47 protein-coding genes, 2 rRNA genes and 1 pseudogene (2 of these 50 only partly in view) are annotated in these 57671 nt (G+C 64.1%); 28 read left to right on the forward strand and 22 right to left on the reverse strand.

The genetic code is table 11. From position 1 onward, the window contains the following. From ACXAED_RS13060 to ACXAED_RS13075, 4 genes are all read left to right on the forward strand, one after another. Positions 1-1516: ribosomal RNA gene (locus tag ACXAED_RS13060) — 23S ribosomal RNA — on the forward strand; it begins 1312 nt to the left of the window's first position. Positions 1517-1715: 199 nt separating this feature from the next. Then, positions 1716-1830 (forward strand): 5S ribosomal RNA (rrf, locus tag ACXAED_RS13065). A gap of 290 nt (positions 1831-2120) precedes the next feature. After that, on the forward strand, positions 2121-4007 hold the full coding sequence (locus tag ACXAED_RS13070) for a methyl-accepting chemotaxis protein (RefSeq protein WP_475050413.1): 1887 nt from the start codon (positions 2121-2123) through the stop codon (positions 4005-4007). 233 nt (positions 4008-4240) lie between these two features. After that, positions 4241-6142 carry a methyl-accepting chemotaxis protein gene (locus ACXAED_RS13075; protein ID WP_475050415.1) on the forward strand — a complete coding sequence of 634 codons (1902 nt, stop codon included), beginning with the start codon at positions 4241-4243 and terminating at the stop codon, positions 6140-6142. A 76-nt stretch (positions 6143-6218) separates the two neighbouring features. Here ACXAED_RS13075 and ACXAED_RS13080 read toward each other — a convergent pair whose 3' ends face one another. Together ACXAED_RS13080 and ACXAED_RS13085 are read right to left on the reverse strand one after the other, a co-directional pair. Next, a complete protein-coding gene (locus tag ACXAED_RS13080; protein WP_475050418.1) occupies positions 6219-8432 on the reverse strand; it encodes an NADP-dependent isocitrate dehydrogenase in 2214 nt (737 codons plus the stop codon). Positions 8433-8754: 322 nt separating this feature from the next. Beyond that, positions 8755-9251, reverse strand: a pseudogene (locus tag ACXAED_RS13085) (SH3 domain-containing protein). 214 nt (positions 9252-9465) lie between these two features. Here ACXAED_RS13085 and ACXAED_RS13090 point away from each other — a divergent pair. The 5 genes from ACXAED_RS13090 (at position 9466) to ACXAED_RS13110 (ending at position 17402) form a co-directional block, all read left to right on the forward strand. Continuing rightward, on the forward strand, positions 9466-10452 hold the full coding sequence (locus tag ACXAED_RS13090) for a 2-hydroxyacid dehydrogenase (RefSeq protein WP_475050420.1): 987 nt from the start codon (positions 9466-9468) through the stop codon (positions 10450-10452). A gap of 40 nt (positions 10453-10492) precedes the next feature. Continuing rightward, positions 10493-12271 carry a gamma-glutamyltransferase gene (gene ggt, locus ACXAED_RS13095; protein ID WP_475050423.1) on the forward strand — a complete coding sequence of 593 codons (1779 nt, stop codon included), beginning with the start codon at positions 10493-10495 and terminating at the stop codon, positions 12269-12271. A 136-nt stretch (positions 12272-12407) separates the two neighbouring features. Next, a complete protein-coding gene (locus ACXAED_RS13100) occupies positions 12408-13811 on the forward strand; it encodes an FAD-binding oxidoreductase (RefSeq protein ID WP_475050425.1) in 1404 nt (467 codons plus the stop codon). Positions 13812-14343: 532 nt separating this feature from the next. Continuing rightward, the gene (locus ACXAED_RS13105; RefSeq protein WP_475050428.1) at positions 14344-14676 is read left to right on the forward strand and encodes a hypothetical protein; all 333 of its coding nucleotides are present in this window, start codon (positions 14344-14346) and stop codon (positions 14674-14676) included. Between the two features lie 218 nt (positions 14677-14894). Further along, positions 14895-17402 (forward strand): GcvT family protein, encoded by a 2508-nt coding sequence (locus ACXAED_RS13110; protein ID WP_475050430.1) that lies wholly within the window; start codon positions 14895-14897, stop codon positions 17400-17402. A 137-nt stretch (positions 17403-17539) separates the two neighbouring features. Here ACXAED_RS13110 and ACXAED_RS13115 read toward each other — a convergent pair whose 3' ends face one another. Beyond that, positions 17540-18127, reverse strand: a complete 588-nt coding sequence (locus ACXAED_RS13115; RefSeq protein ID WP_475050432.1) for a hypothetical protein — start codon at positions 18125-18127, stop codon at positions 17540-17542. A 326-nt stretch (positions 18128-18453) separates the two neighbouring features. Between ACXAED_RS13115 and ACXAED_RS13120 the strand changes: the two genes are divergently transcribed. After that, positions 18454-19056, forward strand: a complete 603-nt coding sequence (locus ACXAED_RS13120; protein ID WP_475050435.1) for a class I SAM-dependent DNA methyltransferase — start codon at positions 18454-18456, stop codon at positions 19054-19056. Between the two features lie 311 nt (positions 19057-19367). Further along, positions 19368-19787 carry a PRC-barrel domain-containing protein gene (locus ACXAED_RS13125; RefSeq protein WP_475050438.1) on the forward strand — a complete coding sequence of 140 codons (420 nt, stop codon included), beginning with the start codon at positions 19368-19370 and terminating at the stop codon, positions 19785-19787. Positions 19788-19860: 73 nt separating this feature from the next. On the opposite strand, the gene ACXAED_RS13130 is transcribed toward ACXAED_RS13125, so the two are convergent. Then, on the reverse strand, positions 19861-20451 hold the full coding sequence (locus tag ACXAED_RS13130) for an HD domain-containing protein (protein ID WP_475050439.1): 591 nt from the start codon (positions 20449-20451) through the stop codon (positions 19861-19863). Positions 20452-20550: 99 nt separating this feature from the next. Here ACXAED_RS13130 and ACXAED_RS13135 point away from each other — a divergent pair, with 99 nt between their 5' ends. Continuing rightward, positions 20551-21402 carry a LysR family transcriptional regulator gene (locus ACXAED_RS13135; protein WP_475050442.1) on the forward strand — a complete coding sequence of 284 codons (852 nt, stop codon included), beginning with the start codon at positions 20551-20553 and terminating at the stop codon, positions 21400-21402. Positions 21403-21472: 70 nt separating this feature from the next. On the opposite strand, the gene ACXAED_RS13140 is transcribed toward ACXAED_RS13135, so the two are convergent. The 4 genes from ACXAED_RS13140 to ACXAED_RS13155 all read right to left on the reverse strand — a co-directional run bounded on the left by ACXAED_RS13140 (position 21473) and on the right by ACXAED_RS13155 (position 24564). Beyond that, positions 21473-21808, reverse strand: a complete 336-nt coding sequence (locus ACXAED_RS13140) for a carboxymuconolactone decarboxylase family protein (RefSeq protein WP_027235007.1) — start codon at positions 21806-21808, stop codon at positions 21473-21475. Between the two features lie 74 nt (positions 21809-21882). Next, positions 21883-22539, reverse strand: a complete 657-nt coding sequence (locus tag ACXAED_RS13145) for a DUF938 domain-containing protein (RefSeq protein ID WP_475050444.1) — start codon at positions 22537-22539, stop codon at positions 21883-21885. After that, positions 22539-23609, reverse strand: coding sequence for an NAD(P)/FAD-dependent oxidoreductase (locus ACXAED_RS13150; RefSeq protein WP_475050447.1), 1071 nt, complete (start codon positions 23607-23609; stop codon positions 22539-22541). Before ACXAED_RS13150 ends, ACXAED_RS13145 begins: the two co-directional genes overlap by 1 nt. Positions 23610-23613: 4 nt before the next feature. Then, positions 23614-24564 (reverse strand): aldo/keto reductase, encoded by a 951-nt coding sequence (locus tag ACXAED_RS13155; protein ID WP_475050449.1) that lies wholly within the window; start codon positions 24562-24564, stop codon positions 23614-23616. Between the two features lie 132 nt (positions 24565-24696). On the opposite strand from ACXAED_RS13155, the gene ACXAED_RS13160 reads away from it, so the two are divergent. After that, complete coding sequence (locus tag ACXAED_RS13160) at positions 24697-25278, forward strand: hypothetical protein (protein ID WP_475050451.1); 582 nt, start codon at positions 24697-24699, stop codon at positions 25276-25278. Between the two features lie 2 nt (positions 25279-25280). Here the strand turns inward: ACXAED_RS13160 and ACXAED_RS13165 are convergent, their stop codons facing one another. From ACXAED_RS13165 to xdhA, 8 genes are all read right to left on the reverse strand, one after another. Continuing rightward, entirely contained in the window at positions 25281-25637 is a 357-nt protein-coding gene (locus ACXAED_RS13165; RefSeq protein WP_475050453.1) for a VOC family protein, read from the reverse strand. Between the two features lie 212 nt (positions 25638-25849). Beyond that, on the reverse strand, positions 25850-26926 hold the full coding sequence (locus ACXAED_RS13170; RefSeq protein ID WP_475050455.1) for a BMP family ABC transporter substrate-binding protein: 1077 nt from the start codon (positions 26924-26926) through the stop codon (positions 25850-25852). Between the two features lie 65 nt (positions 26927-26991). Next, positions 26992-27912, reverse strand: coding sequence for an ABC transporter permease (locus tag ACXAED_RS13175; RefSeq protein ID WP_475050457.1), 921 nt, complete (start codon positions 27910-27912; stop codon positions 26992-26994). A 1-nt stretch (position 27913) separates the two neighbouring features. Beyond that, entirely contained in the window at positions 27914-28996 is a 1083-nt protein-coding gene (locus ACXAED_RS13180) for an ABC transporter permease (RefSeq protein WP_475050460.1), read from the reverse strand. Positions 28997-29063: 67 nt separating this feature from the next. Further along, positions 29064-30581 carry an ABC transporter ATP-binding protein gene (locus ACXAED_RS13185; protein ID WP_475050462.1) on the reverse strand — a complete coding sequence of 506 codons (1518 nt, stop codon included), beginning with the start codon at positions 30579-30581 and terminating at the stop codon, positions 29064-29066. Beyond that, the gene (gene xdhC, locus ACXAED_RS13190; protein ID WP_475050464.1) at positions 30578-31513 is read right to left on the reverse strand and encodes a xanthine dehydrogenase accessory protein XdhC; all 936 of its coding nucleotides are present in this window, start codon (positions 31511-31513) and stop codon (positions 30578-30580) included. Before xdhC ends, ACXAED_RS13185 begins: the two co-directional genes overlap by 4 nt. Continuing rightward, positions 31503-33908 (reverse strand): xanthine dehydrogenase molybdopterin binding subunit, encoded by a 2406-nt coding sequence (gene xdhB / locus ACXAED_RS13195; RefSeq protein WP_475050466.1) that lies wholly within the window; start codon positions 33906-33908, stop codon positions 31503-31505. Before xdhB ends, xdhC begins: the two co-directional genes overlap by 11 nt. After that, entirely contained in the window at positions 33905-35302 is a 1398-nt protein-coding gene (gene xdhA / locus ACXAED_RS13200) for a xanthine dehydrogenase small subunit (protein ID WP_475050469.1), read from the reverse strand. Before xdhA ends, xdhB begins: the two co-directional genes overlap by 4 nt. Positions 35303-35659: 357 nt before the next feature. Here xdhA and dnaE point away from each other — a divergent pair, with 357 nt between their 5' ends. After that, complete coding sequence (dnaE, locus tag ACXAED_RS13205; RefSeq protein WP_475050470.1) at positions 35660-39172, forward strand: DNA polymerase III subunit alpha; 3513 nt, start codon at positions 35660-35662, stop codon at positions 39170-39172. Between the two features lie 158 nt (positions 39173-39330). Continuing rightward, positions 39331-40518: a sensor histidine kinase gene (locus ACXAED_RS13210; RefSeq protein WP_475050472.1), complete on the forward strand. Its 1188-nt coding sequence runs from the start codon at positions 39331-39333 to the stop codon at positions 40516-40518. Positions 40519-40612: 94 nt separating this feature from the next. Here ACXAED_RS13210 and ACXAED_RS13215 read toward each other — a convergent pair whose 3' ends face one another. Next, a complete protein-coding gene (locus tag ACXAED_RS13215; protein ID WP_475050475.1) occupies positions 40613-40807 on the reverse strand; it encodes a SlyX family protein in 195 nt (64 codons plus the stop codon). 277 nt (positions 40808-41084) lie between these two features. On the opposite strand from ACXAED_RS13215, the gene hisS reads away from it, so the two are divergent. From hisS to ACXAED_RS13235, 4 genes are all read left to right on the forward strand, one after another. Further along, on the forward strand, positions 41085-42572 hold the full coding sequence (gene hisS, locus ACXAED_RS13220) for a histidine--tRNA ligase (RefSeq protein ID WP_475050477.1): 1488 nt from the start codon (positions 41085-41087) through the stop codon (positions 42570-42572). Between the two features lie 2 nt (positions 42573-42574). After that, a complete protein-coding gene (locus ACXAED_RS13225) occupies positions 42575-43663 on the forward strand; it encodes an ATP phosphoribosyltransferase regulatory subunit (RefSeq protein ID WP_475050479.1) in 1089 nt (362 codons plus the stop codon). Further along, positions 43660-44358, forward strand: a complete 699-nt coding sequence (hisG, locus tag ACXAED_RS13230; RefSeq protein ID WP_475050480.1) for an ATP phosphoribosyltransferase — start codon at positions 43660-43662, stop codon at positions 44356-44358. The genes ACXAED_RS13225 and hisG overlap by 4 nt, the downstream gene beginning before the upstream one ends. A gap of 143 nt (positions 44359-44501) precedes the next feature. Beyond that, positions 44502-45179: a type 1 glutamine amidotransferase domain-containing protein gene (locus tag ACXAED_RS13235; RefSeq protein WP_475050482.1), complete on the forward strand. Its 678-nt coding sequence runs from the start codon at positions 44502-44504 to the stop codon at positions 45177-45179. A gap of 60 nt (positions 45180-45239) precedes the next feature. Here ACXAED_RS13235 and ACXAED_RS13240 read toward each other — a convergent pair whose 3' ends face one another. Beyond that, positions 45240-45671 carry a DUF1489 family protein gene (locus ACXAED_RS13240; RefSeq protein WP_475050484.1) on the reverse strand — a complete coding sequence of 144 codons (432 nt, stop codon included), beginning with the start codon at positions 45669-45671 and terminating at the stop codon, positions 45240-45242. Between the two features lie 196 nt (positions 45672-45867). Between ACXAED_RS13240 and ACXAED_RS13245 the strand changes: the two genes are divergently transcribed. The 9 genes from ACXAED_RS13245 to ACXAED_RS13285 all read left to right on the forward strand — a co-directional run bounded on the left by ACXAED_RS13245 (position 45868) and on the right by ACXAED_RS13285 (position 54027). After that, positions 45868-48165, forward strand: a complete 2298-nt coding sequence (locus tag ACXAED_RS13245) for an adenosylcobalamin-dependent ribonucleoside-diphosphate reductase (RefSeq protein WP_475050486.1) — start codon at positions 45868-45870, stop codon at positions 48163-48165. A 324-nt stretch (positions 48166-48489) separates the two neighbouring features. Further along, positions 48490-48744: a hypothetical protein gene (locus ACXAED_RS13250; protein WP_475050488.1), complete on the forward strand. Its 255-nt coding sequence runs from the start codon at positions 48490-48492 to the stop codon at positions 48742-48744. 241 nt (positions 48745-48985) lie between these two features. Beyond that, the gene (locus ACXAED_RS13255; RefSeq protein ID WP_475050491.1) at positions 48986-49888 is read left to right on the forward strand and encodes an STAS domain-containing protein; all 903 of its coding nucleotides are present in this window, start codon (positions 48986-48988) and stop codon (positions 49886-49888) included. A gap of 1 nt (position 49889) precedes the next feature. Then, positions 49890-50246 (forward strand): STAS domain-containing protein, encoded by a 357-nt coding sequence (locus ACXAED_RS13260; protein WP_475050493.1) that lies wholly within the window; start codon positions 49890-49892, stop codon positions 50244-50246. Beyond that, the gene (locus ACXAED_RS13265; protein WP_475050495.1) at positions 50243-50659 is read left to right on the forward strand and encodes an anti-sigma regulatory factor; all 417 of its coding nucleotides are present in this window, start codon (positions 50243-50245) and stop codon (positions 50657-50659) included. The genes ACXAED_RS13260 and ACXAED_RS13265 overlap by 4 nt, the downstream gene beginning before the upstream one ends. Further along, positions 50650-51297 (forward strand): SpoIIE family protein phosphatase, encoded by a 648-nt coding sequence (locus ACXAED_RS13270; RefSeq protein WP_475050497.1) that lies wholly within the window; start codon positions 50650-50652, stop codon positions 51295-51297. Before ACXAED_RS13265 ends, ACXAED_RS13270 begins: the two co-directional genes overlap by 10 nt. Beyond that, positions 51294-52472 carry a sensor histidine kinase gene (locus ACXAED_RS13275; protein ID WP_475050498.1) on the forward strand — a complete coding sequence of 393 codons (1179 nt, stop codon included), beginning with the start codon at positions 51294-51296 and terminating at the stop codon, positions 52470-52472. The genes ACXAED_RS13270 and ACXAED_RS13275 overlap by 4 nt, the downstream gene beginning before the upstream one ends. Next, positions 52465-52857: a response regulator gene (locus ACXAED_RS13280; RefSeq protein WP_475050500.1), complete on the forward strand. Its 393-nt coding sequence runs from the start codon at positions 52465-52467 to the stop codon at positions 52855-52857. The genes ACXAED_RS13275 and ACXAED_RS13280 overlap by 8 nt, the downstream gene beginning before the upstream one ends. Before the next feature lie 540 nt (positions 52858-53397). Further along, positions 53398-54027, forward strand: a complete 630-nt coding sequence (locus tag ACXAED_RS13285; protein WP_475050501.1) for a chorismate--pyruvate lyase family protein — start codon at positions 53398-53400, stop codon at positions 54025-54027. A gap of 56 nt (positions 54028-54083) precedes the next feature. Here the strand turns inward: ACXAED_RS13285 and ACXAED_RS13290 are convergent, their stop codons facing one another. The 4 genes in view from ACXAED_RS13290 to ACXAED_RS13305 are tightly spaced (at most 1 nt apart) and all read right to left on the reverse strand, a layout consistent with a single transcriptional unit that may run on beyond the window. Further along, positions 54084-54641, reverse strand: coding sequence for a PqiC family protein (locus ACXAED_RS13290; protein ID WP_475050503.1), 558 nt, complete (start codon positions 54639-54641; stop codon positions 54084-54086). A 1-nt stretch (position 54642) separates the two neighbouring features. Then, complete coding sequence (locus ACXAED_RS13295) at positions 54643-56727, reverse strand: MlaD family protein (RefSeq protein WP_475050504.1); 2085 nt, start codon at positions 56725-56727, stop codon at positions 54643-54645. Beyond that, complete coding sequence (locus ACXAED_RS13300) at positions 56724-57359, reverse strand: paraquat-inducible protein A (RefSeq protein WP_475050506.1); 636 nt, start codon at positions 57357-57359, stop codon at positions 56724-56726. Before ACXAED_RS13300 ends, ACXAED_RS13295 begins: the two co-directional genes overlap by 4 nt. Further along, positions 57326-57671, reverse strand: the 3' portion of a protein-coding gene (locus ACXAED_RS13305; protein WP_475050508.1) for a paraquat-inducible protein A. The gene runs 272 nt beyond the window's last position; the window shows 346 of its 618 coding nt (coding positions 273-618); the start codon falls outside the window, past its right edge; it ends in the stop codon at positions 57326-57328. Before ACXAED_RS13305 ends, ACXAED_RS13300 begins: the two co-directional genes overlap by 34 nt.

The raw sequence follows: 57671 nt of genomic DNA on the forward strand, positions 1-57671 counted from the left end.
GATCACTAGCGAGAATGATGACATGAGTAGCGACAAAGAGTGTGAGAGACACTCTCGCCGAAAGTCCAAGGGTTCCTGCTTAAAGCTAATCTGAGCAGGGTAAGCCGGCCCCTAAGCCGAGGCCGAAAGGCGTAGGCGATGGGAATCAGGTTAATATTCCTGAGCCAGGAGGATGTGACGGATCATGAAGGTTGTTCGCCCTTATCGGATTGGGCGGGCCGCTGATTGGTCCCTGGAAATAGCCCTCCATCAGACCGTACCCTAAACCGACACAGGTGGACTGGTAGAGCATACCAAGGCGCTTGAGAGAACGATGTTGAAGGAACTCGGCAAAATACCTCCGTAAGTTCGCGAGAAGGAGGCCCGGGTTCAAGGCAACTTGGATCCGGGGGCACAAACCAGGGGGTGGCGACTGTTTATTAAAAACACAGGGCTCTGCGAAGCCGCAAGGCGACGTATAGGGTCTGACGCCTGCCCGGTGCCTGAAGGTTAAAAGGAGGGGTGAGAGCTCCGAATTGAAGCCCAGGTAAACGGCGGCCGTAACTATAACGGTCCTAAGGTAGCGAAATTCCTTGTCGGGTAAGTTCCGACCTGCACGAATGGCGTAACGACTTCCCCGCTGTCTCCAACATCGACTCAGCGAAATTGAATTGCCTGTCAAGATGCAGGCTTCCCGCGGTTAGACGGAAAGACCCCGTGCACCTTTACTACAGCTTCGCACTGGCATCAGGATTGTGATGTGCAGGATAGGTGGTAGGCATCGAAGCAGGAACGCAAGTTCCTGTGGAGCCTCCCTTGAGATACCACCCTTCGCACTCTTGATGTCTAACCGCGGTCCGTTATCCGGATCCGGGACCCTGCGTGGCGGGTAGTTTGACTGGGGCGGTCGCCTCCTAAAGAGTAACGGAGGCGCGCGAAGGTTGGCTCAGAGCGGTCGGAAATCGCTCGTTGAGTGCAATGGCAGAAGCCAGCCTGACTGCAAGACTGACAAGTCGAGCAGAGACGAAAGTCGGCCATAGTGATCCGGTGGTCCCGCGTGGAAGGGCCATCGCTCAACGGATAAAAGGTACGCCGGGGATAACAGGCTGATACTGCCCAAGAGTCCATATCGACGGCAGTGTTTGGCACCTCGATGTCGGCTCATCTCATCCTGGGGCTGGAGCAGGTCCCAAGGGTACGGCTGTTCGCCGTTTAAAGAGGTACGTGAGCTGGGTTTAGAACGTCGTGAGACAGTTCGGTCCCTATCTGCCGTGGGTGCAGGATACTTGAGAGGAGTTGCCCCTAGTACGAGAGGACCGGGGTGAACGATCCACTGGTGGACCAGTTGTAATGCCAATTGCAGTGCTGGGTAGCTATGATCGGACAGGATAACCGCTGAAGGCATCTAAGCGGGAAGCCCCCCTCAAAACAAGGTATCCCTGAGGGCCGTGGAAGACCACCACGCCGATAGGCCGGAGGTGTAAGCGCAGCAATGCGTTCAGCTGACCGGTACTAATCGCCCGACAGGCTTGATTTGATCCAGTAACAGACAGTGTTACAAAACCAAACAAGCAAACCATCCCTTTGACTGGACATGTTGATTGTACGCCGGACGCATTTGGAAATGTCATCGTGACATAACTCAGCTGCGGTCTCTCGCGCATTTGCTTCGCAAACACGCTGCCGACCGCCAACCGAGAAAAGCCAACCGCCTCCGGCGCTTGGATTTTCCTCGGTTTGGTGGCCACAGCACAAGTGAAACACCCGGTCCCATCCCGAACCCGGAAGTTAAGCACTGTCGCGCCGATGGTACTTGGGCTCAAGCCCTGGGAGAGTAGGTCACCGCCAAACCTAGTAAAATCCAATAATCTCTCTAAACGATGACACAAACAAAACCGCCGCTGCGATAAACGCAAGCGGCGGTTTTGCGTTGCAAGACCTAAAGAGCAGAAACCGCGCGCCGGAAAACTGCCCCTGAAGGCTTGCTGCAAACATCCACGAGTGCCGCAGCCTCGCCAAAGACGATAATTCTCAGCACCAACCGCCGTAAACTGCCTTTGCGGCCCTGCTCAGTAGGGGATTGTTAGAGACTGCTTCCTAAGTTCGGTCCGCAATAGACCTGCAACGAAGGCTCTGCAAAAATGTCTCGAATACCCGCTTTTCTCTACCGTCTGCCCGTCCGGATCTACGCACTGGCCGCTTTGGCCGTTTTCTTGTTTGCTCTGTTGACCGTCTTCCTGCTGATCCGGGCAAACACCGCCGAATACGCCAGCCGCGAACGCGAACTGCACCAGATTACGGATCTGGCTTTCAGCCAGCTGGACGAATTGCAAAATCAGGTCGAAACCGGCCAGCTGGACGAGGCCACTGCCCGTGAGATGGGGCGCGCAACCCTCGATAGTTTGAAATTCGGCACCGCGGGTGATTTTCATGCCTTTGATTTCGATCTGGTGATCACCGCAAATGCCTTTCTGCCGGAGTGGGTGGGCACCCGCCAGCCGGATTTGACCGACGAAAACGGCGTCAAGATCTATCAGGAAATGCTCAAGATCGCCAAGGCTGAGGGCCAGGGCTCGCTGATTTACCATTTCGCCAACGCCAGCACCGGCGTGATCGAGGCCAAGATGGGTTACATCCGCGTCTATGAACCCTGGGGTTGGATCGTCGGTACCGGTGCATATGTCTCGGATATCGAAACTAATGTGCGGCAGAACATTATCACAACCGCAACCGCGCTGCTTGTGACCCTGGCGGTTCTGATGGTGGGGGCAACCCTGATCACCCGCAGCGTCACCGGACCGGTGAGCGCCTTGCGCGGACGCATGCAGTCGATGGCCGAAGGGGACACCGACAGCGCCATTCCGGCCACCACCAACAAGAGTGAAATCGGCGATATGGCACGGACTCTGGACGTCTTCCGGACATCCTTGATCCGCCAGCAGGAGCTGGAGGCGGCGCAGAAAGAACTCGACGAGAAGCGCAGCAAGGTGGTGTCGGCGCTCAGCGGCAAGCTGTCCGCTCTGTCCCAGGGCGATCTGACGGTACAGATCACCGAAGCCTTCCCCAAGGACTATGAGCAGCTGCGCCAGGACTTCAACACCTCGGCCAGGAACCTCAGCGCTACGGTCGAGCAAGTGATTGCCGCGGCCGGCAGCATCCGCAATGGTGCGAGCGAGATCAGCCAGGCCTCTGATGACCTGTCGCACCGCACCGAAAGCCAGGCTGCGACGCTGGAACAGACCGCCGCGGCGCTGGATGAGCTGACGGCCTCGGTTAAATCCGCGGCCGAAGGCGCCCGCAGCGTCGAGGCGACGATGGAGGAGGCCAGGCACGAGGCCGAAACCAGCGGCGAAGTGGTCCAAAGCGCGGTTTCCGCGATGACTGAGATCGAGCAGTCCTCCAGCCAGATTTCCCAGATTATCGGGGTGATCGACGATATCGCCTTTCAGACCAACCTGCTGGCGCTCAACGCCGGCGTGGAAGCGGCAAGGGCCGGCGAGGCTGGGCGCGGGTTCGCGGTGGTGGCCTCGGAAGTGCGCGCCCTGGCGCAGCGGTCCTCGGACGCGGCTATGGAGATCAAGACCCTGATCAGCAACAGCTCCGGCCAGGTGGAGCGCGGTGTGGAGCTGGTTGGCAAGGCCGGCGAGGCGCTGCAAAGCATCGTGTCGCAAGTCAGCCATATCTCCGGCCTGGTGTCCGGCATCGCCGAAAGCGCCGCCGAGCAGTCGACCGGTCTGGCCGAGATCAATACCGGTGTCACCCAGCTGGACAAGGTCACCCAGCAGAACGCGGCCATGGTGGAGGAAGCCACCGCTGCGGGCCAGATGCTGAAGGAAGACGCCACCAAGCTCACCGGTCTGGTCGCCCACTTCAAGATCCCAGGCACCCGTGCCGCTGCCCCGGCGCAAGCCGCCGCCGCCCCGGCACCGAGCGCGCATGGACCCAGCAGCTGGGACATCGAGGTCAAGCCGCAGCCGGCTGCGATGGCAGAGGCCAACGCCGCCAAGGACCTGTGGCAGGACTTCTGATCCTTGCGCCAAGCAAAACGAGAAAACGCCCGGGCATTTCCCCGGGCGTTTCCGGTTTCCTTAGGGCCAGGCGTCGGCCCTAGGGGGCCTGTGCGGCATTCCATTCAAAATGCGGCAAAAACCTCCCGGAAACCGGCATCAAAACTCCGGCAGGGCCCTGCAGGGTAGGGGTTTGTTAGAGACTGCCTCCTACAACAGGTCGGCAATAGAACCGCAATGAAGGCTCTGCAAGTATGTCCCGAATACCCGCTTTTCTCTACCGTCTGCCCGTCCGTATCTATTCCTTGGCGCTGCTCGCGCTTGGATTGACCGCCGTGCTCACCTTCGTGATGCTGAATCAGGCGGTGAACAACGCCTATGAGATGCGCTACAAGGAGCTGCACAATGTCACCGACGCGGCGGTCAGCCTGCTGCGCGACCTGGATGAAGGGACCAGGACCGGACGGTTCACTCCGGAACAAGCCCTCGACATCGGACGCGAGCGGCTGACCGCGCTGCGCTTTGGCGAGTCCGGCTATGTGTTTGTTTTCGATCACGACCTGGTGGTTCAGGCGCACCCGACGGTGCCCGATTGGGTTGGCACCAACCAGGGCGCCTATGAGGATGTGACCGGCATCAAGGTGTTCCAGGAGCTGGAGAAGATCGCCGCCTCTCAAGGGGCGGGGGAACTGACCTATTACTTCAAAAAGCCGGGCTCCGACGTGATTGAAGCCAAGATCGGCTATGTTCAGGCGTTCGAGCCGTTCGGCTGGATTGTTGGCACCGGTGCCTATGTCTCTGATATCGAAGCGGATGTGGCGGCCATGCGCAACAAGTCGCTGGCGGTTCTGGGCGGCGGCCTGCTGCTGCTGGCAGCGGCGGCCTTCTTTATCACCCGCAGCGTAACTGCCCCGCTGAACAGTCTGAAGAACCGGATGACCGCACTGGCGGATGGTGACACTGACAGTGAGATCCCGTCATCCGGCGCGCGCAGCGAACTGGGCGAGATTGCCCGGGCGGTGGATGTGTTCCGCCAGGCGCTGATCCGGCAGCAGGACATGGAGCAGGAGCAGCAAGCGCTCGACGCTACCCGCAGCGGCGTGGTGGAAGCGCTCAGCAGCAAGCTGTCGGACCTGTCGCACGGCGATCTGACCGCACAGATCACCGAAAGTTTCCCGGCTGAATACGAGCAGCTCCGGCAGGATTTCAACAGCACGGCCCAAACCCTCAGCCAGACCGTGGAGCAGGTGATTGCCGCGGCTGACAGCATCCGCAGCGGCGCGGGTGAGATCAGCCAGGCATCGGATGACCTGTCGCACCGCACCGAAAGCCAGGCTGCGACGCTGGAACAGACCGCGGCAGCCCTGGATGAGCTGACCGCTTCGGTGAAATCCGCCGCCGAAGGCGCCCGCAGCGTCGAGGCGACGATGGAGGACGCCAAGCGCGAAGCCGAAACAAGCGGCGAGGTGGTGCAAAGCGCGGTGTCGGCCATGACCGAGATCGAGCAATCCTCCAACCAGATTTCCCAGATCATCGGGGTGATCGACGACATCGCCTTCCAGACCAACCTGCTGGCGCTGAATGCCGGGGTCGAGGCGGCAAGGGCGGGTGAAGCGGGCCGTGGCTTCGCGGTCGTTGCGTCCGAAGTGCGGGCGCTGGCGCAGCGCTCCTCTGATGCCGCGATGGAGATCAAGACCCTGATCAGCAGCAGCTCCGGCCAGGTGGAGCGCGGCGTGGAACTGGTGGGCAAGGCAGGCGAGGCGTTGCAAAGCATCGTGTCGCAGGTCAACCACATCTCCGAACTGGTGTCCGGTATTGCCGAAGGGGCCGCCGAACAGTCGACCGGCCTTGCGGAGATCAACACCGGCGTCACCCAGCTGGACAAGGTGACCCAGCAGAACGCGGCGATGGTGGAAGAATCCACAGCGGCCGGCCAGCTGCTGAAGGAGGATGCCACCAGGCTGACCGGGCTGGTTGCCCACTTCAAGATCCCCGGCACCCGCGCGGCCGCCCCGGCCAAAGCGGTACCGGCGCAGGCCGCCGCAGCGCCGGCGCCGACCGCGCACGGCCCCGGCAGCTGGGACATGGAGGCCACGCCGCAGCCCGCTGCAATGGCTGAGGGCAACGCCGCGAGGGATCTTTGGCAGGACTTCTGAGCCTCAGCGCCTGCGGAACAAAAAAAACGCCCGGGGGAAGCCCCGGGCGTTTTTCGTTTGTATTGGTGCGGATGGATCAGCCGATGATCGCGTTCAGCGTCTCCGAGGGGCGCATCACCTTGGCTTTCAGATCAACGCTCGGGTTGTAGTAGCCGCCGATGTCGGCTACGCCGCCTTGTGCTGCGGCCAGTTCGCTGATGATCTGCTCTTCCTTGGCGCCGAGTTCCTCGGCGATGGGAGCGAAATGCGCCGCCAGTTCTGCGTCTTCGGTCTGCGCTGCCAGCGCCTCGGCCCAGTAGCGGGCAAACCAGTAGTGGCTGTCGCGGTTGTCCGGCTCACCCACCTTGCGCGAGGGCGAGCGGTTGTTGTCGAGGATGCCCTGGGTGGCGTCCTCAGCCGCGGCGCCCAGCACGCCGGCCTTCTTGTTGCCCTTGCTGTCTGCGAGGAAGTTCAGCGATTCCCCCAGCGCGCAGAATTCACCCATCGAATCCCAGCGCAGGTGGTTTTCCTCGACCAGCTGCTGCACGTGCTTGGGTGCAGAGCCGCCGGCACCGGTCTCGAACAGGCCGCCGCCGTTCATCAGCTTGACGATCGACAGCATCTTGGCCGAGGTGCCCAGTTCCAGGATCGGGAACAGGTCGGTCAGGTAGTCGCGCAGCACGTTGCCGGTGATGGCAATGCTGTCCTCGCCCTTGGTGATGGTTTCAAGGCTCTGGCGGGTGGCTTCGCGCGGTGCCAGGATCTGAAACTTGTCCGCAACGCCGGCTTCTTCCAGCGCGGGCTTCACGTATTTGATCAGCTCGGCGTCATGTGCGCGGTTTTCGTCCAGCCAGAAGATCGCCTCGGAGCCGGTCAGCCGCTGACGGTCCAGTGCCAGCTGGATCCAGTTTTCGATCGGTGCCTTCCTAACGGTGCAGGAGCGCCAGATGTCGCCCGCTTCCACCTCATGCTCATGCAGCGTATCGCCATTGGCCAGAACCACCCGGATGGTGCCGTCTGCGGGCGCCTCGAAGGTGGTGGGGTGGGAGCCGTATTCCTCAGCCTTCTGCGCCATCAGGCCGACGTTGGCGACGGCACCGGCGGTGGCCGGGTTCAGTGCGCCGTTTTCCTTGAAGAACTTGATGCTCTCGTCATAGACAGGCGCATAGCAGTTGTCGGGGATCACGCAGTTGGTGTCGCCCTTGTTGCCGTTCTCATCCCAGCCCTTGCCGCCGGCCCGGATCACCGCGGGCATCGAGGCGTCGATGATCACGTCGGAGGGCACGTGCAGGTTGGTGATGCCCTTGTCGCTGTCGACCATGTACATGGAGGGGCGCTCGGCGCGCACCGCGTCGATGGCCGCCATGATTTCCGGGTTGTCCTTGACCCGGTTCAGCAGGTCGCCAAGGCCGGAGTTCGGATCAACGCCCAAGGCCTCCAGCTGCGGGCCGAACTGGTCGAACACCGGCGCCAGCCAGGCCTTGACCGCATGGCCGAAAATGATCGGGTCGGAGACCTTCATCATGGTGGCCTTGAGGTGCAGCGAGAACATGGTGCCGTCTGCCTTGGTGTCCTCGATGGCGTCCTTCAGGAACGCCGACAGCGCCTTGGCGGACATGAAGGTGGCGTCGGCCACGGTGCCCTCGGCCAGCGGCCAGCTGTCCTTGAGCAGGGTGACGGAACCGTCCTTGGCCACAAATTCGATCTTCGCGTCACCCGCCTGCGCGGCGGTGATGGTCGCGGATTTCTCGTTTGCATAGAAGTCGTTGCCCGGCATCGACGAGACTTTGGTCTTGCTGTCCGCCGACCAGGACCCCATCGAATGCGGGTTCTTCTGGGCAAAGTTCTTGACTGCCTTGGCAGCGCGGCGGTCGGAGTTGCCTTCGCGCAGAACCGGGTTCACCGCCGAGCCCTTGATGGCGTCATAGCGGGCGCGGACGGCTTTCTCTTCGTCGGTCTTGGGCTCTTCCGGGTAGTTCGGAATGTCATAGCCCTGGCCCTGAAGCTCAGTGACGGCGGCCACCAGCTGCGGCACCGAAGCGGAGATGTTGGGCAGCTTGATGACATTGGCGTCCGGGGTCTTCACCAGCTCGCCCAGCTCTGCCAGGTCATCGCTCTGGCGCTGCTCTTCGGTCAGGTTTTCCGGGAAGGCGGCGAGGATGCGGCCAGCCAGCGAAATGTCCTTGGTGCCGACAGAGACACCGGCGGCGGCGGCGAACTTGCGGATGATCGGCAGGAAAGATGCCGAGGCCAGTTCGGGCGCTTCGTCTACAATGGTATACAATATGTCCGGGGTTTGATTTTCTGCCATGTTCCACAACCTTTCAGCGATCTCGGAGGCTTTTGTGACGGCAGCGCGGGCGGGCCGCGCCGGTGAGGGTATTCCGGTGCTGCCGGTGCGGGGCCCGGGAAACCGGGCCGGAACCTGCTTTGGCAGCCATAGATACGGCCCTCATGTAGAACACCATTGCTGCGGGTGCAATGGTTTGGCGCATTTCCCTCCCCGCGCGGATTGCCGCGGCAGAAGGGAGGGGCGCTGCCCCGCAGGTTTAAAGGAAGAGGGGCGCTGCCCCTTTTGGGCCCTTGGCCCAATTCACCCCGGAGTATTTCGGGAAAGATGAAAGGGGCAGGGGTTATTCGCGCAGCTCGTCCGGGCCGACGCCCCAGAGTTTTTTCTTGGGGGCCCAGCCGCTGTAGCCGCCGGCCGAGATCTCGCACCAGCTGGTTTCGCATTCCCCAAGGCGGGCGACCACGCCCAGCTCGAATGCGGCGGTGACCGGCGCGCGGGTGTCGGGGCGGGAATGCACGGTCAGCATGTCTTCTTCGACCAGCACCGTGCGCACGCCCGACAGAAGCGCGTAATGCACCCAGCCGCCGGCCCTTCGCGGTCCTGCACCCGGCGCCAGTGGCCGTACTCAGCAGTGATTTCCAGCGGCATGCCGCGGCGCTTGAAAACCCAGTCGATCTTGTGGCTGAGCGAGGGGCCGCGGCGCACATTGCCTTTGGCAGCCTTCATCGAAACATAGCGGGGCAGGGGGAGGTTGGTGACAGGCCCGCGGGATTCGGCCGCGCAGACTGCGCCCGTCAGGGCCAAGGCTGCCGCCGCTGCCGCCAGATGGCGGATTGCCATTGCCGCTTGTCTCACTGCCTGCTCGCCTCTTCTTGCCCAGCCGGGTTGTGCCCAGCCTCTTGTTCCGGTGTTCTGCCCGTTTCGGTCTGACCCGCCGCGCCGCTAAATTTCCGGTTGCGGGCCGGGGAATGCGGTTGGGTTCTTGTGCCTCTTCGCATCCTGCGCCACGATGCCATGGAGGCGTGCGGAATGAAAAGCCCAAGGGAGAGCACAAGTGCCAAGAGACCGATTGAGTGTTGTCGTTACGCGACGGTTGCCGGAACCTGTGGAGACCCGGCTGAGCGAGCTGTTTGATGTGCGCCTGCGCGAGGATGACACGCCAATGACCCGGACCGAGCTGGCCGCGGCGCTGAAGGACGCTGATGTGCTAGTGCCGACCGTCACCGACAATATTGATGCAGGGCTGCTGGGGCAGGCGGGCGACCGGCTGAAGCTGATTGCCAACTATGGTGCCGGCGTCGACCATATTGATGTGGCCACCGCCCGCCAGCGCGGCATCCTGGTGTCAAACACGCCTGGCGTGCTGACCGACGATACCGCCGACATGGCGATGGCGCTGATCATGGCAGTGGTGCGGCGGATGCCCGAAGGCCTGGCGGTGATGCAGAAGGGCGACTGGCAGGGCTGGGCGCCAACCGCTTTCTTAGGCGGCCGCATTGCCGGGCGCCGCCTGGGCATCCTTGGCATGGGCCGGATCGGCCAGGCCGTGGCCAAGCGTGCCGCCGCTTTTGGCATGCAGATCCATTACCACAACCGCCGCCGCCTGCGCCCGGAGGTCGAAGAGAAGCTGGAGGCCACCTATTGGGAGAGCCTCGACCAGATGGTGGCGCGGATGGACGTGCTTTCGGTCAATTGCCCGTCGACACCCTCCACCTTCCACCTGATGAACGCCCGCCGCTTGAAGCTGATGAAACCCTCGGCGGTGATCGTGAACACCTCGCGCGGCGAGGTGATCGACGAAATGGCGCTGACCCGAATGCTGCGCGCCGGGGAAATCGCGGGCGCGGGTCTCGACGTCTATGAGCACGGCACCGACATCAACCCGCGCCTGCGGGAGCTGCCGAATGTGGTGCTGCTGCCGCATATGGGCTCGGCCACCCTCGAAGGCCGGATCGAGATGGGCGAGAAGGTGCTGTTGAATATCAAGACTTTCGAGGACGGCCACCGCCCGCCGGATCAGGTGGTGCCGTCGATGCTGTAAGCGCGCCGGAGTGTGGCTGGGCATTTAAGGGAGGACTTTCATGAAGTATCTGATTCTGGCCGCTGCCGGGCTTGCCGCGGGCTCCGCCGCCGCGCAGGAAGCCGCGGATGCTGTCGCGCCCGAAGGCGCGACCGCCGGCACGTTTGAGGCGATCTCCTCCGAAGTGGCCGCTGCACTGGAAGCCAAGGCCGCAGGCGAGCCGGTGGAGGCGAAAAACTGGATGGTTGCCGCCGCCAACCCGCATGCAGTGGAGGCCGGCGCCGGCGTCCTGCGCGCAGGCGGCACCGCGGCGGATGCGATGGTGGCGGTGCAGACAGTGCTGGGGCTGGTGGAGCCGCAATCCTCGGGCCTCGGCGGCGGCGCGTTTCTGGTCTGGTACGATGCTGCCACCGGCGAGGTGACGACGCTGGACGGGCGCGAGACTGCACCGCTCGCCGCTATGCCGACGCTGTTCCAGGATGAGAGCGGCGAGCCGTTGCAGTTCTTTGACGCAGTGGTCGGCGGTCTTTCTGTCGGCACCCCGGGCACGCCCGCGCTGCTGGAGGCGGCGCACCGCCGCTGGGGGCAGGCCAACTGGCCTTCGCTGTTTGAACCGGCGATCCGGCTGGCAGAGGAGGGTTTTGCTGTCTCGCCGCGCCTGGCCGGACTGGTGGAGCGCGATGCCGAGCGTCTGGCACGGTTCACGGCCACCGCCGCCTACTTCCTGCCGCAGGGAGAACCGGTCCAGGAAGGCGCGGTGCTGGTGAACACGGACTATGCCGAAACCCTGCGGGCATTGGCTCAGGACGGCGCGGGGGCGTTTTACTCCGGGCCGATCGCGGCAGAAATCGTGCACGCCGTCACCGCTGCCGAGGGCAACCCGGGTGTGCTTTCGGCCACGGACCTTGCGCTCTATCAGGTAAAGGAACGCCCGGCGGTCTGTGTTGCTTACCGCGATTTCGAGGCTTGCGGCATGGGGCCGCCGTCTTCCGGCGCGCTCACCGTGGGCCAGATCCTGGGGATGCTGAACTCCTATGACCTGGCTGAATTGGGGGCGGACAGCGCCCAAGCCTGGCGGCTGATCGGCGATGCCTCGCGTCTCGCTTTTGCCGACCGCAGCCGCTACATGGCGGACAGCGACTATGTGCCGGTGCCCACCCACGGGCTGGTGGCGGCGGATTACCTGGCCAGCCGCGCGGAGCTCTTGCAGGGCGATGACGCGCTGCCCGAGGTGGCGCCGGGCTCGCCCGAGTTCGACCATGCGCTGCTGGCGGACGACGAGTCGATCGAGCTGCCCTCGACCTCGCATATCTCGATCGTGGACCAGTACGGCAACGTGCTGTCGATGACCACGACGATCGAAAACGCCTTCGGCTCCCGGCTGATGGCGGGCGGCTTCCTGCTGAACAACGAACTGACGGACTTCTCCTTCCGCACCCACGCCAACGGCGTGCCGATTGCCAACCGGCTGGAGCCGGGCAAACGGCCGCGCTCCTCCATGGCGCCCACAATTCTGCTGCGCGAGGGCAAGCCGGTGCTGGCCATCGGCTCCCCCGGCGGCAGCCGCATCATCGGCTATGTGGCGAAATCCATTGTCGCCTGGGCCGATTGGGGGCTGAACATCCAGGAGGCGCTGGCGCTGCCGCATCTGGTCAACCGCTTCGGCACCTATGATCTGGAGGCGGGCACCAGCGCCGAAGACCTGGGCGAGGCGCTGACCGGGATGGGGTATGAGGTGAACGCCCGCGACCTGACCTCCGGCCTGCACGCGATTGAGATCGGCGAGAGGCTGAAAGGCGCTGCTGATCCCCGTCGCGAAGGGATTGCCTTGGGCGGATAATGCTATCCGGTCCGGCGGCAGCGCCGGTCCGCCGCTCCTCTACCGGCTACTGGGTATTGCCGCCCCGCAACTTGGGGGCGTAGGTTAACAGGTGAATGTTCCGGGCGTCAGGCCCATTTCCCGGGGGGAACCGATCATGGTGCAAGCCACATCACTGCCGCGCAACGAGGCCGGGATCGCCGCCGCCATCGAGACGCTGACCCAGCAGTTCGGAGACCGACTGCAGACGGGCCAGTCGATCCGCGAGCAGCACGGCCACACCACCACCTGGATTACCAATCAGGCGCCCGATGCGGTGATCTTCCCGGAGACCGCCGGGGAGGTCTCTGAGATCGTCAAAGTCTGCGCCGAATACGGCGTGCCGGTCATTCCCTTCGGCACCGGCACCTCGCTGGAGGGGCATGTGAACGCCCCGGCAGGCGGCATCTGCATCGACCTGATGCGGATGGACAAGATCATCGCCGTGCATCCCGAGGATCTGGATGTGGTGGTGCAGCCCGGCGTCACCCGCGAGCAGCTCAACACCTACCTGCGCGACCAGGGCCTGTTCTTCCCGATCGACCCCGGCGCCAATGCCTCGCTGGGCGGCATGGCGGCGACGCGGGCGTCGGGCACCAATGCGGTGCGCTATGGCACCATGAAGGACAATGTGCTCAGCTTGGAGGCGGTGATGGCCGACGGCGGCGTTATCCGCACCGCGCAGCGGGCCAAGAAATCCTCGGCGGGATATGACCTCACCCGCCTTCTGGTGGGGTCCGAAGGCACCCTGGGCCTGATCACCGAACTGACGCTGAAGCTCCAGGGTATCCCGGAGGCGATCCGCTCTGCCCGCTGCTCCTTCCGCTCCGTCGACGACGCCTGCCGCGCGGTGATGATGACGATCCAGTACGGCATCCCCGTCGCCCGCATCGAACTGCTGGACGCGCTCAGCGTGCGCGCCGCCAACGCCTATTCCGGACTCGACCTGCCGGAGACACCCCTGCTGCTGCTGGAATTCCATGGCTCGGACGCGGGCGTGGTGGAGCAGTCCGACATGTTCGCCTCCATCGCCGAGGAATTCGGCGGTTTTGACATCGCCGCGACGTCCACCGCCGAAGAGCGCAGCAAGCTGTGGCAGGCGCGCCATGACATGTACTGGGCCTGCCTGCAGCTGCGCCCCTCTGCCAAGGGGATCTCCACCGACGTCTGCGTGCCGATCTCCAAGCTGGCGGAATGCGTTGCTGCTGCACGGGAAAAGGCCGAAGGCATGGGGCTGCTGGCACCAATGGTCGGCCATGTGGGCGACGGCAACTTCCACGCGCTGCTGCTCATCGACATGGACAGCGATGCGGAGCGGCAAAAGGCGGACGAATACATCGGCTGGCTCAACGAGATGGCGATTGCGATGGACGGCACCTGCACCGGCGAGCACGGCATCGGCCAGGGCAAGCGCCCCTATCTGCAGCAGGAACTGGGCGAGGCAACCCGTTACATGGCGGCGATCAAGGCGGCGCTGGACCCGGACAACATCCTGAACCCGGGCAAGATACTGGAGATGTGAGCTGCGGGCGCCCGCCAGCGGTCCGGGCTGGGCCGGCGGCGGGATTTGAGTATTTGGGGAAAGATGAAAGCGCAGGTCCAGTGCATTCATCTTTCCCCAAATACTCACACCGCAGCGGCAGCGGCGATCACGCCGCTTTGGGGGTTGCACACCCGGCGCACGCCTGTCTCACCGCATTTTAAGCCCAGCCTGCCATGATGCCCCTGATCGCGGTCACCGCCGGGCCTGACACCCCCGGCACCCAGGAACAGGGCCCTTTGGCAAGGGCGCGCAGAGACAACGTTCAGCGTGCGGGAGGAACCTCCCGTCCCGCCTCCGCCTCTTGGCGGCGCCGCCACTCTTAACCGCTGATGATCACCTCTCAAGGATCAGCACAGCCAAACCGCAGCAGCAACCGGCAGGGCAGGGGCCTTGGCCGGGTGAACGCAGTTGCAGGAAACTCTTCCCCGAAAAGCCGGAATGCTGCCGCATTTCTGCGCCGGGTTCTGACTTGCAATGAAACCGAAGCATTCCTGCGGAACCGGAGAGCGGCATGGGACTGAGAAGAACGATGGGCATCCTGGTGTTCAGCACCCAGGCGGTGATCGGCTACGACTACTACATCCAGACCCGCGACGCGAACCTCAGCTGGGGCGATCTCAGCGCCACCGACTATGGCACCATCCTTCAGGAGCGGTTTGCCCGTGCCCGTGCCGAGGACGCAGCCCGCCTGGCCGGCGGCGGCGGCGGCACGTCGATCTGGGGTGAGGCCGCCAGTTATGGCAAGCGGCTGTTCATAGGCGGCGAGCAGGTCGCAGAAGCGCAGAGCGGCGAAGAAGCGCCGCCGCCGGTCTGCATCCGCCGCGGCAATGTAGCGGACTGCTGACCGCGGTCCGGACGGCCTGAAGTGAGACCAGCAGGGGGCGCGAGCCCCCTTTTTGCTGCGCGGAAATCGCCATAGCGGTCAGAATCGCCGCCGGAATCCGGTATGCTGTGGCGCGCAAGGTCGGTTTTGGCTGTTTTTGCGTCGGCCTGATTTTGCGCGGATTTCAATGCGCGGGCATAACCACTGCCAAGAATCTCACAAAGCTGGAGAGCGGGAGAATGAAAACCCAAGTCAAAGCACTTGTTGTTGGCGGCGGTGCCGTCGGCACCTCGATTGCCTATCACCTGGCCAAAGCCGGCTGGGAAGACGTCATGCTGATCGAGCGTGACGAGCTGACCTCCGGCTCGACCTGGCACGCGGCCGGCCTTCTGCCGCTGTTCAACATGTCCTATGCGACCACCCACATCCACAAGTACTCGGTCGATTTCTACAAGACCCTGGAAGAGGAAACCGGCCTGAACGCAGGTTTCGCCGTTGTGGGCAACCTGCGCATGGCGCAGACCCAGGAGCGCATGGACGAATACATGCTCTATGCCTCCACCGCAGAAACCTGCGACGTGGACTATGAGTGGCTGACCCCGGAGCAGATCAAGGAGCGCTGGCCGCTCATTGAGACCGGCGACCTGAAGGGCGCGATCTACCACACCGAGGACGGCTACATTAACCCGGCTGACGTGACCCAGGCGATGGCCAAGGGTGCCCGCCAGCGCGGCGTCGAGATCGTCCGCAAGATGCAGGCAGACGCGTTCCACTGGAACGGCACCCATTGGGAAGTCACCTGCACCAAGATGATCGAGAAGGGCGGCAACCTGGTCGAGTCCGACGAGAAGGTGGTGATCACCGCCGAGCACGTCGTGACCGCCTCCGGCAACCACGCGCAGCGCACCGCCAAGATGCTGGGCATCAAGATGCCGGCGATCCCGGTCGAGCATACCTTCATCGTCATGGATCAGGACCCCGAGCTGGTCAAATGGCGCGAAGCGGGCAACCCCGAGCACCCGGTGATCCGCGACGCCGACAACGAATCCTACGCCCGCGAAGAGCGCGGCGGCTGGATCCTCGGCATCTACGAGCACGGCGCACCGGCGCGGTTTGAGCATGGCGTGCCGGACAGCTTCCGCGCCGACCTGTTCCCGCTGGACCTCGACCGGATCGCCGACCAGTACATGGCGATGGCCGAGCGCGTGCCGTCCTGCGCCGAAAGCGGCCTCAAGGACGACTTCAACGGCCCGATCTGCTACACCCCCGACGGCAACCCGCTGGTCGGTCCGGCACCCGGTCTGCGAAACATGTGGCTGGCCGAAGGCTTCTCCTTCGGTATCACCGCGGCGGGCGGCACCGGCTACTACCTGGCGCAGATGATGGTGGACGGCGAGGCCGAGATCGACATGGCGTCGCTCGACCCGAAACGCTACTCCTCCAACTGGATGACCACCGAGTTCGCGGCCCGCAAGAACGAGGAGTGCTACGAGCACGTCTACATCCTGCACCACCCGGACGAAGAGCGCGAAGCCTGCCGTCCGCTGCGCACCGCCCCCGCCTATGACCGTCAGAAGGCCCGCGGCGCACAGTTCGGCTGGGTCAACGGCTGGGAACGCCCGAACTACTTCGGCCCCGTCGATGCGCCGGAGAACTTCGACAGGGAAAGCCGCTCGTTCCGTCGTGGCAAGTGGTGGCAATACGCCGTGGAAGAGGCCAAGGCGATCCGCAACGGCGTTGGCCTGATCGATGCCACCGCCTTCACCAAGCATGTCGTCAAAGGCCCCGGTGCCACCCAGTTCCTCGACTGGTTCACCTGCAACAAGCTGCCGAAGGTCGGCCGCATCAACCTGACCTATGCGCTGACTTCACACGGCACCACGCGCACCGAATACACCATCGTGCGCAACGGCGAGAACAACTACTACCTGGTCTCTGCCGGTGCCTGGTCGGAATATGACGCCGACTTCCTGCGCAAGGCGGCCGAGGACAAGATGGAGGAGTTCGGCTACATCGAGATCCAGGACGTGACCACCCAGTGGGGCGTCTTCGCCATCGCAGGCCCCAAGTCCCGCGACGTGCTGAAAGAGGTGATCGTCGACGCCGACCCGGAAACCGCGCTGTCGAACAAGAGCTTCCCCTGGCTGTCGGCCCGCCTGATCGAGCTGGGCATGTGCCCGGTCAACGCGATCCGCGTGGCTTACACCGGTGAACTCGGCTGGGAGCTGCATCACCCGATCGAGATGCAGAACTACCTCTTTGACCTGCTGGAAAAAGCGGGCGAGAAGCACGGCATGAAGCTGGTCGGCGCGCGTGCGCAGAACTGGCTGCGCCAGGAGAAATCCTACCGTGCCTTTGGCAACGAACTGGGCCGCGACGCGACCCCGCTGGAAGCCGACCTGCCGCGCTTTGTCGACCTGGAGAAGGACTTCCACGGCAAGGACAAGCTGGTCGAGACCGGCGTCCGCGTGAAGTGCTGCACCCTGCTGATCGACGGCCCCGAAGACGCCGATCCCTGGGGCCGCGAGGCGCTGTACGCTGAGGATGGCACCCGTGTGGGCCGTCTGACCTCCGGCGGCTACTCGGTGGCCTTCGAGAAATCCATCGGCATGGGCTATGTGAAGCCTGAGTTTGCGGTGGAAGGCACCAAGCTGCAGGTCAAGATCCAGGACAAGCTGTGGGACGCGGTCGTCACCTGCGACAGCCCCTATGATCCGAAGAACGAGACAATCCGCCAGAACGGGTAAGTTCCGGCGAAAGAGATGAGAAAGCCCCGGTCAATGTGCCGGGGCTTTTTTGTTATGGAAAAAAATATGCAAAAAAGTAGTGCTGCTACATCAATACAGCCATCGATATTGTTCTGAATAGCTGCGAGAAGTGGCAATTAATTTTCGAGTGTCCATCCCATGGTTTCGGCCATGGCCATTGGAGCAACTTTGTTCACAATTATATGTTGTGCTGTATTGCTGATAGGAGTTTGAACGTGCAGGTCTGCTTTGTCGTTGTATGGAATTTTGGCTCGGTCAAGGTGAACTAGTAAGTCATCAGTTCCGTCGTAACAGTTGATCATCCGTACCCAGAAGAACATCTCTAGCTGTCTCGACTTCTCCGTTTCGAATGTGCTGACGACGCTGCGAATTGTATCGAGGCACAAGTCTGTATGTCTGTTTAGCGACCAGAGTGCATACTCTCTGCTTTGCAGCGCTCTATTAAGCCGCTCACCTTTGGTTCCCATCTCAGCTTCAATCCACTCCTGTTCGCTTGGGGAAAGGCGTGGTATTCGGGTATCAAAACTTTCCCAGTAGCGTTCTATGGCTTCTGCAAAGTCTTTTCTCTTCTTTGTGTCGGGATTGTTTTCGCTCCAAGGTATAATATCGAAAACGGCCCAGGTGAGCTTTTTTGTCGAAGCTTCGACCGAGCCAGCTCCCAAACAGACCCAAAAGCTCACAATTACTGACAGCACTTTTTGCAATGGATCCTCCTCGCAGGTGAAGTCTAAGGTTAACAAGTTCTATCCAAAATAACAGAAACTTACAGAATTGGCGCCGGATGCGCTGCAAAAAGAGTGCCAACTACAGCCGAACGAGCGCCTGACCGCGGGGTGGCGCTGCAATCGTGGTGCCTCCATTGGGACGGTCAGGATCGCGGCCCAGTCTGCTTTCCGGCAGGGTTTTGGACAAGCTTTGGGCACCCGGCACGCGTCCTTGATCCGGGGAAACAGCTGCGCCAGTGCCTGTTGACGCCGCCCGCCCGCCGCTTCACTGTCCCGGGCCTGAGATACCAAGGCAGGGCAGGCAAATGAGCGACGACTGGAACGATTACGCAGACGGCTGGGACGGCAACAGCGATGTCCGGAACTATGCCGACAAAGCCTTTGCCGCGCTTGATGCCTTTGCCGGTATCACCGGCGGGGGCTGGAAAGACAAGCGGGTGCTCGACTTCGGCTGCGGCACCGGGCTTTTGAGCGGGAAGCTCGCGCCGCACGTGCAGGAGGTGGTGGCCGTTGACACCTCGGACCGGATGATCGCGGTGCTGCAGGACAAGGCGCTGCCCGGCGTGAGGGCGCTGCACGCGGATATTCTGGACAGCAGCACAAGGGAGGTTGGCGGTGGGCTCACCGGCTTTGATCTGATCTGCGCCTCGTCCGTCTGCGGTTTCTTGCCGGACTACAGCGGTGCCGTGGCCGAGCTGGCGGGGCTGCTGAACCGCGGCGGATTGTTTGTGCAATGGGACTGGCTGGCCACGGATGATGGCGGCTCCGGGCTGACGGAGCAGCAGGTAGGAGACGCGCTCAGGGGCGCAGGCCTTGAGCCGGTCCGGGTTGAACAGGCGTTTGCAATGGAGGCCGGCGGTCAACGGATGCCGGTGCTGATGGGCGCAGCCGTCTGCGCCGCGGGTTGAGCTTGCGGCGATAGCCTCTTTGCGCGGCTGGAAGGGCCGCGCGAAGACCTCCCGCCCGTCACCGTTCGGATATTAAATCCGAAGGTTCCCGTTGGGCCAGGCAGGCCGCGCCGCAGGCGCGGCCTGCCTGGCCCCGGTAGCGGCGCGCACCGCGCGGCGCCACCGCTTCAAAGCGGCTTGCCCGCTTCCTCCCTGGCACCCGCTGCAGCGGGTGGCCGCAGATGATGCTCAGGAATTTTCCCGGCTTTTCAGGAACTTTCTTCTCCTGCGCCCGTTCACCTTATGAACGAACCAGAAAAGGAGAATGCAACATGAAACGCCTCGCAACAATCGCCCTCGCGGCTGGCATGGCGGCTGCACCGGCTCTTGCAGAAACCCAGCTGGATACCAAGGATCTGATCCGCACCCGGGATATCACCGGCGGTGACATCTACACCCTGAACGGCCCGATGGACGAAGACACCTGGGGCAACTGGGAAGCAGATGGCGTCGGCCCGGACTGGAACGACATCGGTGAAATCGAAGACATCATCCTGGACCGTAACGGCCAGATGAAGGGCGTCGTGGCCGAAGTCGGCGGCTTCCTGGACGTGGGCGACAAGCACGTGATGATCCCGGTGGAAGACATGCGTCTGGCACCGGTCGATGACAAGCGCTACGTGATCGTCACCCGCTATACCGAAGAACAGCTGGAAGAGTTGCCGTCGGTCGATGAAGGCTGGTGGGACTAACAACAGCAGCATTTAAAAGAGGGGCCGTCCGGCCCCTCTTTTTCTGTTCGCAGATGCCGCCCGGGCGGGCAGGTCAGTCTTGGGCCGTCTCCGCCAGCTCCATATGGCCCCAGCCGCGCGACAGCACCTTGCGCAGGATCGGCTCGAAGAACTCCAAGGGCTTGGTCGGGTACGCCGGGTCAAAGGCGCACTGGTCGTATTTTTCGCAGAAATACCGGCAGTCCTCCCAATAGGGGCTGTCGCGGTATTTGTCCCGAGCGTTGCGGTCGCCGCCGAAATGGTGGTTGTAGTAAAAGCCCTGGAACACGCAGTGGTGTTTGAGGATCCAATAGGTCTTCTCGCTGACGTAGGGCTTCATCATCGCCGCCGACAGCTCGCCGTGGTTGTAGGGCGACAGGATATCGCCGGTGTCATGCACCAGGGCTGCCACGATGATCTCGTCCTCGGCGCCGTCCTCCCAGGCGCGGGTCGCGGCCTGCAGGCTGTGCTGGTAGCGGTTCACCGGGTAGGGGGTCCAATCCTCGTCCAGCGAGCGGATCGCGTCGAGGATGCGGTCGGGCAGGGCGGCGTTGTATTCTTCCTCGTACTTCTCCACTGCTGCCCAGTCTGCAGGCGTGGCTTCTTCGAAACTGGTCCAGTTTGGCTTGTGGCTTTTGTCCAGCATTGGCGCGGTCCTTTGGTTGATCTGCGGGCAGCCTAGCGGTTCCCGGATGAGCAGGAAAACGAATTGATTTGCTCAAACTGATCGGAAATATTTATCACCATGCAGATCAATTCTTTTGAGACCTTTCTGGCGATTGAGGCCACCGGCAGCTTTCACGGTGCGGCGCGGGTGCTGAATATCACCCAGACCGCCGTCAGCGCCCGGATCAAGGCGCTGGAGGAGGCGCTGGGCACGCCGCTGTTCGACCGCGGGCCGGGCGGCACAAGGCTGAGCGAGGCGGGGCGGCAGTTCCAGCCCTATGCGGAGCAGATGATGCGAACGTGGGAGTTCGTCTCCGGCGATCTGAAGGCAAGCCTGGCGGGGCGTGTGCCCTTGCGGCTGGGGGCGCAGCTGTCGGTCTGGGATCCCGTGCTGGTGGATGTGGCGGTCTGGCTGGAGGCGGAGCAGGGCACGGTGCCGTTCACGCTGAACTACGACCACGCGATGAACATGGGCGAGGCGGTGGCGCGGCGGCTGCTGGATCTGGCCATCGTCAATGAAGTGCCCGCGGGCACCGGCCTGGCGGTGGAGGAGCTGCCGCCGGAGCGGCTGGTGCTGGTGGCGGATCAGCCGCTGCGGCTGGGGCGGGATGCGCTGCCCTTGTTCGTCAACCTGGAATTCGGCAGCGAGTACGATGCCCGGCTGCGCGAGGTGCTGCCCCGCCGCAGCCGTCAGCACATCGTTCTGGGCAATGCGCTGATGGGGTTGCGATACCTGCAAAAGCGGGGCGGCATGGGATATTTCCCGGCCTATATGGCGGCTGAGGCACTGGCCGCGGGGGCGCTGCACGCGGTTGAGGGCGCGCCGGAAATCAACCTGAGCTGCCGCGCGCTCTATTTGCCGGACAACCCGGCGGTGGAGCATATTCGCCAGGTGCTGCAAGGCCTGCAAGAGGTCCGCGGCACCAGCTAGCGAAGAAAATTCCGGCGCGGAATTTTCCACGGAAAACACGTGTTTTCCGGGCTGAATTCCGCGCCGGAATTCAGCGTGTCAGCTGATCGAAGCACTCCATCGCTTTGGCCGCATACATCATCGCCGGGCCGCCGCCCATCTGGATCGACATCGCCAGCACATCGCCCACTTCGGCACGGCTGGCGCCTGCCTTGACCAGTGCCTCCACATGCAGGCCGATGCAATCCTCGCAGCGCAGCGCCACCGCAATGCCCAGGGCGACGAATTCCTTCTGCTTGAACTCTAGCACGCCGCCCTGTTTCACCGCCTTGCCAAGCGCGCCGAACGCCTGGGCGGTTTCCGGGATTGCCCCGTTCAGATTGCGCAGGCCCTTGCGGGTGCCGTCCAGTTTCTCGTGCCAGTCCATCTGCTGTTCCCTCGATAATACATTCCGATTATTGAAGGTGTATGGGCGGCACTTCTGCGCGGCTTTGATCCAGGTCAGATGGCTGGCTTTTCCGCAATCAGGGCGAGGTTGTTGGCGGGCATCTCCACCGCCTGCAGCAACTCCAGCCCGGCACCGTGCAGCCAGTCGATCACGTCGAAGTCGTCCTTGTAGCCGATCTCCGGGTCGTGGGCGGATAGCGCCGCGTGAAAGGCGCGGTCGCCGTCGCTGGTCAGCTCGCCGCCGCGCATGAAGGGGCCGTAGATCACGAACCGCCCGCCGGGGGCGAGCGCCGCGGCGGCCTCGCGGATCAGGGTGCGGGCCTCGCCTTCGCTGATCAGGTGCAGGAGGTTCACCAGCACGATCAGGTCCTGGCCGGGCTGCGCCGCGCTCCAGCCGGGGGCGGTGGCGTCGAGCTGAACCGGCGGCGAGATGTTCTTGAGACCGCTCTCTTCGGCATAACTCCGGATACTTGCGAGGCGGATGTCCTCCACCTCGCTGGGCTGCCACATCAGGCCGGGCAGGCGGGCGGCATAGGCCACGGCGTGCTGGCCGGTGCCGCTGGCCAGTTCCAGGGCGCGGCCCTTGGCGGGTGCCGCCTCCGCCAGCAGGTCGCACAGAACGCTGCTGTTGCGGGCGGCGGCGGGGGCGAACAGCTTGCCCTCCTCAGGTGCAGCAACCGAGGCCGCGCCGGGAACAGAGCGTACCGGCATCAGCGCAGCCGGGCGGGCGACAGCGCCGCCACCGTGTCCGCGTCCAGCACCGGCGTGCGGCCTGCCACCAGGTCGGCAATCAGCTGCGAGGCTGCGGGCGCGGTCATGATGCCATAGCCGCCCTGAGCTGCGCACCAGATGAAGTCCGGCTGATCCGGATCCGGGCCCAGCACCAGGGTGCCGTCCGCCACAAAGCTGCGCAGGCCTGCAAAGTTGCTTTCGACGCGCGTCACCGGCTCTGTCACCATCTCCTCATAGCGCGCCAGCCCTTCGGCCAGGACCATGTCGTCGGCATAGGCGTCATGCGGCTCCACCGGGTCGGCATCGGCGGGGGAGACCAGCAGCTTGCCCGCGTCGGGTTTGGCGTACCAGGTCTCGCCCACGCCCAGCAGCATCGGCCAGCCGCTGACGTCATGGCCGCCCGGCGCCGGCAGCCGCGCCATCGAACGGCGCTTGGGCTGGAGGCCGATCGCCGCCACCCCGGCCAGCGCGGCGACCTGATCAGCCCAGGCGCCCGCGGCGTTGACCAGCTGGCGGGCCTGATAGGTCCGGCCGCCCGCGGTGACCTCCCAGCCGCCGCTGATGCGGGTGATGCCGCTCACCGGCGCTTTGGTCACGGTCTGCCCGCCCGCGGCGCGCAAGGTCTTGGCAAAGTCCTGCAGCATCCGGTCGGTGTCGATATCCTCCGCCGCGCCGCTGATGGCGGCAAAGCCGACGGTGTCCGGGTTCAGGATCGGCACCATGGCGCGGGCTTCGTCCAGCTCCAGCGTCGCCATGCCCAGCTCATCCACGTCGCGGGCAAAGCCGCCGGCGTCCCCCTTGGCGCCCAAAAGCATCAGCCCGCGCGGCGACAGGTAGCCGCCGTCACGCAGGTAAGCGGCGCTGGCGCGGTTCAGGGTCACGGTGGCGCCGTGGCCATAGTTTTCTTCGAACAGCGCGGCGGAGCGGCCCGAGGAATGGTAGCCAAGCGCGTCCTCCATCTCCAGGAGCGTGACGCTGCCCAGGTCCGCAAGGCGGGCGGCGGCGCTGATGCCGGCCATGCCGCCGCCGATGACGATGAAATCCTGCATGGGTCTAATCCTGTTCTTCGAGCCGGTCCGTCGCGGGCGCGGGCCGCGGGCTGAAGGCTTCGATTGTTTTGTAAAGCTCTGCGTCCATTTCAAAGTCCAGAGCCGCCAGCGAGGGCTGCAGCTGCTGCAGGTTGCGGGCGGAGATGATCGGCATCGGGGCCGCGGGATGCGCGGCGGCCCAGGCGACGGCCAGCGTGGCCGGATCGGTGCCGCGCTCCGCCGCGAGGGCCGAGAGGCGCTGGGCGGCCTCATGCATGTACTCAGCGCCGTAGCGGGCGCGGTAGCGGTGGTCTTCGGTGATGCGGCCGCTGCCGCCCTCGGTGTATTTGCCGGTCAGGAGCCCGCCGCCCAGAGGCGAATAGGGGGCCACGGCCACGCCCTGATCGGCACACATCGGCAGGATCTCTACCTCGGCCTGCCGCTTCACCAGCGAATACATCGGCTGCAGGATGTCCACGCCAGTGCCGGAGGCCAGCCCCGCCATCTGCGCCTTCATCACCTGCCAGGCGGCAAAGTTCGACAGGCCAACGTAGCGGATCGCGCCCTCGTCCTTGAGCGCGGCGAAACAGTCCATGGTTTCGCGCAGGTCCGTGTCCGGATCGAACCGGTGCAGATAAAACACGTCGACCATGTCGAGCCCCAAGCGCCGGCGGCTCTCGTCCAGCTGGGCGCGCAGGTTGGCAGTGCCGGCGCCGCCGGTATAGCCCGCCTTGGTGGCGATCAGCAGCTGCTCGCGTTCCTCCTTGATCAGGCGGCCCAGGATCTGTTCCGAGTTGCCATCGGTATAGAGCCAGGCAGTGTCGAAGTGGTTGATCCCGGCGGCGCGGCAGGCGGCGTGCATCTCGGCCGATTGCGCCTCATCGGCGCGGCCGCCGAACTGCATGGTGCCAAAGGCAAAACGGCTGGCCGGGGTGCCGTCGGGGGCGGTCAGAATCTTGCGTGCGGTCTGGGTCATGGCGCGGAGCTTGGCACAGGGTGACGGGCAGGGAAAGGCGGTTTCCGCCTGCCTGCGCGCTCTTGAACCGGTGCCATATTCCGGCCCGGTTTCTTTGCCATCATGGGCGGCGCAGCGGAATGGAGAGGGAAAGTGAAACAGTTTCTGATGATCGGGGCAGCGGCCTTGCTGGCGGCCTGCGCTGCACCGGAGAAGCCGGATTACTGGTCGGCGACCCGCACCGGTTATGGCGCGCAGCCTGTGGCCGGGGCAGAGACCGGCGGGCCGGATTACCGGACAGCGGCCCTGGCAGAGGCCGGGTATTACACCAGCGCCATGCGCCCCGGCCTGCACAAGACCCGCACCGGCGCGCCCTGGCTGGTTTACCATTCCGCCCGGTATCAGGGCGGCGGCCAGCCGCAGGCAGGCCGGGCTGCGGCACAGTCGGCCATGGCGTATTCAAGCTCGAAATGGAAATCCCCCTATGCGGCACAGACCGGGCTGGGGGATGCCAGGACCCGCTTCCGGATCGTGACTGTGGACGGCAGCAGTTTCGCTGTTCTGAACAAGATCCGGCTGCCGCTGAAACATCTCTTTGCGTCCGACAGGGAGCAGCTGGAGAAGCTGACCGAATATGCGGCGCAGCTGGCAGGCTGCACAGTGACCGGTCCGGCGCTGGTGCAGCGGGTCGACGGCGCTGCGCAAAAGCTGGCCGCGCCGGTTGTTTGCTCCTGACCCTAATCAGCGAAACAGATTTTGTTTCTGTCCAAGTCCCGCACATATGCGGAGAACCGCGGCCCCCGCTGCCGCGGTTCGCCCTCGCATGTGCCGCCCAGCTCAATCGCCTTGCTGTGCAGCCGGGTGACTTCGGCAGCAGATCCAAGGCTGAACCCCACCATGGTTCCGTTGCCATTGACGGCCGGTTCGCCGTCGAAGGGCAGGGCGGCTGCAAAGGCAAAATCGTCCTTCAGCCAGTAGGTCATTCTTTCGCTTGGCCGGACCTGGGTCAGACCTGAGTGCTCAAACAAGGCGTCATAGAATTTGACCGACGCTTCCATGTCGTTGGTTCCAACAACGAAGTAATTCAGTTTCAAAGGCTCTCTCCACGGGGCTTAAGGGGGAGCGGACAATCTTCCGCTGGTGCATTCAGCCGGCCCGGAAATTCCGGCGGCCGGTTCGTGGAGCCGGGTGTACATCAGGGCAGTGACAGGGCGTGTCAGCAGGCTTCGCTGAGATCAGCCTTTTGCCCGCAACAAAAAAGGCCCGCCAAGCGGCGGGCCTTTGATGTTTGCACCGAAACCGCGATTTACTGCGGAATGTCGCCTTCCAGGCCTTCGACATAGAAGTTCATGCCGGCCAGGGTGCCGTCATCGGCGGTTTCACCCTCTGCCAGCCAGTCGCTGCCGTCCTGCTTTTTCAGCGGGCCGGTGAAGGGATGGTAGGAGCCGTCCGCGATCGAGTCCTTGATGGCCAGAGCAGCTTCTTTCACGTCCGCCGGAACGGCGTCGGAGATTTCGCCGATGCCCACCATGCCGGCGCCGATGCCGTCCCAAGTGTCAACCAACTCCCAGGTGCCGTCCATCACGGCCTTGGTGCGGGCGATGTAGTAAGGTGCCCAGTCATCGATGATCGACGACACGCGCGGCTTGGGCGCGTATTCCGACATGTCGGAGGCCTGGCCGAAGGTGATCACGTTGCCAGCGGCCTGCGCAGCGGCCTGGGGCGCGGTGGAGTCAGTGTGCTGCAGGATCACGTCGGCGCCCTGTTCGATCAGCACCTTGGCGGCGTCTGCTTCCTTGGCCGGGTCGAACCAGGTGAAGGCCCAGACGATCTTGAACTCGACGTCGGGGTTCACCTTCTTGGCGTGGATATAGGCAGAGTTGATGCCGCGGATCACTTCCGGGATCGGGTAGGAGCCGATGTAGCCGATGATGTTGCTCTCGGTCATGTGGCCCGCGATGGTGCCCTGCACCGCGCGGCCTTCATAGAAGCGGGCGGAGTAGGTGGAGACGTTGTCCGCGCGCTTGTAGCCGGTGGCGTGCTCGAACTTCACGTTCGGGAACTTCTTCGCCACGTTGATGGTCGGGTCCATGTAGCCGAAGGAGGTGGTGAAGATCAGGTCGGCGCCTTCCAGCGCCATCTGGGTCATCACGCGCTCGGCGTCCGGGCCTTCGGCCACGTTTTCGACGTAGACGGTTTCGACCTTGTCGCCGAATTCGGCCTCAACCGCCTTGCGGCCCTGGTCGTGCTCATAGGTCCAGCCGCCATCGCCGACGGGGCCGACATAGACAAAGCCCACTTTGGTCTTGTCTTCGGCCAACGCCGCGCCCGCGGCCAGGCCAAGCGCCACGGCGGCGCTGGTCAGGAGGTTGGTCAGTTTCATCAAAGGGACTCCCCAGTTGGTTTTGGTTGGCCCCGGCAGCCGGGGCAGGCAATAGGCCCCCCGCGTCAGCGGGAGGCGTGGAAATTGCGGCCAAGCGCGGCGGGTGCGCTGCTCTTGTCCGCGGAAAGGATAACAAGCACCAGGATGGTAATCAGATAGGGCGACATTGCCAGATACTCGACCGGAATGGCAACGCCTGCCGCCTGCAGATTGAGCTGCACCACGGTGACCCCGCCAAAGAGATAGGCACCCAGCAGCGCGCGCCAGGGTTTCCAGCTGGCAAACACCACCAGCGCCAGGGCAATCCAGCCGATGCCGGCGGTCATGCCCTCGGTCCACTGCGGCACCCGGATTAGGCTGATGTAGGCGCCGCCGATGCCCGCGCAGGCGCCGCCGAACAGGATCGCCGCCAGGCGGATCTTCAGCACCTTGTATCCCAGCGCGTGGGCCGCATCGTGGTTTTCGCCCACGGCGCGCAGCACCAGGCCCATGCGGGAATACTTCAGCATCCACCAGACCGCGGCGGTCAGCACGATGCCGAAGTAGAGGATGATGTCATGGCCGAACAGGATCGGGCCAACGACGGGCAGGTCGCTCAGCACCGGGATGTGGATGTCGCCCATCTGCGGCGGCTTCACACCGACATAGGACTGCCCCATCAGCGCCGACAGGCCAAGGCCGAACAGCGTCAGCGACAAGCCGGAGGCGACCTGATTTGCCTGGGCAAACTGGGTGAGGATCGCGAACAGGACCGACAACGCCGCGCCGGCAAACGCGGCAGCGACAAAGCCCAGCAGCGGCGAGCCGCTCTCCACCGCAGTGGCAAAACCGGCGATGGCGCCCACGATCATCATCCCCTCGACCCCGAGGTTCAGAACGCCGGCCTTCTCGACCACCAGTTCGCCGATGGCCGCCAGCAAGAGCGGTGTTGCCGCCACCATCAGCGAGGCGATGAGCAGGACCGGGTTGATTGCAGAAAGATCCATGTTACGCCACCTCCGGCTTGCCGATTGCGATGCGGAAATTGGTGAGCAGGTCGAAGGCCAGCAGGAAGAACAGAAGCATCCCCTGGAACACCTGGATGGCCGCGGCGGGCAGCTGCAGGTTCGACTGCGCGATGTCGCCGCCAATATAGGTCAGCGCCATCAGACCGCCTGCCAGCAGGATGCCCACCGGATGCAGGCGGCCCAGGAAGGCGACGATGATCGCGGTAAAGCCATAGCCCACGTTGAAGTCGATGGAGATCTGGCCCGAAGGCCCCGAGACCTCGAACATGCCGGCCAGCCCCGCCAGCGCGCCGGAGGTGCCGAGGCAGAACAGCACCAGGCGGGTGGGGTTGACGCCCGCGAACTTTGCCGCCCGCGGCGCCTCGCCAGTGAGGCGGATGTGGTAGCCGGTCATGTGTCGGTTCAAGAGAACATAGGCAAAGATCACCGCAATCAGCGCCGCCACCACGCCCCAGTGCATGCCGGTGCCTGTAATCAGCTCCGCATTGTGGGCGGCGTCCCAGGACTGCAGGTTGCGGGAGCCGGGGAAGCCGAAGCCCTCCGGGTTCTTCAAGAGGCCAAGGGAGACCGAGGCCAGGAACTGTTCGGCCACATAGACCAGCATCAGCGAGACCAGGATTTCGTTGGTGCCGAAGCGGGTCTTGAGAATTGCCGGGATCATCGCCCAGATCCAGCCGCCGAATGCGCCGGCGAGGACCATGAAGGGGAAGATCAGGAACAACTCGGAGGGGTAGAAGGCAAGGCCGGCCCCGGCGCCAAAGATGGCGCCCATGATGTACTGGCCTTCGGCGCCGATATTCCAGATGCCCGCGCGGAAGCCCAACGACAAGCCGATGGCGATCAGCACCAGCGGCGCGCCTTTGACCAAGAGCTGCGGGCGGTAGTAGAAGGCAAACTCGCCAAACAGCGGTTCCCAGAAAATGGTGCGGATCGCCTCAACCGGCGGTTTGCCAAGCGCGGCAAACAACAGCCCGCCAAAAAACATCGTCGCCAGCACCGCCACCAGCGGCGTCGCCATCGACCAGGCCCGCGACGGCTGCGGCCTTTTCTCAAGCCGGATCATTCAAGCGGCTCCCTGTTTCATCTTTCCAAAAATACTCTCGCCGAAGGCGAAAACTCTGCGGGCGTTGTCAGACATGCGCCACCTCCATGCCGTGGGCGCCGCCCATCATCAGGCCGATCTCGTCCACCGTCAGGCCCGCCGCTTCGCGCGGGGCGCTGAGGCGGCCTTCATTGAGCGCAGCAAAGCTGTCGGAGATTTCCATCAGCTCATCCAGGTCCTGGCTGATGCAGATGACTGCGGCGCCCTTGGCGGCCAGGTCCAGCAGGGACTGGCGGATGGCGGCGGCAGCGGCGGCATCGACGCCCCAGGTTGGCTGGTTCACCACCAGCAAATCCGGGTCCTGCAGCACCTCGCGCCCGATCACGAACTTCTGCAAGTTGCCGCCCGACAGCGAGCGCGCCGCATTGCCGGGGCCCGGCGTGCGGACGTCAAAGGCCTTGATGACGCGCTCGGCAAACTCCTTGGTCTTGCCCCAGTCGAGGAAACCGTTCTTCTCCAGCCCCTCGCGCACTGACCCGGTGAGCATGGCGTTTTCCGTCAGGCTCATGTCCGGGGCGGCGGCGTGGCCCAGCCGTTCCTCCGGCGCGGCCAGCACGCCCAGCTTGCGCCGCGCCGTTGGGCCCAGCTTGCCGATCGGCTGCCCATGCAGCTTCACCGCATCCGCTTCGGTCAGGGTCTCGCCCGACAGCACGCCCAGCAGCTCGTCCTGGCCGTTGCCGGCAACACCGCCGATGCCGAGGATTTCGCCCTTGCGCACGGTCAGATGCACATTCTTAAGCGCGGTGCCAAAGGCAGACAGCGCCGGCACCGACAGGCCGGAGATGTCCATCGCGACGGGACCGAATTCCCGGCTCGCGCGCTGGGGCGTTTGCAACGTGCTGCCGACCATCATCTCCGCCATGTCGCGGGCTGATGTGTCAGCCGGGGTGCATTCGCCGACGTTCTTGCCGAGGCGCAGGATGGTGGCGTGATCGCAGAGGGTGCGGATTTCCTCCAGCTTGTGCGAGATATAAAGGATCGAGGTCCCCTCGGAGCGCAGTTTCTGAAGGGTTTCGAACAGGATATCGACTTCCTGCGGGGTGAGGACCGAGGTCGGTTCATCCATGATCAGCAGTTTCGGATCCTGCAGCAGGCAGCGGATGATCTCGACCCGCTGGCGCTCGCCTGCGGACAGGTCGCCGACGGTGCGGAACGGGTCCAGCGGCAGGCCGTAGGTTTCGGAGACTTCGCGGATCCGGGCGGCAAGGTCGCGCATCTCCGGCGGGTTTTCCATGCCGAGCGCGATGTTCTCGGCCACGTTCAGCGCGTCAAACAGCGAGAAGTGCTGGAACACCATGGCGATGCCGTCCGCCCGCGCCTGGCGCGGTTCGGCCGGCTCAAAAGGCTGGCCGCGCAGCAGCATCTTGCCGCTGTCGGGTTTCACCAGGCCATAGATCATCTTGACCAGCGTCGATTTCCCGGCGCCGTTTTCGCCGAGCAGGGCGTGAACCTCTCCCTCGCCGATGTCAAAGGAAACGGTGTCATTGGCCACAACCCCGGGGTAGGCCTTGGTCAGGCCTTGCAGGCTCAACAGTGGTACACTCACGCGCGCCGGTCCTCTCTCTGTTCGTCTTCTTTTCCGTGCCGCAGCAGCTGCGCCGCCACGCCGACCGCAATCATCTGCGGGTGTTTTCCAAGTTCCGGATCGCCGATCGGGCAGGTGATCCTTGCGATTGCCCCGGGAGAGTGCCCCAGGGCGGCAAGACGCGAGCGGAACCGCGCCCATTTGGTTTTGGAGCCGATCAGCCCGGCAAATGCAAAGCCATGGCCCAACAGCGCGTGGCATAGCGCCAGATCCAGCGCATGGGAATAGGTCAGCACCAAATGCGCAGCGTTTTCAGGCGCATGGGGCACAAGGAGCGCAACGTCAGCTGCCGGAACCGCGGTGACGCCGGACGGGATGCCGTCCGGGAATCGCTCGGCGTCGGTATCCACCCAGGTGATCTGCAGATCCGGCAGCGGCGCCAGCACATCCGCCAGCGCCCGCCCGACATGGCCCGCGCCCCAGATCCAGACCGGCAACTGCGGCTGATGCACCGGTTCGATCATCCAGCCCTCGACCAGCTGCGGCGCGGGTGTCTGCCCCTGGCCGCGGGCGCCAGCGAGGAGGCGCTTTACCGCCACCGGCATCAGCGCCGGGCTGGCCGGGCGGGCGATGACGTGGCTATCCAGCGCGGCCAGGTCTCCGGCCTCATAAACTTCGCTGAAAAGCGTGACCGCACCGCCGCAGCACTGGCCCAGGTCGGGCCCCAGCGCGTGGGTGCTGATCTGCTTGGGGGCGACTTGCCGCCGGGCAGCCTCTGCCGCCTCAAATTCCAGGGTGCCGCCGCCGATGGTGCCGGACTGGCCGGTCTCCCACACCAGCATCGCGGTGCCGGTCTCGCGCGGGGAGGATCCGCGGATGGCGGCGATCACCACCCGCACCACGCGGCCATGCTCGGCAACCGCCCGGCGCAGTTCCTGGACGTCAAACCCCATCGCGCACTCTCCGGATCGCGCGCCAGACCTCTTCTGCGGTGGCAGGCGCATTGAGCGCCGGATAGGCGTCGCCAAAGGCACAGACCGCATCGCTGAGGGCCAGCCAGGCGGAGATGCCCAGCATGAACGGCGGCTCGCCCACCGCTTTGGAGCGGTAGATGGTGTCCTCGCGGTTCTGGCCGTCGAAAAAATTCACGTTGAACACATCAGGCCGGTCGGAGCAGGCGGGGATCTTGTAGGTGGAGGGCGCATGGGTGCGCAGGCGTCCGGTATTGTCCCAGACCAGTTCCTCGGTCGTCAGCCAGCCCGCGCCCTGGACATAGCCGCCCTCGATCTGGCCGATGTCCAGCGCCGGATTCAGCGAGGTGCCGGCGTCATGCAGGATGTCGGCACGCAGGATGCGGTTCTCGCCGGTGAGCGCGTCGACGGCCACCTCCGTTACTGCTGCACCGTAAGCGAAGTAGTAGAACGGGCGGCCCTGGCCCTTGATCCGGTCCCATTCGACCTTGGGGGTCTTGTAGAAGCCTGTGGCCGACAGGCTGACGCGGCCCTGGTAGCAGGCCATGGCAGCCTTCTCGAATGTCATCTCGTCCTGGCCGATGCGGACCGTGCCGTTTTCAAACACCACATCGCCAGGGCTGGCCTGGTTCTGCAGCGCCAGATGTTCGGCCATGCGGTCGCGGATGGTGTCGCAGGCGGCCTTGACCGCCATGCCGTTCAGGTCCGAGCCGGAGGAGGCGGCGGTGGCGGAGGTGTTGGGCACCTTGCCGGTGTCGCTGGCAGTGATCTTGACCATGTCCAGCGGGATGCCGAAGCGGCTGGCGGCGACCTGCGCCACCTTCTGGAACAGGCCCTGGCCCATCTCGGTGCCGCCGTGGTTCAGATGCACCGAGCCGTCCTGATAGACATGCACCAAAGCGCCGGCCTGGTTGAGGTGGGTGAGGGTGAAGGAAATGCCGAACTTCACCGGCGAGAAGGCAATGCCGCGCTTCAGATGCGTCTGGCCCTGGTTCCACTTGGCAATTGCGTCTTTGCGTGCCGCGTAGTCCGAGGTTTTCAGCAGCCCGGCGGTCAGCTCGTGCAGGATGAAGTCCTCGACCGGCATGTGGTAGGGGGTCGTCTGCACGTCCTTGGGCGGCGGGCTGGTCTTGGCGGGCTGCGCCGGGGCGCCGCGGGAGGCGAGGTCGGCGTCCGGGTCCGCAGGCTGGCCGGAGGTCTCTTGCGGCTCGCCCGGCGGGGCATCGGGGCTCCGCATCGGCGCGTAGTAATTGCGCTGCCGCAGCTCTGCCGGGTCCAGCCCCAGATCATGGGCGATGTGGTCCATCACCCGCTCGATCCCCACCATGCCCTGCGGGCCGCCAAAGCCGCGGTAGGCGGTGGCGCTTTGCCGGTTGGTGCGCAGGCGATGGCTTTCGATGCGGATGTTCGGGATCAGATAGGCATTGTCGGCGTGCAGCATGGCGCGGTCGGCAACCGGCAGCGACAGGTCCTGCGCCCAGCCGCAATCCACCAGATGCAGGAACTCGACGCCTTGCAGGCGGCCGTCACCGTCAAAGCCCGCGCGGTAGGAGATGCGGAAGGTGTGGCGTTTGCCGGTGATAACCATGTCGTCATCACGGTCATAGCGCATCTTGCAGGGCTTGCCGGTCAGCCGGGCCGCCACCGCGCAGGCGACGGCGAGCGCGTTGCCCTGGCTTTCCTTGCCGCCAAAGCCGCCGCCCATGCGGCGGGTCTCGACCCGGACGGCGTGCATCGGCAGGCCAATGGCCTCGGCAACCTTGTGCTGGATCTCGGTCGGGTGCTGGGTGGAGGAAAACACATGCATCCCGCCATCCTCCTGCGGCCAGGCCATTCCGGCCTGGCCTTCGAGGTAGAAGTGCTCCTGCCCGCCCAGCTCAAACGTGCCTTCGACGGTGCGCGGGGCGGCGTCAATGGCGGAGGCAGCGTCGCCTTTCTGATAGATGCGCGGGCCTTCCTCGAACCGGCTGTCGGCGGCCAGCGCCGCGTCCAGGGTCAGGAGGGCGGGTTCCTCGGTATAGTCCACCTGGCCCTTGCGGGCGGCGATGCGGGCATTGAGGTGGCTGTCGGCGACGACCATGAACACCGGCTGGCCGACATAGTTGACGGTGCCCGCCGCCAGCAGCGGCTCGTCATGGATCGAGGGGGAGACGTCATTGGCAAAGGGCAGCCCCTTGGCGGTCAGTACCGCCACGACGCCGGGGCTTTGCTGGACTTCGCTGAGGTCCATGCCGGTGATATGGCCGCGGGCAATGGGGGAGAGGCCGAAGGCCAGGTGCAGCGTGCCCGCGGGCGAGGGGATGTCGTCGACATAGCGGGCGGCGCCGGTCACATGCAGCCGGGCGGAGTCATGGGGCAGGGGTTTGGTGACGCTCATGGCCGCACCTCCAGAACCGAGACCGGCTGGCCGTTCAGGTCGGCGAAATAGCGGGCCAGCATGTTGCGCGCAGTTTCCAGCCTGTATTCAGCCGATGCGCGCATGTCGGTCATCGGGGTGAAGTCCTGATCGAAAGCGGCTGAGGCGGCCTCGATGGTGGCCTCATCCCATTGCTGGCCGGTGAGGGCGGCCTCGACGTGTGCGGCGCGTTTCGGGATGCCCGCCATGCCGCCAAAGGCGATGCGGGCGGCGGAGACCTTGCCGTTCATCACGGTCACGTTAAAGGCACCGAGGACCGCGGAGATGTCCTGGTCGAAGCGTTTGGAGAGTTTGTAGACCTTCAGGGCGTCAGGCTGGCGCGGGAAACTGACGGCCTCAACAAATTCGCCGTGCTGGCGGTCCTGCTTGCCGTAGTCGATGAAGAAGTCCTCCAGCGGCAGTTCGCGGCGGCTGTCCCCCTTGCGCAGGTGCAGGGTGGCGCCGAGGGCAATCAGCGCGGGCGGGGTGTCGCCGATGGGGGAGCCGTTGGCGATATTGCCGCCCACGGTGGCGGCGGCGCGGATCTGCTGGGAGGCAAAGCGGCGCAGCATTTCGGCAAACGACGGGTGCAGCGGTTCCATCGCGGCGCGCAGATCGTTCATGTCTGCCATGGCCTTGATGCGGACGGTGCTGTCCGTGACCTCGATCCCCTTGAGGTCATCGCAGCCGCCGAGGAAGATCATCTGCGGCAGGTGGCGGAGCTGCTTGGTGACCCAGAGGCCGACGTCGGTGGCGCCTGCGACCAGGGTGGCGTCGGGGCGGGCGCTGTAGAGGTCGGCTAGTTCGTCTGCGGAGGCCGGGAGCATAGGGGGCTCTGCCCCCCGGCCTTCGGCCTCCCCCCGGAGTATTTCTGGAAAGCTGAAAACGGCCTCACCGGCGATCCAGTCCGGGACGGGGGCGTCTTTGGCGGTCTCGGCGGCGCGGATGATCGGGGCGTAGCCGGTGCAGCGGCAGAGGTTGCCTGCGAGCTGGTCGTCGAAATCCGTGGCGCCGTTGGCGTGGGCAGTGACCATCGACATGATGAAACCGGGAGTGCAGAAGCCGCATTGGCTGCCGTGGCGGTCCACCATCGCCTGCTGGACCGGGTGCAGGCTGCCGTCCGGGCCGCAGGCGCCCTCGACAGTGCGGACGGATTTGCCCTGCAATTGCGGCAGGAACAGGATGCAGGCGTTCAACGCCTTCGATCCGCGTGAATCCGTGACCATGACGGTGCAGGCGCCGCAATCGCCTTCGTTGCAGCCCTCCTTGGTGCCGGTGAGGCCCTGTTCTTCGCGCAGCCAGTCCAGCAGCGTTACTGACGGGCGTGCGTCCGTGATGCGGACCGTTTCACCGTTCAGACGAAAGGTGAGTGCCATCTTCCCGAGACCCGCCGCGTTACCCCGTTGACCCGATGTGCCGCCCTTCGATGCGGCGTAGAAGGTGCGGCGGGCTGTTTATTGCTTGCTGCTAACAGCCTAGGGAGCATCCCCTTGTCAAAGCAAGGAAAACCGCCGCCGCACTGCAGTAATCTGCGGCGCAATAAAGTTGCGGGATTCGCGGCTATGCTGTTATTTTTTATGCTTTTTAGCTGTATCTTTGCGGCTGGGCCGGCTGGATGGCGAAACAGCTTCAAAAAAATCCTGAAAATAGCAAGAGACCGTTCCGCAATTGCGGGAGGCGGGCTGTGCAGTTCGCCCGTTCACCCCGCTGCGGCAATACGGTAGCGTGGCGGCATGACAAGCTCTCCCCGATTTATTCACCTGCGCACCCATACCGAGTATTCCTTGCTGGAGGGGGCGCTGCGGCTGAAGAAGCTGCCGGACCTTTGCAAGAGGCACGAGATGCCCGCGATTGCGGTGACGGACACCAACAACCTGTTCTCGGCGCTGGAGTTTTCCGTGTCGGCGAGCGGGGCAGGGGTGCAGCCGATCATCGGCTGTCAGGTGGATCTGCGGTTCACGGAGCCGGCACCGGGCGAGCGGCCCAAGCCGCCTGCGCCGCTGGTGCTGCTGGCGCAGAGCGAGGCGGGATATGAGCATCTGATGAAGCTGAATTCCTGCCTGTACCTGCGGCAGGGGGGCGAGCTGCCGCATGTGACGCTGGAGGAGCTGGAGACTTATTCCGGCGGGGTGATCTGCCTGAGCGGCGGGCCGGACGGACCGGTGGGGCGGCTGTTGCAGATGGGACAGCGTTCGGCGGCGGAAGCGCTGATGCAGCGGCTGAAGGCGATTTTCCCGGACCGGCTGTATGTCGAGTTGCAGCGCCATCCGGGCGAGCATGGCCAGCCGGAGGCGGAGAAGCAGACCGAGCGCGGCCATGTGGAAATGGCCTATGCGATGGACCTGCCGCTGGTCGCCACCAATGACGTTTACTTCCCGAACACGGAGATGTTCGAGGCGCATGACGCGATGATCTGCATCGCGGAGGGCGCCTATGTCGACCAGGTGGAGCCGCGGCGGCGGCTGACCGCGCAGCATTACTTCAAGAGCCAGGAGGAGATGGTTGCGCTGTTTGCCGACCTGCCCGAGGCGATCGAGAACACGGTGGAGATTGCCAAGCGCTGTGCCTTTATGGCGTACCGCCGCGACCCGATCCTGCCGAAATTCGCCGATGACGAGGTGGCCGAACTGCGCCGCATCGCCAACGAGGGCCTGCAGAAGCGGCTTGCGGTGATCCCGCATGCGGTGAGCGTGGAGGAGTACCAGGAGCGGCTCGACTTCGAGCTGGGGATAATCGAGGGGATGGGGTTCCCCGGCTACTTCCTGATCGTTGCCGACTTTATCCAATGGGCCAAGGACCACGATATTCCGGTGGGGCCGGGGCGGGGCTCCGGTGCGGGCTCCTTGGTGGCCTATGCGCTGACGATTACCGACCTTGATCCGCTGCGGTATTCACTGCTGTTCGAACGCTTCCTGAACCCGGAACGGGTGTCGATGCCCGACTTCGACATCGACTTCTGCATGGACCGCCGGGAAGAGGTGATCAAATATGTGCAGGAGAAGTATGGCCGCGACAAGGTGGGGCAGATCATCACCTTTGGCGCGCTGCTGTCCAAGGCGGCGGTACGCGACATGGGGCGGGTCTTGCAGATGCCCTATGGCCAGGTGGACCGGCTGTCCAAGCTGATCCCGGTCGAGGGCGTGAAGCCGATGTCCATCGCCGACGCGCTGAAGGAAGAACCGCGGCTGAGCGAGGAGGCCCGCAACGAGCCGGTGGTGGACCGGCTTTTGACTTACGGCCAGCAGGTGGAGGGGCTGCTGCGCTCTGCCGGTACTCACGCCGCGGGTGTGGTGATCGGCGACCGGCCGCTGGATGCGCTGGTGCCGCTTTACCGCGATCCGCGCTCTGACATGCCGGCAACCCAGTTCAACATGAAATGGGTGGAGCAGGCCGGGCTGGTGAAATTCGACTTCCTGGGCCTCAAGACCCTGACCGTCATTCAGAACGCCATGGACCTGATCTTCCAGTCGGGCCGCGACCTGCATATCGCGGCGGACGGCACCCAGCTTTATGACCCGCCGGAGGGGGCGGAGAACCAGATCAACGCCATTCCGCTGGATGACAAGGTCACCTACGACCTCTACTCCCGGGCCAAGACGGTGGCGGTGTTCCAGGTGGAATCCACCGGCATGATGGATGCGCTGAAGCGCATGAAACCCACCTGTATCGAGGACATCGTGGCGCTGGTGGCGCTGTACCGCCCCGGCCCGATGGAGAACATCCCGGTCTATTGCGAGGTGAAGAACGGCCAGCGCGAGATCACCTCTGTCCACCCCTTGATCGACCACATCCTGGAAGAAACCCAGGGCATCATCGTCTATCAGGAGCAGGTGATGCAGATCGCCCAGGTGATGGCGAACTACACCCTAGGCGGTGCGGACCTGCTGCGCCGGGCAATGGGTAAGAAGATCAAGGAGGCGATGGACGCCGAACGCCCGAAATTCGAGAAGGGCGCGGCGGAGAATGGGGTTCCGGCCAAGAAGGCTTCGGAGGTTTTCGACCTTCTGGAGAAATTCGCCAACTACGGCTTCAACAAATCCCACGCGGCGGCCTATGCGGTGGTCAGCTACCAGACCGGCTGGCTGAAGGCGAACCATCCGGTGGAGTTCATGGCCGGTGTCATGAACTGCGATATTCACCTGACCGACAAGCTGGCGATCTACTTCGAAGAGGTGAAGAAGGGGCTGGGGCTGAAATACGTGCCGCCTTGCATCAACCGCTCGCTGGCGACCTTTAACGTGGTGAACGGTGAGCTGGTCTATGCGCTGGGCGCGTTGAAGAACGTCGGCCTGGACGTGATGCGGCTGGTGGCTGAGGCCCGTGATGAGGACGGCCGCGAACGTCCCTTTGTCAATGTCTTCGACTTTGCCCGCCGGGTGAACCTCAAGAAGGTCGGCAAGCGGCCCTTGGAGATGCTGGCGCGGGCCGGGGCGTTCGATCAGCTCGACTCCAACCGCCGCCGGGTGTTTGAGAGCCTTGGCGCGCTGGTGGACTACTCCGCCGCGGTGCATGACCAGCGGAACTCGAACCAAGTGTCGCTGTTCGGCGAGGCGGGCGAGGACCTGCCTGAGCCGCGTCTGCCCTCGGTGCCGGACTGGCTGCCGGCCGAGCGGCTGAGCGAGGAATTCAAGGCGATCGGCTTCTACCTGTCAGGCCACCCGCTGGACGATTACATGCCGGCGCTGAAGCGCAAGGATGTGATGACGCTGGATGAGGTGACCGCCAAGGCCGAGCGCGGTGCCTGTATCGCCAAGATGGCAGGCGTGGTGGCCGGACGGCAGGAGAGGAAATCCGCCCGCGGCAACCGTTTTGCCTTTGCTCAATTGTCGGACCCTTCGGGCGCGTTTGAAGTGACGCTGTTTTCCGAGGTGCTGGAGAAGAGCCGCGAGTATCTGGAGACCGGGTCCAAGGTGGTGATCACCGCCGAGGCCACGATGGAGAGCGATCAGCTGAAGCTGCTGGTGCGTTCGGTGGGGCCGGTGGATTCCGCCATAGCCGATGCCGGGCGCAGCAGCCTGCGGGTTTACCTGAGCGACGCCGCTGCCGTGGGCACCGTGGCGCAGGTGCTGGAGGACGCCAAGGCGGCGGCCCGCAATGCCGCGCGCGGCGAGGTCTATATGTACCTTCAGGATCCAGGCCTGCCCGGCGATGTGGAGATGGACCTGGGCCAGGCGTTCCCGATCAACCCGCAGATTAAGGGCGCACTGAAGTCGCTCGACGGGGTGATGGACGTGGAGGAGATCTGAGGGGCAGGGGAGCCTTCGGCCACTGACGGAAACCCCGGTGCCTGCACCGCGGGTTCCCTCGCGGGAAAATTAATGCAACGTATGAGTGCAGGACCGCGTTGGGTGCCTGAATGGATCCGGCCGGCACCGGTTCCGCCATAGGAGTGGAGGTTGCCGCAGTGCAGACATTGTTGGATTTCGGGCAATACATGCCGCATGGCATGTGCCTGCTTTGGGAGCCTTGGCTGCTGATCCTTTGGGCCGGATCGGACGTGCTGATATTCCTCGCCTATTTCGCCATACCGCTGGCCCTGCTCAGAGTTCTGAAGCAGCGCGAGGATATCAAGCACCGCGGTCTGGTTCTGCTGTTTGCCTCCTTCATCCTGCTTTGCGGCCTTACCCATGCGGTGTCGATCGTGACGCTTTGGTGGCCGGTCTACCCTGCACAGGGCCTTTTGAAGCTCGCGACCGGCCTGGTGTCGGCAACCACCGCGGTGGTCTTGTTCAAACTGGTTCCGGTTCTGGTCGCGATACCGGGCCGCCGCGATCTGGAACACGCCAACAGCAAGCTGCTGGATGAAGTGGCCGCGCATGAAGCGACCCTGAATGTGCTGCGGCAGGCGCGGCACGACCTTGAGGTTCAGGTGGAGGAGCGCACGGCGGAACTGCGGAACGTCAACGCCAAACTCGCCGTGACGGCCCGGGAAGCGGTGCACCGCAGCCACAACATGATTGCCGTGGTGTCGTCGATGGCGCGGCAGAGCGCGCGCGGCGTCACGGACGTGGACGAATTCGTCAGCGTCTTCACCGGGCGGCTGAACGCGCTGGCCTCTGCCACCCAGACGGTGATGCAGGAGCCGTCGGGCGCCACGGCCGATCTGGGGGGCGTTATCCGTTCGCAGCTTGAACCGGTTCAGCTGACCTTTGGCGACAGGCTGACGGTCGGCGGCCCGGACGTGAAGACGGGTTCGGAGGCGGCGCAGCAGATCAGCCTGGCGCTGCATGAACTGGCGACAAACGCGCAAAAATACGGCTCGGAGGATGCGCGGATCAGCGTGACCTGGGTGGTCAGCGAGAAGGGCCCAGGGCAGAAGCGGCTGCAGCTGCGGTGGGTAGAAGATGTTTCGCCGCATTCGGAGCTGCCTCAGGACGGGGCCGGGAGAACCGGGTTCGGCACCCGCCTGCTGACCCAGATTGTGCCGTCGATGCTGCAGGGTGAAGCCAGCAGGACGATCGGCGGCGGCAAGCTGGTCTACGAACTGGACATTCCGCTTTCTGCGCTGTCGGAAGGGGAGAGCCAGGCCGAGCATGTGCAGCTGGCCGCGCGCATTGTCGGGCAGGGCTTTGGGGCTGCCCAGGGCGGCTAGCGGCGTGCGAGGCAGGGCGGCCGCAATCAGAAAATTGCAAATTTTCTGAGCAAGAATTTTCAGTCAAAATTCTTCCGCCGCCTGCGGCAGGCCGTCAGTAATGCGGCGGGCGCTCGTCGCCGATCACCACGCCGCCGCCGCCGTCCTGCTGGCGCTCGGCCTCGCGCTGCATCAGCATGGCGACGCGGCGGGTCAGCACGTCGATCTCCTTCTGCTGGCGGGCGATCACGTCGCTCATCTCCTCCACGCTGCGGGTCAGATGGGCGATTTGCTCTTCCAGATGCTGCATGGCGTGTCTCCTAAGGTTTGATGGGGCTCATAAAGGAGCAACGTTCAAATGCAAAGTCCCGCCCGGACGCGAGGCCGGGCCGCGTCATACCAAAAACATGCCTCCGGCATGACCCGCCTCACGGGGCGGCGCGGTTGCGCCTCCCCTCGGACCGGCGCAACCCTCGTCCCGCTTTATCTGCTGCGGCATTGGCTCCTGCCGGCTTCGTCTTGCCGTTGCGGCCTGCTTCCGCTAGACCGCCGGGCGAGTGAAACCGCTACCCGTGAGGAGGCCGCAGATGGCCAAAGTGAAGAAACAGCCCCGCCCCAAGGCGCAGACGCCGAAGGGGTTCCGTGACTATTTCGGTGCGGAGGTGACCCAGCGCAGCGAGATGCTGCGGGCCATCGCGGGTGTGTATCATCATTACGGGTTCGAGGCGCTGGAGTCGTCGGCGGTGGAAACCGTTGAAGCGCTGGGCAAATTCCTGCCGGACGTGGACCGCCCGAACGAGGGCGTGTTTGCCTGGCAGGAGACTGAGGACGACGGCAACGGCGACTGGATGGCGCTGCGCTATGACCTGACGGCGCCCTTGGCGCGGGTTTATGCACAGCACCGCAACGACCTGCCGACGCCCTACCGCCGCTATGCGATGGGGCCCGTCTGGCGCAACGAGAAGCCGGGGCCGGGCCGCTTTCGCCAGTTCTACCAGTGCGATGCGGATACCGTGGGCAGCGCCTCGATGGCTGCTGATGCCGAGATCTGCGCGATGCTCAGCGACACGCTGGAGACCGTCGGCATCCCGCGCGGCGACTATCTGGTGCGGGTGAATAACCGCAAGGTCCTGAACGGCGTGCTTGAGGCGATGGGCCTTGGCGATGGCGATGCCAAGCGCGACGACGTGCTGCGCACCATCGACAAGTTCGACAAGGTGGGCGAAGCCGGCGTGCGTGAGCTGCTGACCAAGGGCCGGCTGGATGCTTCCGGTGCGTTCATCGACGGGGTTGGCCTGTCGGACGATCAAGCAGCGCCGGTTTTGGCCTTCCTCACCTCCAAGGCGGCTGAGGCTGCGGGCACCATTTCCAACCTGCGCGCCGCCGTGGGCGACAGCAAGATTGGCCAGGAGGGCATTGCCGAGCTGGAGCAGATCGGCGAGCTGCTGGCCGCGGGCGGCTATGGCAAGGACCGGATCGAGATCGACCCCTCGGTGGTACGCGGGCTGGGGTACTACACCGGCCCGGTGTTCGAGGCGGAGCTGACCTTTGAGATCCTGGACGAGAAGGGCCGCAAGCGGCAGTTCGGCTCGGTCTCAGGCGGCGGGCGGTATGATGGCCTCGTCAAGCGCTTCACCGGGCAGGAAGTGCCGGCTGTCGGTGTTTCGGTCGGTGTCGACCGGCTGCTGGCGGCGCTGCACGCCAAGGGGCGGCTGACGGCGGAGGCCACCGGGCCGGTGGTCGTCACCGTGATGGACCGCGGCCGGATGGCGGATTACCAGGCGATGGTGGCGGAGCTGCGCAACGCGGGCATCCGGGCCGAGGTTTATCTGGGCAACCCCAAGAACTTCGGCAACCAGCTGAAGTATGCGGACAAGCGGAACTCTCCTGTCGCCGTGATCGAAGGCGGCGACGAAAAGGCCAATGGCGTGGTGCAGATCAAGGACCTGATCCTGGGCGCCAAGATTGCCGAAAGCGCGACCTTGGAAGAGTGGAAGGAACGCCCGAGCCAGTTTGAAGTGCCCCGCACGGAACTGGTGGCCAAGGTGCGTGAAATCCTGGACGGGCAGGGCTGATTATGGCGGTTCAATCCCAGATACAGGCCCGTGCTGCGATGCTGCGGCTCCGGTTCGAGGCCGCAGGCGCGCAGGTGGTGGACACGCCGCTGCTGCAGCCTGCTGGCACGCTTTTGGATTTGTACGGCGAGGACATCAGGGCGCGGGCCTATGTGACCTCGGACGCGCTGCGCGGCGAGCAGATGCTGCGCCCGGACTTCACCGTTCCGGTGGTGGAGGCGCATATGCGCCACGGCGCAGAGCCTGCGCGCTATACCTATTCCGGCGAAGTGTTCCGGCGTCAGGAGATGGATCCGGACCGGCCCAACGAGTACCTCCAGGTCGGCTATGAGGTGTTCGAGCGCGATGATGCCGCGGCGGCGGATGCCGAGGTGTTTTCGCTGTTTGCGCTGCAGGTGCGGGGGCTGCCCTTGCGGGCGGCGACTGGTGATATCGGCATCCTGATGGCCGCGGTGCAGGGGCTGAACACCACGGGCAAACGCAAGGCGGCGCTGATGCGGCACATCTGGCGTCCGCGCCGGTTCCGCTCTTTGCTGGATCGCTTTGCAGGGCGCACCCCGGTGCCGGAAAGCCGCAGGAAGCTGCTGGAAACCGAGGGCGATCTGACCGGCTCGGCAATGGAGCTGGGCAAGCGCCGTGCGGCAGAGGTGCAGGCGCGGGTCGATGCGCTGCGCGAGGATGCCAAGGCGCCGCCGATTTCCGAAAACGAGCTGCTGGCGCTGGAAGCGCTGATGGCGGTCCGGGAGACGGTGCCGTTTGCCACCGAGCAGATGCGCGATATTGCCGTGGACCTGCCGCAGATCAATGCGGCGCTGGACCGGCTGGATGCGCGCACCGCAGCGATGAAGGCGCGCGGCGTGGACGTCGAGAACCTGGATTTCGAGGCGTCCTACGGGCGCACCTCGATGGAGTATTATGACGGGTTCGTTTTCGGCTTTTATGCCGAGGCGCGCCCCGATCTGCCGCCGGTCGCCAGCGGCGGGCGCTATGACGCGCTGACCCGGCAGCTGGGCGACGGCGAGGAGATCCCGGCGGTGGGGGGCGTGCTGCGCCCCGACCTGATGCTGCAGCTTGAGGAGACGCGCGCATGACCTTGAAGCTGGGCGTGCCGTCCAAGGGGCGGCTGATGGAAAAGACCTTCGATTGGTTTGCCAAGCGCGGCGTGACCTTGTCGCGCACCGGGTCCGACCGGGAATATGCCGGCGCGGTCGAGGGCGTGTCGAACATGGAGCTGGTGCTGCTGTCCGCGGGCGAAATCCCGCGCGAGCTGGCAGCGGGGCGCATTCACCTGGGCGTCACTGGCACCGACCTTGTGCAGGAGAAGCTGCCGCGGTTCGAACAGCAGGTGGAAGACCTGGCGGAGTTGGGGTTCGGCCATGCCGACCTGGTGCTGGCGGTGCCGCAGTTCTGGATCGACGTGGACACGCTGGATGACCTGGATGCGGCTGCCTCGGCGTTTCGGGCGCAGCACGGCCACCGCTTGAGGATTGCCACCAAGTACCACCGGCTTGTGCGGGAATTCCTGACCGATGCGGGCGTGGCGGATTACCAGCTGGTGGACAGCCAGGGCGCAACCGAAGGCACGGTAAAGAACGAGACCGCCGAGATGGTCGCCGATATCACCTCCACCGGTGAAACCCTGCGGGCAAACCACCTGAAGCTGCTGAGCGACGGCCTGGTGCTGAAGTCGCAGGCCACCCTGTGGCGCAGCCGGGTGGCGAAATACACGGCTGACGACAAGGCGGCGCTGAATACCTTGCTGGATTTGCTGGAAAACCGCGCCTGAGCGCGGCAGCCTGTCCGGGCGGGCCGGTGCGCAACCTCAAGAAACCGTGAACATGGCGTGATGCCTTTCTCCGGCGCCCGGGTTTAAATCCGCGGCGCCGGTCTTAGCTGGGGTGGGGTAAACTCCAACTGAAAGGACAGGCTATGAAAATTCTGATGGTTTTGACGTCGCACGATCAGCTGGGGGACACCGGGGAAAAAACCGGGTTCTGGCTGGAGGAATTCGCCGCACCTTATTACGTGCTGCGCGATGCCGGCGCCGAGATCACCCTGGCCTCGCCCAAGGGCGGCCAGCCGCCGCTGGATCCGAAATCGGACTCTGAGGACGCCCAGACTGATGCCACCCGCCGGTTCAAGCAGGATGACGCCGCGCAGCAGGCACTGGCCAATACAGTGAAACTGTCCAGTGTCGACGCGGATCAGTTCGACGCGGTCTTTTATCCCGGCGGCCACGGCCCGTTGTGGGATCTGGCCGAGAGTGCGGACAGCCGCAAGCTGCTGGAAAGCTTTGCCGTCGCGGACCGCCCGATCGGCGCCGTCTGCCACGCGCCGGGCGTGTTCCGGCACGTGAAGGGCAGCGATGGCGAACCGCTGGTCAAAGGCCGCCGCGTGACCGGTTTCACCAACGGCGAAGAAGAGGGCGTGGGCCTGACCGATGTTGTGCCCTTCCTGGTCGAGGATATGCTGAAGGACAACGGCGCCGACTACCGCAAGGGCGATGACTGGGCGTCTTACGTCGAGGTCGACGGCAAGCTGGTCACCGGCCAGAACCCGGCGTCCTCGGAAGCTGCCGCTAAAGAGCTGCTTGCCTTGCTGAAGTAAAATAGCAGTGCTGGAGGGGCAGGCGGGTTGCCGCCTGCCCAGGCCGCCGCAGCGGCTGGATCAGATCACGCCAATCTCGGCCAGCGCCTGCGACAGCTCCGGCGGAAGCGGTTCTTCCTGTGTCTTGCCTGCGGGCAGGTCGGCAGGCGATTCCTCGGGCTTGAGGTAACGCCAGCCCTGAAACGGGCGTTTTTGCGCCGTATGGGTGCGGTGCACCTCCGGATCGAGCACGATGGCGCAGCGGCGGATGCCGTCCTCGCCCGTCACCTCATCCAGCCGCAGGATGCGCTGGCGGCATTGGATCAGCCCCTTGATCACCCAGTAGATCGAGCCGCCATTGAGGATCTCGGCCTCGCGCTTGGGCCACATGCGGGTGACGTGGCGGGGCAGGCCGCCGGGCAGCTCCTTGCGGCGCATCGCTTGCCAGGCCATCAGGCTTTCGACGCTTTCGGTGCCCACCGAAAGCTTCACAAGATTTACGCGTTTATCCACAGGTTCCCCACAGAGTCGTCCATAGTTCTGACAGTATATAGTAGTTTACTGATCGCTGCCTTCAAGGTATTGTGTTCTTCCACGCTTTTGCTGCAAGTAAGCATTAACAATTCGCGGATTCGCTGCCGGGGTAATTTCCGGCGCCGGAGCCGCTTTTCCGACGCTAAGACGCCACTACGACTCAAAGGACCGACACATGAGCCGCTTTGCCGCCCCCATTGCCGAGCAGATCTGGGATATGAAGTACCGTTTCAAGCAGGCCGATGGCGCGCCGATCGACGTGACCGTCGAGGACACCTGGCGGCGGATCGCGCGGGATCTGGCGCGGGCGGAGAAAAAGCCGGAGGCGTGGGAAGAGAAGTTCTTTGGTGCGCTGGAGGATTTCAAATACCTGCCGGCGGGCCGGATCACTGCGGGCGCAGGCACCGCGCGCCAGGTGACCCTGTTCAACTGCTTTGTCATGGGCACCATCCCGGACAGCATGTCGGGCATCTTCGACATGCTGAAAGAGGCAGCGCTGACGATGCAGCAGGGCGGCGGCATCGGCTATGACTTCTCGACCATCCGGCCGCGCGGCGCCGATGTGAAGGGCGTGGCGGCGGATGCTTCTGGTCCGCTCAGCTTCATGGATGTATGGGACGCGATGTGCCGCACCATCATGTCGGCCGGCTCGCGCCGCGGCGCGATGATGGCGACCATGCGCTGCGACCACCCGGACATTGAGCAGTTCATCACCGCCAAGTCCGACCCGGCGCGCCTGCGCATGTTCAACATGTCGGTGCTGGTCACCGATGCCTTCATGGAAGCGGTGAAGGCGGACGGCTCCTGGGAGCTGGTGTTCGATGGCAAGGTCTACCATACCGTCGAGGCCCGCGACCTGTGGAACAAGATCATGCAGGCGACCTATGATTATGCCGAGCCGGGCGTGATCTTCATCGACCGCATCAACAAGGCCAACAACCTCTCCTATATCGAGAACATCTGCGCCACCAACCCCTGCGGCGAGCAGCCTCTGCCGCCTTATGGCGCCTGCCTGCTGGGCTCGATCAACATGGCGCGGCTGGTGGCCAACCCGTTCGAGAAAGACGCGCATCTGGACCAGGAGGCGATGCAGGAGCTGGTCGCCACCGCCGTGCGGATGATGGACAACGTGGTTGACGTTTCCAAATTCCCGCTGGAAGCACAGGCGGAAGAGGCCAAAAACAAGCGCCGGATCGGCCTGGGTGTCACCGGCCTGGCTGATGCGCTCCTGATGCTGGGTCTGGAATACGGCTCCGACGAGGCGGCGCGTCAGACCGACCGCTGGCTGCACGCGATCGCCCGCGCCGCGTATCTGGCGTCGGTGGAATTGGCCAAGGAAAAGGGCGCGTTCCCGCTGTTCGACGCCGAGGCGTACCTGAACTCCGGCAACATGCTGAACATGGACGATGACGTGCGCGACGCGATCCGCGAGCACGGCATCCGCAATGCGCTGCTGACCTCGATCGCGCCGACCGGCACAATTTCCCTGTATGCAGGCAACGTGTCTTCTGGCATCGAGCCGGTGTTTGCCTATGCCTATACCCGCAAGGTGCTGCAGAAGGACGGCTCCCGCACCGAGGAGGAAGTGGTCGACTATGCGGTGCAGATGTACCGCGAGAAATTCGGCGCGGATGCCAAACTGCCGGACTATTTCGTCAACGCCCAGACGCTGAGCCCCGCGGCCCACGTCAAGATGCAGGCGGCGGCGCAGAAGTGGATCAACTCGTCGATTTCCAAGACCATCAACTGCCCGGAAGACATCTCCTTTGACGATTTCAAGGACGTCTACATGCAGGCCTGGGACCAGGGCTGCAAGGGCTGCACCACCTACCGTCCGAACGATGTGACCGGCTCGGTCCTGTCGGTCAGCGAGAGCGCTGACACCGCGCCGGGCGAGACCGCCAAGGCGCCGCATGAGAGCGACGTGGATGAGAACGGCGCCGAAGTGGTTTACATGTCCGAGCCGCTGGACCGCCCGCAGTCGCTGGAGGGCCATACCTACAAGCTGAAGTGGCCGGATTCCGAGCACGCGATCTACCTGACCATCAACGACATCATCATCAACGGCCACCGCCGCCCGTTCGAGGTGTTCATCAACTCCAAGAACATGGAGCACTACGCCTGGACCCTGGCGCTCACGCGCATGATCTCGGCCGTGTTCCGGCGCGGCGGCGATGTGTCCTTTGTGGTGGAAGAGCTGAAAGCGGTCTTCGATCCGCGCGGCGGTGCCTGGGTGCAGGGCAAGTATATCCCCTCTATCCTGGCGGCGATCGGTGGTGTGATCGAGACACACATGGTCAAGACCGGCTTCCTGGAAGGCGAGGGCATGGGGCTGAAGTCCGACCCGCAGGCGCAGGTGGTGAACCTGAACGCGCCGCGCGGCAAGGCCTGCCCGAGCTGCGGCCAGTTCGACATGCAAATGATTGAAGGCTGCATGACCTGCCGCAGCTGCGGCCACTCGAAGTGCGGGTGATTGAGTAAGTCGGTATTAGAGTCGTCTGTAATTGGTGTAAGATCGCTGCCAAAACGCCCTAATCGGCTGCCAATTGCAGGCCCCTAAATTTCCACCGGCCCAGAAATGGGCCGGTTTTTCTTTGTTTCAACGAGTTGGGAGCTGTTCCACCGCATTTTTCGAAATGGATCGCGCACACCGGTAAGTTCGTCGAGTTGACTACGGCGTCATTGTTCTGAGGGCTGAAACTTGACTTTGGCCAGGTTCTTTCCTTCGTATCCTGAGCGCAGCTGTACAGCCAGAAACCACGCGGCGCGGCTCGCTGGAAAAGGGTCGCCTATGCCCATGTTCAAACTCATCGGCGCGGAGTTCTGCAATTCTGATAGAGAGCGGCGGGTAATAGTGCGCCGCCTGGCGCGGTTTCTGAAAGAGCGCCGCGCCCAGGAGCGCGGCACCGTGCCACCGGACGGGACAGATTTTGAGGCCCCGTTCGGCGTTGAAGCCGGCTGTCGGGCAATGCATGCGGCGGTTCCGCAAAAAGCGCGCTGGCGCGGATCGCTCGCCGTGCTGGTTGGTAAAACCGGCCAAACAGTGCCTTAATAAGTTAAATTGCCACGGCCGGGACGAAACCCGATGCGGCAAGGCTGCCGAGAGTTTCCAGGGTTTCGCCTGCATCAAGACAATTGCCGCCCGGCTGCGCCACTGGTCAATTCGGCTTGGCCGCCACCTGTTGCAACGCTCTGTTTTTGCGGCGATTTATTGGGCGCCCCTTGCGCAATTAGTGCTTCTTTAAGCATATCGCCAGACCCTCAGAGGGCAATTCCATCATTGCGAGGGTACTATGAATGAGGTCATTTCTTCGACAATCCAACCCGATACCGCGGCGCTGCCGGATGTGTGGGGCTGGTTTGATGTAAGCCAGGATGACCGGGCCAGGGTTGCTGGTCTCCTGCCTCTTGCCGAACAGAATATCGATGCTGTCTTGCATGAATTCTACAGCCGTGAGGGAGGCTATGACGACCCTGGAGGCAAAGCCTCCCCGCTCGGTATGCAAGACTTGCAAGACGTGCGGGACGAACAGCGGCGGCATCTGCTGGAGCTTTTTGAGGCTGGCCGCGATCAGGACCTCTTAAAGGATCGCAAGCGCGCCGGGCTGTTCAATGAGACCTATGGCATTTCGCCCAGTTTTTATCTGGGACTGTTTACTTTCGCCATCAACCGGATCTGCGATCTGGTCTGGCAGGGCACTGACAGCGAAGCTGAAGCCCGGGAGATAGAGAGAGCATTGCGCAAAACAGCGGCCTGCCACCAGGCCATGACGGTCGAAGCTTTCTCGGCCGCCCGGAGCGACGCGATTGAACAACGTGAACGCCAGATGAGCGAACTGCCGACACCGGTGCTCCGCCTGCAGGCGGGGCTGTTGCTGGTGCCTGTCGTCGGCGTGCTCGACAGTCACCGTTCACGGCTTTTGACGATGCAGATTCTGGATGCAATCCGGGAGCAGAACGCCCGCGCCGTTGTGCTCGATATTACAGGGGTTGCTGCGGTCGACAGTATGGTGGCCAATCATCTGATACAGACGATGACGGCGACCCGCCTTATGGGGGCGCATTCGGTGCTGACCGGAATCAGTGCCGAAGTGGCGCAGTCGCTAGTCAAAATCGGTGTCACTGGCGAGGCGCTGAACCCGGCAGGAAATCTTGAGCGGGGTGTCGAAACCGCGCGCAAGCTTCTGGAGCGCTGACTTGGCCCGCCGTGTTCCCATCATAAGCCAAGGAGACCTGCTGATCGCAGCGGTTCAGGAGGAGCTGTCCGATAGCGACATCCAAGAGATGCAGAACCAGATCCTGCTCGCGGTGGGACGCTTGGCAGCCACCAAAGTCATCCTGGATGTGAGCCTTCTGGATGTGATCGACAGTTTCGGCACCAGAATGCTGAGCGATATCGCGGCCTCGGTCGCTCTGCGTGGCGCACGGATCGCGATCGTGGGCATCCGGCCTGAAATCGCAATGTCAATGGTGCTCTTGGGCTTGAAGCTGGAGAATGTCCCCACAGCCCTGAACCTGGATCACGGCATCTCTATCTTGCGAGAGGGTTCATGAACGCGCCCGCAGCGGACCCTGCTGTTTTGCTGCAGCCGGTGTCCTGTGACAGCGATGTCGTGGCGGCCCGCCAGCTGGCGCGCCGGCTGGCCGATGAGCTGGAATTCAGCAGGCCTGACCAGGCCTTGATCGCAACCGCCGTTTCGGAGCTGGCCCGGAATATCGTGAACTATGCGCGAGAAGGAGAAATCGAGCTGTGCATTGCCACTGCCGGCTCACAGACCGGAATTAAGGTGACAGCCAGGGACCGGGGGCCGGGGCTGGCCGACGTGGAGCTGGCTTTGCAGGATGGTTATTCCACCGGCAACAGCCTGGGCCTTGGGCTGCCAGGAACGCGGCGTATCGTCGATGAATTCGATATCTGTTCGGAGCCTGGCCGGGGCCTCGTCGTGACGGTGGTGAAATGGCGGTGAGCACTGACGGCGGCAGTATCGCCTTTGAGGCTGGCGGTTCCCGGATCGACTGGGCCGCGGCCCAGGCGGCGAAGACGTCTGAATCTGTTTGCGGTGACGGCTATTTGCTGCGGCGCGCTGGCAATAGGCTGATGGTCGCATTGGCAGACGGCGTTGGCAGCGGACCGGGTGCCCGGGAGGCTGCCAATGCTTGCCTGGAGGCGCTTGCGGCAGTCTCATTCGGTGCTATTGCGGAGCTGTTCGAGACCGCACATGACCGCCTTCGGGGCACCCGCGGCGCGGCGCTTGCCGTGGCCTTGATAGATCTTGAAAAGGCAGCCGTTGAGTGGGCTGCGCTCGGGGATGTGGAGGGGGTTATCTGCGGCCTCCTGCCGGGGGGCAATGACAGCGTCACTATCATGCAAAAGGGCGGAATTCTGGGGATGGACTTACCCAGGGTGCTCTCTCAAACCCAGCCGTTCCCGCCCGGCCATGCGTTGGTTCTTGCCTCGGACGGGGTTTCGCGGCGTTTCCGCCAAGCTCTGCCTAGTGCGCGCACCCCCCCTCAGGAGTGGGCAGCTGCCTGTCTCGGCACCTACGGCAAAGAGCGTGACGACCGCACAGTCCTGGCCGTTTCCCATCAGCGGAGGTGTCCATGACCGGTGTGGATTTAGCCCCGGCAAGTGAGGCCTTGGCGCTGGTGGCAAAACGGTATCAGGCAGCCCTGGCCGCATACATCGATAGCGGAGACACGGAGCATCTGGGAGAGGCCTATGAAACTGCGCGGCTTGCCTTGGAGGCGAAGGTGCCGTTGCCGGACTTTGCTCTGTTGCATTTTGCCGGCCTGCGCGAAGGCCTGATTTCGGCGGGCGGCACTGGCTGCTGCCTTGAGCGTGCGGAGGATTTTTTCCTCGAAGGCGTCACGGTCTATGACATGGCATTGCGCGGCTATGTCAGCGGTATGGCCAGTTTAAGAAAGGAAATCGCGGAGCGCCGCCGGGTCGAGCAGGAATTGCGGGACATCACGTTTGAGCTGGCCCGCCAGCGGGATGAACTGGACCGGGAGGTCCGGAAACGGACGACCGAGATCCGCCTGCGCGCGGAAGAGCTGGAATGCACAAACCGGCAGCTGGTTCAGGCCAACCAGGACCAGTCCAATTTCACCTATGCCTTGTCCCATGACCTCAAGACACCGATCAACACGCTCTATTGTTTTCTGGAGGTGTTGCTTGAGGACTTTCAGGCAGACTTGAAGCCTGAGGCGCGGGAGCTCATCAGTGATCTTATCGGCACGGCTCAGCGGATGCGGAACCTTGTTGATGATGTGCTGGATTACTCGAAAGTCGTCGGTCACCAGTTCGCACCGGAACCGGTTGATCTGCAGCAGATGGTTCAGCAGATCCTCAAGGATATGGACTCTTTGGTCACCAGCTCGCGCGCGAATGTCCGTGTGGGGGCTTTGCCTGCGGTTATGGGCAGCCCGTTCCAGATCCGGGTTCTGCTGACCAACCTGCTGTCAAACGCGCTGAAATACGGATGCGAGGGGCCGGAGGCGCAAGTCAGTGTCGGCTGTGCGCCCGCCGGAACGGAGGGCAAGGTGCGCCTGTCGGTGGCTGACAGCGGGCCAGGGATACCTGAGGAAATGCAGGACAGGATCTTTGAGCTGTTCAAGCGCTTGCACCGCTATGACCAATACCCCGGCTCTGGCGTTGGGCTGGCGCTGTGCAAGCGGGTGGCAGAAACCCACGGCACGGTGCTCCAGGTCTCTTCGCAAGCTGGCAAAGGCGCGACTTTCAGCGTCGATCTGAATTTGGAGGAGAAGCGGGATGGGTAGCCAGGACAAGGTCGTCTACGTCATTGATGATGACAGGATGGACCGCAAGTTCGCGGAACGCATTATCAGCAGGTCGCAGGTGTTCGAAAATTTCGAGCTGTTTGACGGGCCGCTGGCCGCGATGGAGTTCCTCCAGGATGGCGGACGGCCGCCGGAACTCATTTTTCTGGACATCAACATGCCGCCCATTGGCGGGTTCGAGTTTCTTGAACAATACGCCGATCAGATCCAGGCACTGGATCCGGTGCCTGTTGTTGTGATTGTCAGCACAACGGTCAATCCGGTGGACCTGGACCGCGCCGCCAAGGTCCCATTGATTAAGAAGTTCCTGTGCAAACCCCTGTCGCCAGAGCATTTGTCCGAAGCGGCGTCGCTTTTGCACTGACCTGGCACAGGATCCTAAACCATTGCTGCCGGCGGCGGTTGCCCCGTTTTGAACCCGCCGGTCCGGAACAGGGGCCAAGGCCCCCGGTTGCGTGAGGCGCCCACGTTTGCGGATCATTGCAGTATCGCCGCGATTGGCTGCCTTGAGCCATTGTGTCCTGCCGCCTCAGCCCGGCGCACAGCCGATGCCACGGGTGTGCGCAGCCGTGCTGTCTGGCGCGGCTCCTCGTGCGGGCGGCCTTAATTCGGCACCTTTGGGCCGTAGCCGGTTTGATGAGGCAAAACACATCTTAGGCTGGACTGCAGCAGCAGGCGCGACAAAGCGCCGGACTGGGCTTGTCACGACGCCGCGGGCCGCTGCCGCCGACGTTTCCACCGATGGCTTCTTGCGGCGGCTGCGTTGCGCCGCAGCAGAAATTCTGCAGCCGTTCGGCCCCCCGCTGCTCTGGCGGGTCCTTGCGCGGCCCCGGGCCTAGCCGTTTGACCCCAGCGCCAGCACTGCTATTCCTTCCACCGGACCCGGCAGAGAGAGTGACACCACATGCGCACCGGCATTCAGCAGCAAAACGCGGGCTCGCCGTCTGACGGGCCGGACCAGCCGAAGGCTCCGCTGCTGCGCAAGCGGTTTGACGATGGGCTGACGGCTGGCAGCCCGTTTGCGCAATGGGCGGCGGTCTGGAAGAAGATGCTGCTGGTGCAGGACGGCTCCGCCACACTGATCTGCGAGACGCTGGCTGACGGTCCGGTGCAGCTGGACGTTCTGCATCAGCAGATCACCGCGGATGTGCCGGCAGAGGTCAGGGCGCATCTGCCCGGAAAATCCTTTATCGAGCGCCAGGTCTGCATGTCGCACCGGGGCGAAGTGATGATGGATAACCTGACCTATGTCGCGCTGGAGCAGCTGGATCCGGAGGTGCAGCGGCATCTAGAACAGGGGCTGTCGCCGATCGGATACATCTTTGACATCAAGCTGACCCGTAAAAAGCCGGTGTCCTGCCCGGAGGGGGTTCTGGACCGGCTGTGGCAGCGGTGCGGCGTGCCCGACCCGGAGGCGGCACGCACCTATGTGCTGGAGATCGAAAATACCTCCTGCATGCTGATCACCGAAACCTACCGTTCCGGCATGCTGCAGGGGCTGCCGCTGACCGGCCCGGCTGCGCAGACCGCCTGAGAGGACTGCCGGCACGCCGCCAGTGTGCAAAGCGCGCCTCACCCCAGCGCAAGCATTTACATGGCCTGCGACACCTGCCGGGCAAGCTCTGCCAGCGAACGGGAGAGAGCGTCGGCGGTGGCAGAAGGCCCGGTGCCGCTGACTGGTGTCTGGATATCAAAACGCCTGACGAATTCCCGCACTGTGCCTTCGGGCGAGGAGACCGCGAACTGTCCGGTCAGCTCAAAGATCCCGTCGGCGCGGGCATAGGCCTGATCCACCCGCACATCCAGCCGGGCGTCCGGGCCGGTGTTCAGCGGCCAGGGTTCGATCGCGGCGGAGGCGCCGGTGCGCTCGTTCAGTCCGCGCGCCAGGGCGGCGGTCATGCCGCGGGCCGGATCATCGGCCCATTGCGCGCCGTCAAGCGCAAACAGCGCGCCGCCTTCGCCCTCGGCCACGATCTCGGAGGCGGCGGCATAGGAGGGCAGGGAAACCAGCCGTACCTCGATGGTGCGGGAGCGCAGGTTGGCGACCTTTTCACCCGGTGCTGCGGAAATCAGATAGCGGGCATCATTGGACGGGGCGCAGGCCGCCAGCAGGGCAATGGGAAGCGTCAAAGACAGGGGTTTTATCATCTTATTTTCCAAACAGCAGGGAATTCGGATCGCGTTCAATCTTGCGCGCCAATTGCGAGACGGCGCGGGCGGCGGTCTTGACCTCGCGCAGGGCGTCCAGTGTTTCTGAGTTGAAGCTGGAGCGGGCGCCGTAGGAGGCGATCAGCGCCTCGGACTGGGCGACCAGCCGTTCCAGCCGGGCGGAAAGGGCCGGCAGGCCCTCGGCAGCGGCGGCCACGGCATCGGCGGCGCCGCGTGCAGACGCCATGGTGGCATTGGCATTGTCCACCAGCCCGCCTTGGCGCAGGGCCTCCAGCGTGCGGCGCATTTCATCCAGCGCCCCAGTCAGGGCAGGGGGCAGATCCCGGGCCTCCTCGGTGCCGATGAAGGCGTCGGCGCTCTTCATCAGCTGGCTGGCGGAGCGGATCAGCTCTTCGGCTTCCAGCGCGTTGGCCTTGGCCGCCAGGTCGCGGACGTCGCTGACCAGGGCGGGCAGCTCCTCTGATGCGGCGGCGAGGCTGGCGGCGGCCTGGCTGCCCTGTTCCAGTGCGGCGCTCAGGTTGGCAACTGCCTTGCTTTGCTGCAGATCCGCCAGAATGCCGCGCAAGTCGGCGACAGTAGCGTTCAGCTCAGCCGGCAGGGCGCGGGTGCCGGGGTCGGCAACCAGCGCGCGGGTGTCCTCCAGCAGCGCCACCGCAGCGGCGGGCACCTCACGGGTGCTGTCGGCAGAGGCCAGGTCTTCGATGCTGGCAAGGGTGGCAATGGCCTGCGCCATCAGCTCTTCCACCGGCAATTCGCTTATGCGCTCCATCGCGCCTTCGGCGGTCGCGGTGAAATCGGGCAGGTCGGAGGGCGCGCTGGGCAATTCAGGAAACGGTTCCGCGACGCGGTCAAGCTGCGCCGGGGCGGCTTCCTCCAGGGTGACCAGTTCAACGATCAGCTCTGAACTGAGCAGCCCGGCAGAGGCCAGCCGCGCCCGCAGCCCGCCATCGACGGCCTGTTCGAGGAAATCCAGCACCTCAGCCTCTCCGGCACCGGGCGGCAGCCCCATCAGCGCAGGCTCCAGCAGCAGCTTGGCAATCAGCCGCACCTCTGCTTCGTCGCTATCACTCTGAATGGCAGCGTTCAGCGTGCTGACCTCGCCGACCTTCACGCCGCCGAGCTTGACCGCGGCGCCGCTGGCGAGGCCGGCAACCGACTCGTCAAAGGCGACCGCTACCGCCACACCACCCGACCGCGACCGGGCAAACGCGGTGCGGCGGGCCGCGGCCTCGTCTTCGTGAATGTCGAAAACCGTGCCCTTGCCCACTGGTTTGCCGCCGTCGAAGACGGTGTCGAATTCAATACCGCCGGCAACCAGCGAGGCGATGCTGTCGACATCAAGCGACAGCCCGCTGGCCCCGAAGGAGACAGAAAAGCCGGAGGTGTCCCAGAACCGTGTGGCGGAGTTGATGCGCCGGTCATGCGGGGCGTCGATGAAGGCGTCGACAACGATGCTGTCGCCGCTGACGGTCAGGCGGGGCTGCTCCAGCCGTCCGACCTCGACGCCGCGGAACAGCACCGGCGCGCCTTCGGAGATCATGCTGCCGTCGGTCGTGCGCAGGGTGATCCTTCGCCCGTCCCGTCCCGGCTGCACCAGCGGCGGCCCGTCTTCGCCCTCAAAACTGGTGGCGGCCACGCCCGGCTCCTGGTCCCAGGTGCCTTCGATGTAGACGCCGGACAGCACAGTGCTGAGCCCTGAAATGCCGCGGGTGCTGACCTCCGGACGGACCACCCAGAAGGCGGCGTCCTGATCCAGGTAGGGGGCAATCTCCTTGTCGATGCGGGCCCAGACAGAGACCTTGCTCAGATCGCCGGCAAAGCCCACGTCCTCCACCCGGCCGATCACCACGTCACGGTAGCGCACCGTGGTTTCGTTGGCGACGACCCCGGAGGCGTTGTCAAAGGCGATCCGGATCAGCACGCCACGGTCGCTGTAGGCCTTCCAGGCGACACCCAGCGACACCGCCAGCGCCGCCAGCGGCACCAGCCAGACTAGCGACAGGTTGCGCCACGGCGACGGGCGCTGTGCGGAGACTTTCATTTCGGCGGGTTCAGGCGTGCTCATTCATATTCTCGCTTTTCCGCGTTCCAGATCAGCCGCGGATCAAAACTCTGGGCCGCCAGCATGGTGAAGGCAACCGACAATGCAAAACTGACCGCGGCAATCCCCGGGGTGACGGCAGCGGCGAAATCCAGCTGAACCAGGGCGGTCAGGATCGCCACGACAAAAACATCAATCATCGACCAGCGCCCGATAAATTCGACAACCTCATAAAGCACCAGCCGGCCGTGGCTGCCAAGGGTTGCGGGCCTGCGGACCGAGACCGCCAGGTAGCCGATGGCCAGAAACTTGGCGACCGGGATCACGATGCTGGCAAAGAACACGATGAAGGCGACCCCGTAGGAACCATGGCTGAACAATTCCGCGATGCCGCCGATCAGAGTATTCTCCGAAGCGCGGCCAAAGGTGGTGGTGCGCAGCATCGGATAGATATTGGCGGGGACATAGGCAATCAGCCCCGCGGCCAGCCAGGCCCAGACCCGCTGCAGGCTGGCTGCGGAGGGTGGCGTCAGCTCGCTGCGGCAGCTGTAGCAGATCTGCGCGCCGCCCGGATTGACGGCCCCGCAGGTGCGGCAGCCGGTCAGCCCGGCCTCGGCTGCGGTCAGGAACCGCGGCGGGTCTTCAGGGTTTTCCATACGGTCAGCCTGCAAATTGTACTGTCAGTCAGGATGGTCACCACCAGGAGCGCTGCAAAGGCCCAGAAGGCGGGGCCCAGCCCGACCCGGGCGAGTCCGGACACTTTGACCAGGGCGACCGCCACGCCGATAATGAAGATCTCGGCCATTGCCCAGGGCTTCAGCCATTCCGCCCAGCGGTAGACCGCGGCGGCATGCGGGGCAGGGTGCCAGCCCAAGGCCATCGGCGCCAGGGTGTAGACCAGGGCGCCATAGCGGGCGGCAGGCAGCAGCACGATCAGCAGGCCGGTGGCCAGCGACAAGGGCGCCATC

The organism is Leisingera sp. ABM4_103 (genome assembly GCF_056158685.1).

Coding starts and splice junctions, on each gene's coding strand:
- ACXAED_RS13070 (WP_475050413.1), top strand. CDS start 2,121: ATGTCTCGAATACCCGCTTTTCTCTACCGTCTGCCCGTCCGGATCTAC.
- ACXAED_RS13075 (WP_475050415.1), top strand. CDS start 4,241: ATGTCCCGAATACCCGCTTTTCTCTACCGTCTGCCCGTCCGTATCTAT.
- ACXAED_RS13080 (WP_475050418.1), bottom strand. CDS start 8,432: ATGGCAGAAAATCAAACCCCGGACATATTGTATACCATTGTAGACGAA.
- ggt (WP_475050423.1), top strand. CDS start 10,493: ATGAAGTATCTGATTCTGGCCGCTGCCGGGCTTGCCGCGGGCTCCGCC.
- ACXAED_RS13100 (WP_475050425.1), top strand. CDS start 12,408: ATGGTGCAAGCCACATCACTGCCGCGCAACGAGGCCGGGATCGCCGCC.
- ACXAED_RS13105 (WP_475050428.1), top strand. CDS start 14,344: ATGGGACTGAGAAGAACGATGGGCATCCTGGTGTTCAGCACCCAGGCG.
- ACXAED_RS13110 (WP_475050430.1), top strand. CDS start 14,895: ATGAAAACCCAAGTCAAAGCACTTGTTGTTGGCGGCGGTGCCGTCGGC.
- ACXAED_RS13120 (WP_475050435.1), top strand. CDS start 18,454: ATGAGCGACGACTGGAACGATTACGCAGACGGCTGGGACGGCAACAGC.
- ACXAED_RS13125 (WP_475050438.1), top strand. CDS start 19,368: ATGAAACGCCTCGCAACAATCGCCCTCGCGGCTGGCATGGCGGCTGCA.
- ACXAED_RS13130 (WP_475050439.1), bottom strand. CDS start 20,451: ATGCTGGACAAAAGCCACAAGCCAAACTGGACCAGTTTCGAAGAAGCC.
- ACXAED_RS13135 (WP_475050442.1), top strand. CDS start 20,551: ATGCAGATCAATTCTTTTGAGACCTTTCTGGCGATTGAGGCCACCGGC.
- ACXAED_RS13140 (WP_027235007.1), bottom strand. CDS start 21,808: ATGGACTGGCACGAGAAACTGGACGGCACCCGCAAGGGCCTGCGCAAT.
- ACXAED_RS13145 (WP_475050444.1), bottom strand. CDS start 22,539: ATGCCGGTACGCTCTGTTCCCGGCGCGGCCTCGGTTGCTGCACCTGAG.
- ACXAED_RS13150 (WP_475050447.1), bottom strand. CDS start 23,609: ATGCAGGATTTCATCGTCATCGGCGGCGGCATGGCCGGCATCAGCGCC.
- ACXAED_RS13155 (WP_475050449.1), bottom strand. CDS start 24,564: ATGACCCAGACCGCACGCAAGATTCTGACCGCCCCCGACGGCACCCCG.
- ACXAED_RS13170 (WP_475050455.1), bottom strand. CDS start 26,926: ATGAAACTGACCAACCTCCTGACCAGCGCCGCCGTGGCGCTTGGCCTG.
- ACXAED_RS13175 (WP_475050457.1), bottom strand. CDS start 27,912: ATGGATCTTTCTGCAATCAACCCGGTCCTGCTCATCGCCTCGCTGATG.
- ACXAED_RS13180 (WP_475050460.1), bottom strand. CDS start 28,996: ATGATCCGGCTTGAGAAAAGGCCGCAGCCGTCGCGGGCCTGGTCGATG.
- xdhC (WP_475050464.1), bottom strand. CDS start 31,513: ATGGGGTTTGACGTCCAGGAACTGCGCCGGGCGGTTGCCGAGCATGGC.
- xdhB (WP_475050466.1), bottom strand. CDS start 33,908: ATGAGCGTCACCAAACCCCTGCCCCATGACTCCGCCCGGCTGCATGTG.
- xdhA (WP_475050469.1), bottom strand. CDS start 35,302: ATGGCACTCACCTTTCGTCTGAACGGTGAAACGGTCCGCATCACGGAC.
- dnaE (WP_475050470.1), top strand. CDS start 35,660: ATGACAAGCTCTCCCCGATTTATTCACCTGCGCACCCATACCGAGTAT.
- ACXAED_RS13215 (WP_475050475.1), bottom strand. CDS start 40,807: ATGCAGCATCTGGAAGAGCAAATCGCCCATCTGACCCGCAGCGTGGAG.
- hisS (WP_475050477.1), top strand. CDS start 41,085: ATGGCCAAAGTGAAGAAACAGCCCCGCCCCAAGGCGCAGACGCCGAAG.
- ACXAED_RS13225 (WP_475050479.1), top strand. CDS start 42,575: ATGGCGGTTCAATCCCAGATACAGGCCCGTGCTGCGATGCTGCGGCTC.
- hisG (WP_475050480.1), top strand. CDS start 43,660: ATGACCTTGAAGCTGGGCGTGCCGTCCAAGGGGCGGCTGATGGAAAAG.
- ACXAED_RS13235 (WP_475050482.1), top strand. CDS start 44,502: ATGAAAATTCTGATGGTTTTGACGTCGCACGATCAGCTGGGGGACACC.
- ACXAED_RS13245 (WP_475050486.1), top strand. CDS start 45,868: ATGAGCCGCTTTGCCGCCCCCATTGCCGAGCAGATCTGGGATATGAAG.
- ACXAED_RS13250 (WP_475050488.1), top strand. CDS start 48,490: ATGTTCAAACTCATCGGCGCGGAGTTCTGCAATTCTGATAGAGAGCGG.
- ACXAED_RS13255 (WP_475050491.1), top strand. CDS start 48,986: ATGAATGAGGTCATTTCTTCGACAATCCAACCCGATACCGCGGCGCTG.
- ACXAED_RS13265 (WP_475050495.1), top strand. CDS start 50,243: ATGAACGCGCCCGCAGCGGACCCTGCTGTTTTGCTGCAGCCGGTGTCC.
- ACXAED_RS13270 (WP_475050497.1), top strand. CDS start 50,650: ATGGCGGTGAGCACTGACGGCGGCAGTATCGCCTTTGAGGCTGGCGGT.
- ACXAED_RS13275 (WP_475050498.1), top strand. CDS start 51,294: ATGACCGGTGTGGATTTAGCCCCGGCAAGTGAGGCCTTGGCGCTGGTG.
- ACXAED_RS13280 (WP_475050500.1), top strand. CDS start 52,465: ATGGGTAGCCAGGACAAGGTCGTCTACGTCATTGATGATGACAGGATG.
- ACXAED_RS13285 (WP_475050501.1), top strand. CDS start 53,398: ATGCGCACCGGCATTCAGCAGCAAAACGCGGGCTCGCCGTCTGACGGG.
- ACXAED_RS13290 (WP_475050503.1), bottom strand. CDS start 54,641: ATGATAAAACCCCTGTCTTTGACGCTTCCCATTGCCCTGCTGGCGGCC.
- ACXAED_RS13295 (WP_475050504.1), bottom strand. CDS start 56,727: ATGAGCACGCCTGAACCCGCCGAAATGAAAGTCTCCGCACAGCGCCCG.
- ACXAED_RS13300 (WP_475050506.1), bottom strand. CDS start 57,359: ATGGAAAACCCTGAAGACCCGCCGCGGTTCCTGACCGCAGCCGAGGCC.